At 47.1% G+C, this 57,671-nt stretch carries 51 protein-coding genes (1 of these 51 running past the window's edge); 16 read left to right on the plus strand and 35 right to left on the minus strand.

Features of this window, described 5'->3' with window-relative positions; genetic code table 11:
* A partial coding sequence (locus AC5JL3_RS11845; protein ID WP_496074680.1) for a two-partner secretion domain-containing protein occupies positions 1-3,425 on the plus strand: 3,425 nt, incomplete at its 5' end.
* A 277-nt stretch (positions 3,426-3,702) separates the two neighbouring features.
* On the opposite strand, the gene AC5JL3_RS11850 is transcribed toward AC5JL3_RS11845, so the two are convergent.
* The gene (locus AC5JL3_RS11850) at positions 3,703-4,317 is read right to left on the minus strand and encodes a tyrosine-type recombinase/integrase (RefSeq protein WP_496074681.1); all 615 of its coding nucleotides are present in this window, start codon (positions 4,315-4,317) and stop codon (positions 3,703-3,705) included.
* Positions 4,318-4,469: 152 nt separating this feature from the next.
* Between AC5JL3_RS11850 and AC5JL3_RS11855 the strand changes: the two genes are divergently transcribed.
* Both AC5JL3_RS11855 and AC5JL3_RS11860 read left to right on the plus strand, forming a co-directional pair.
* Positions 4,470-5,222 carry a ParA family protein gene (locus AC5JL3_RS11855; RefSeq protein WP_496074682.1) on the plus strand — a complete coding sequence of 251 codons (753 nt, stop codon included), beginning with the start codon at positions 4,470-4,472 and terminating at the stop codon, positions 5,220-5,222.
* A complete protein-coding gene (locus AC5JL3_RS11860; protein ID WP_496074683.1) occupies positions 5,215-5,988 on the plus strand; it encodes a hypothetical protein in 774 nt (257 codons plus the stop codon). Before AC5JL3_RS11855 ends, AC5JL3_RS11860 begins: the two co-directional genes overlap by 8 nt.
* A 153-nt stretch (positions 5,989-6,141) precedes the next feature.
* Here the strand turns inward: AC5JL3_RS11860 and AC5JL3_RS11865 are convergent, their stop codons facing one another.
* The 5 genes from AC5JL3_RS11865 to AC5JL3_RS11885 are packed head-to-tail and all read right to left on the minus strand — an operon-like array spanning position 6,142 to position 11,274.
* Entirely contained in the window at positions 6,142-6,999 is an 858-nt protein-coding gene (locus AC5JL3_RS11865) for a DUF928 domain-containing protein (RefSeq protein WP_496074684.1), read from the minus strand.
* Positions 6,992-9,385 carry a CHASE2 domain-containing protein gene (locus tag AC5JL3_RS11870; protein WP_496074685.1) on the minus strand — a complete coding sequence of 798 codons (2,394 nt, stop codon included), beginning with the start codon at positions 9,383-9,385 and terminating at the stop codon, positions 6,992-6,994. The genes AC5JL3_RS11865 and AC5JL3_RS11870 overlap by 8 nt, the downstream gene beginning before the upstream one ends.
* A 20-nt stretch (positions 9,386-9,405) precedes the next feature.
* Positions 9,406-10,347, minus strand: a complete 942-nt coding sequence (locus AC5JL3_RS11875; RefSeq protein ID WP_496074686.1) for a DUF1822 family protein — start codon at positions 10,345-10,347, stop codon at positions 9,406-9,408.
* 24 nt (positions 10,348-10,371) lie between these two features.
* Positions 10,372-11,016, minus strand: a complete 645-nt coding sequence (locus AC5JL3_RS11880) for a sigma-70 RNA polymerase sigma factor region 4 domain-containing protein (RefSeq protein WP_496074687.1) — start codon at positions 11,014-11,016, stop codon at positions 10,372-10,374.
* A 15-nt stretch (positions 11,017-11,031) separates the two neighbouring features.
* Entirely contained in the window at positions 11,032-11,274 is a 243-nt protein-coding gene (locus tag AC5JL3_RS11885) for a hypothetical protein (protein WP_496074688.1), read from the minus strand.
* A 204-nt stretch (positions 11,275-11,478) separates the two neighbouring features.
* On the opposite strand from AC5JL3_RS11885, the gene AC5JL3_RS11890 reads away from it, so the two are divergent.
* Entirely contained in the window at positions 11,479-14,202 is a 2,724-nt protein-coding gene (locus AC5JL3_RS11890) for a right-handed parallel beta-helix repeat-containing protein (RefSeq protein ID WP_496074689.1), read from the plus strand.
* Here AC5JL3_RS11890 and AC5JL3_RS11895 read toward each other — a convergent pair.
* A complete protein-coding gene (locus tag AC5JL3_RS11895; protein WP_496074690.1) occupies positions 14,199-14,354 on the minus strand; it encodes a hypothetical protein in 156 nt (51 codons plus the stop codon). The two genes, AC5JL3_RS11890 and AC5JL3_RS11895, sit on opposite strands and share 4 nt — an antisense overlap.
* Positions 14,355-14,446: 92 nt before the next feature.
* On the opposite strand from AC5JL3_RS11895, the gene AC5JL3_RS11900 reads away from it, so the two are divergent.
* From AC5JL3_RS11900 to AC5JL3_RS11920, 5 genes are all read left to right on the plus strand, one after another.
* A complete protein-coding gene (locus AC5JL3_RS11900) occupies positions 14,447-16,897 on the plus strand; it encodes a two-partner secretion domain-containing protein (protein ID WP_496074691.1) in 2,451 nt (816 codons plus the stop codon).
* Between the two features lie 92 nt (positions 16,898-16,989).
* Complete coding sequence (locus AC5JL3_RS11905) at positions 16,990-19,635, plus strand: CHAT domain-containing protein (RefSeq protein ID WP_496074692.1); 2,646 nt, start codon at positions 16,990-16,992, stop codon at positions 19,633-19,635.
* Between the two features lie 335 nt (positions 19,636-19,970).
* Positions 19,971-20,711: an MT-A70 family methyltransferase gene (locus AC5JL3_RS11910; RefSeq protein WP_496074693.1), complete on the plus strand. Its 741-nt coding sequence runs from the start codon at positions 19,971-19,973 to the stop codon at positions 20,709-20,711.
* 95 nt (positions 20,712-20,806) lie between these two features.
* Entirely contained in the window at positions 20,807-21,625 is an 819-nt protein-coding gene (locus AC5JL3_RS11915; protein ID WP_496074694.1) for a hypothetical protein, read from the plus strand.
* Between the two features lie 330 nt (positions 21,626-21,955).
* The gene (locus AC5JL3_RS11920) at positions 21,956-24,286 is read left to right on the plus strand and encodes a P-loop ATPase, Sll1717 family (RefSeq protein ID WP_496074695.1); all 2,331 of its coding nucleotides are present in this window, start codon (positions 21,956-21,958) and stop codon (positions 24,284-24,286) included.
* A gap of 23 nt (positions 24,287-24,309) precedes the next feature.
* Here the strand turns inward: AC5JL3_RS11920 and AC5JL3_RS11925 are convergent, their stop codons facing one another.
* Together AC5JL3_RS11925 and AC5JL3_RS11930 are read right to left on the minus strand one after the other, a co-directional pair.
* Entirely contained in the window at positions 24,310-26,598 is a 2,289-nt protein-coding gene (locus tag AC5JL3_RS11925; protein WP_496074696.1) for an SUMF1/EgtB/PvdO family nonheme iron enzyme, read from the minus strand.
* Between the two features lie 19 nt (positions 26,599-26,617).
* Positions 26,618-27,037 carry a trypco2 family protein gene (locus tag AC5JL3_RS11930; RefSeq protein WP_496074697.1) on the minus strand — a complete coding sequence of 140 codons (420 nt, stop codon included), beginning with the start codon at positions 27,035-27,037 and terminating at the stop codon, positions 26,618-26,620.
* Positions 27,038-27,874: 837 nt separating this feature from the next.
* Here AC5JL3_RS11930 and AC5JL3_RS11935 point away from each other — a divergent pair.
* Positions 27,875-28,906 (plus strand): NADP-dependent oxidoreductase, encoded by a 1,032-nt coding sequence (locus AC5JL3_RS11935; protein WP_496074698.1) that lies wholly within the window; start codon positions 27,875-27,877, stop codon positions 28,904-28,906.
* Between the two features lie 174 nt (positions 28,907-29,080).
* On the opposite strand, the gene AC5JL3_RS11940 is transcribed toward AC5JL3_RS11935, so the two are convergent.
* The 13 genes from AC5JL3_RS11940 to AC5JL3_RS12000 form a co-directional block, all read right to left on the minus strand.
* Complete coding sequence (locus AC5JL3_RS11940; RefSeq protein ID WP_496074699.1) at positions 29,081-29,866, minus strand: hypothetical protein; 786 nt, start codon at positions 29,864-29,866, stop codon at positions 29,081-29,083.
* Complete coding sequence (locus tag AC5JL3_RS11945) at positions 29,856-30,002, minus strand: type I restriction-modification enzyme R subunit C-terminal domain-containing protein (protein WP_192216685.1); 147 nt, start codon at positions 30,000-30,002, stop codon at positions 29,856-29,858. The genes AC5JL3_RS11940 and AC5JL3_RS11945 overlap by 11 nt, the downstream gene beginning before the upstream one ends.
* Before the next feature lie 337 nt (positions 30,003-30,339).
* Positions 30,340-32,214 carry a hypothetical protein gene (locus AC5JL3_RS11950; protein ID WP_496074700.1) on the minus strand — a complete coding sequence of 625 codons (1,875 nt, stop codon included), beginning with the start codon at positions 32,212-32,214 and terminating at the stop codon, positions 30,340-30,342.
* A 74-nt stretch (positions 32,215-32,288) separates the two neighbouring features.
* The gene (locus AC5JL3_RS11955) at positions 32,289-33,029 is read right to left on the minus strand and encodes a hypothetical protein (protein WP_496074701.1); all 741 of its coding nucleotides are present in this window, start codon (positions 33,027-33,029) and stop codon (positions 32,289-32,291) included.
* The gene (locus AC5JL3_RS11960; protein WP_496074702.1) at positions 33,022-33,414 is read right to left on the minus strand and encodes a hypothetical protein; all 393 of its coding nucleotides are present in this window, start codon (positions 33,412-33,414) and stop codon (positions 33,022-33,024) included. Before AC5JL3_RS11960 ends, AC5JL3_RS11955 begins: the two co-directional genes overlap by 8 nt.
* Positions 33,414-33,767: a hypothetical protein gene (locus AC5JL3_RS11965; RefSeq protein ID WP_496074703.1), complete on the minus strand. Its 354-nt coding sequence runs from the start codon at positions 33,765-33,767 to the stop codon at positions 33,414-33,416. The genes AC5JL3_RS11960 and AC5JL3_RS11965 overlap by 1 nt, the downstream gene beginning before the upstream one ends.
* A 162-nt stretch (positions 33,768-33,929) precedes the next feature.
* The gene (locus AC5JL3_RS11970) at positions 33,930-34,121 is read right to left on the minus strand and encodes a hypothetical protein (RefSeq protein WP_496074704.1); all 192 of its coding nucleotides are present in this window, start codon (positions 34,119-34,121) and stop codon (positions 33,930-33,932) included.
* 1 nt (position 34,122) lies between these two features.
* Positions 34,123-34,422, minus strand: a complete 300-nt coding sequence (locus AC5JL3_RS11975) for a hypothetical protein (protein ID WP_496074705.1) — start codon at positions 34,420-34,422, stop codon at positions 34,123-34,125.
* 6 nt (positions 34,423-34,428) lie between these two features.
* A complete protein-coding gene (locus AC5JL3_RS11980; RefSeq protein WP_496074706.1) occupies positions 34,429-34,722 on the minus strand; it encodes a hypothetical protein in 294 nt (97 codons plus the stop codon).
* Positions 34,709-34,933, minus strand: a complete 225-nt coding sequence (locus AC5JL3_RS11985) for a hypothetical protein (protein ID WP_496074707.1) — start codon at positions 34,931-34,933, stop codon at positions 34,709-34,711. The genes AC5JL3_RS11980 and AC5JL3_RS11985 overlap by 14 nt, the downstream gene beginning before the upstream one ends.
* Positions 34,934-34,958: 25 nt before the next feature.
* Positions 34,959-35,153, minus strand: a complete 195-nt coding sequence (locus AC5JL3_RS11990) for a hypothetical protein (protein WP_496074708.1) — start codon at positions 35,151-35,153, stop codon at positions 34,959-34,961.
* Positions 35,154-35,155: 2 nt separating this feature from the next.
* The gene (locus tag AC5JL3_RS11995; protein WP_496074709.1) at positions 35,156-35,506 is read right to left on the minus strand and encodes a hypothetical protein; all 351 of its coding nucleotides are present in this window, start codon (positions 35,504-35,506) and stop codon (positions 35,156-35,158) included.
* A gap of 2 nt (positions 35,507-35,508) precedes the next feature.
* Positions 35,509-36,573 (minus strand): ParM/StbA family protein, encoded by a 1,065-nt coding sequence (locus AC5JL3_RS12000; RefSeq protein WP_496074710.1) that lies wholly within the window; start codon positions 36,571-36,573, stop codon positions 35,509-35,511.
* Between the two features lie 249 nt (positions 36,574-36,822).
* On the opposite strand from AC5JL3_RS12000, the gene AC5JL3_RS12005 reads away from it, so the two are divergent.
* The 3 genes from AC5JL3_RS12005 to AC5JL3_RS12015 all read left to right on the plus strand — a co-directional run bounded on the left by AC5JL3_RS12005 (position 36,823) and on the right by AC5JL3_RS12015 (position 41,413).
* Positions 36,823-37,050, plus strand: coding sequence for a ribbon-helix-helix domain-containing protein (locus AC5JL3_RS12005; RefSeq protein WP_192216698.1), 228 nt, complete (start codon positions 36,823-36,825; stop codon positions 37,048-37,050).
* A 621-nt stretch (positions 37,051-37,671) separates the two neighbouring features.
* Complete coding sequence (locus AC5JL3_RS12010; protein WP_192216699.1) at positions 37,672-37,839, plus strand: hypothetical protein; 168 nt, start codon at positions 37,672-37,674, stop codon at positions 37,837-37,839.
* A 187-nt stretch (positions 37,840-38,026) separates the two neighbouring features.
* A complete protein-coding gene (locus AC5JL3_RS12015) occupies positions 38,027-41,413 on the plus strand; it encodes a DUF5906 domain-containing protein (RefSeq protein ID WP_496074711.1) in 3,387 nt (1,128 codons plus the stop codon).
* A 226-nt stretch (positions 41,414-41,639) separates the two neighbouring features.
* Here AC5JL3_RS12015 and AC5JL3_RS12020 read toward each other — a convergent pair whose 3' ends face one another.
* The 4 genes from AC5JL3_RS12020 to psb34 all read right to left on the minus strand — a co-directional run bounded on the left by AC5JL3_RS12020 (position 41,640) and on the right by psb34 (position 45,522).
* Entirely contained in the window at positions 41,640-42,008 is a 369-nt protein-coding gene (locus AC5JL3_RS12020) for a transposase (protein WP_496074712.1), read from the minus strand.
* A 17-nt stretch (positions 42,009-42,025) separates the two neighbouring features.
* The gene (gene xisF, locus AC5JL3_RS12025; protein ID WP_496074713.1) at positions 42,026-43,618 is read right to left on the minus strand and encodes a fdxN element excision recombinase XisF; all 1,593 of its coding nucleotides are present in this window, start codon (positions 43,616-43,618) and stop codon (positions 42,026-42,028) included.
* A 323-nt stretch (positions 43,619-43,941) separates the two neighbouring features.
* Positions 43,942-45,027 (minus strand): hypothetical protein, encoded by a 1,086-nt coding sequence (locus AC5JL3_RS12030; protein WP_496074714.1) that lies wholly within the window; start codon positions 45,025-45,027, stop codon positions 43,942-43,944.
* Between the two features lie 315 nt (positions 45,028-45,342).
* Positions 45,343-45,522 carry a photosystem II assembly protein Psb34 gene (gene psb34 / locus AC5JL3_RS12035; RefSeq protein ID WP_496074715.1) on the minus strand — a complete coding sequence of 60 codons (180 nt, stop codon included), beginning with the start codon at positions 45,520-45,522 and terminating at the stop codon, positions 45,343-45,345.
* 532 nt (positions 45,523-46,054) lie between these two features.
* Here psb34 and AC5JL3_RS12040 point away from each other — a divergent pair.
* Positions 46,055-47,290, plus strand: coding sequence for a hypothetical protein (locus AC5JL3_RS12040; RefSeq protein WP_496074716.1), 1,236 nt, complete (start codon positions 46,055-46,057; stop codon positions 47,288-47,290).
* Positions 47,291-47,412: 122 nt separating this feature from the next.
* Here AC5JL3_RS12040 and AC5JL3_RS12045 read toward each other — a convergent pair whose 3' ends face one another.
* The 6 genes from AC5JL3_RS12045 to AC5JL3_RS12070 all read right to left on the minus strand — a co-directional run bounded on the left by AC5JL3_RS12045 (position 47,413) and on the right by AC5JL3_RS12070 (position 53,543).
* The gene (locus tag AC5JL3_RS12045; protein ID WP_496074717.1) at positions 47,413-48,249 is read right to left on the minus strand and encodes a hypothetical protein; all 837 of its coding nucleotides are present in this window, start codon (positions 48,247-48,249) and stop codon (positions 47,413-47,415) included.
* Complete coding sequence (locus AC5JL3_RS12050) at positions 48,224-49,324, minus strand: DUF3419 family protein (protein WP_496074718.1); 1,101 nt, start codon at positions 49,322-49,324, stop codon at positions 48,224-48,226. The genes AC5JL3_RS12045 and AC5JL3_RS12050 overlap by 26 nt, the downstream gene beginning before the upstream one ends.
* Positions 49,314-50,048, minus strand: coding sequence for an iron-containing redox enzyme family protein (locus AC5JL3_RS12055; RefSeq protein ID WP_496074719.1), 735 nt, complete (start codon positions 50,046-50,048; stop codon positions 49,314-49,316). The genes AC5JL3_RS12050 and AC5JL3_RS12055 overlap by 11 nt, the downstream gene beginning before the upstream one ends.
* 201 nt (positions 50,049-50,249) lie before the next feature.
* Complete coding sequence (locus tag AC5JL3_RS12060) at positions 50,250-51,260, minus strand: fatty acid desaturase family protein (protein WP_496074720.1); 1,011 nt, start codon at positions 51,258-51,260, stop codon at positions 50,250-50,252.
* 716 nt (positions 51,261-51,976) lie between these two features.
* Positions 51,977-53,122, minus strand: coding sequence for a hypothetical protein (locus AC5JL3_RS12065; protein WP_496074721.1), 1,146 nt, complete (start codon positions 53,120-53,122; stop codon positions 51,977-51,979).
* Positions 53,123-53,417: 295 nt separating this feature from the next.
* Positions 53,418-53,543: a hypothetical protein gene (locus tag AC5JL3_RS12070; RefSeq protein ID WP_496074722.1), complete on the minus strand. Its 126-nt coding sequence runs from the start codon at positions 53,541-53,543 to the stop codon at positions 53,418-53,420.
* A gap of 305 nt (positions 53,544-53,848) precedes the next feature.
* Here AC5JL3_RS12070 and AC5JL3_RS12075 point away from each other — a divergent pair, with 305 nt between their 5' ends.
* Entirely contained in the window at positions 53,849-54,772 is a 924-nt protein-coding gene (locus AC5JL3_RS12075; RefSeq protein ID WP_496074723.1) for a macrolide 2'-phosphotransferase, read from the plus strand.
* An 89-nt stretch (positions 54,773-54,861) separates the two neighbouring features.
* Here the strand turns inward: AC5JL3_RS12075 and AC5JL3_RS12080 are convergent, their stop codons facing one another.
* From AC5JL3_RS12080 to AC5JL3_RS12090, 3 genes are all read right to left on the minus strand, one after another.
* Positions 54,862-55,260: a cupin domain-containing protein gene (locus tag AC5JL3_RS12080; RefSeq protein WP_496074724.1), complete on the minus strand. Its 399-nt coding sequence runs from the start codon at positions 55,258-55,260 to the stop codon at positions 54,862-54,864.
* 208 nt (positions 55,261-55,468) lie between these two features.
* A complete protein-coding gene (locus tag AC5JL3_RS12085) occupies positions 55,469-55,951 on the minus strand; it encodes a DUF1579 domain-containing protein (RefSeq protein WP_496074725.1) in 483 nt (160 codons plus the stop codon).
* A 390-nt stretch (positions 55,952-56,341) separates the two neighbouring features.
* Positions 56,342-56,590, minus strand: coding sequence for a PEP-utilizing enzyme (locus AC5JL3_RS12090; protein WP_496074726.1), 249 nt, complete (start codon positions 56,588-56,590; stop codon positions 56,342-56,344).
* A gap of 455 nt (positions 56,591-57,045) precedes the next feature.
* Between AC5JL3_RS12090 and AC5JL3_RS12095 the strand changes: the two genes are divergently transcribed.
* Positions 57,046-57,671 carry the 5' portion of a DUF6597 domain-containing transcriptional factor gene (locus tag AC5JL3_RS12095; RefSeq protein WP_496074727.1) on the plus strand. It continues 214 nt past the right edge of the window, so only the first 626 of its 840 coding nucleotides appear in the window; its start codon is at positions 57,046-57,048; its stop codon lies beyond the right edge, outside the window.

Raw genomic sequence — 57,671 nt, forward strand, 5'->3', positions numbered from 1 at the left:
AAGTAGTTGGAGATACAACACTCCCTACGGCAGAGAGATCGCTCGTTACAGGCAACCCCAACTTTCAGATTGATGGCGGAGCAAAGCGGGGTGGCAATCTGTTCCACAGCTTCCAGCAATTCTCCATCCCTACAGGGGGTTCAGCCTATTTCAACAATGCCGCTGATGTGCAAAACATTTTCAGCCGCATTACAGGTGGGTCGATTTCTAATATTGATGGATTAATTCGAGCCAATGGCACGGCTAATCTGTTTTTGCTCAATCCGAATGGGATTCTGTTTGGTCCGAATGCCTCCCTCAACATTGGCGGCTCCTTTGTGGCAACGACGGCGGATGCTCTCGGCTTTCCTACAGGTGAGGTGTTCAGCAGCGATGCCACACAACCCTTGCCGAGTCAGTTGCTCACCGTCAATCCCAATGCGTTTTTCTTTAACCAACTGATGCCCCAACCCATCACGGTGCAAGCTCGTTTTGACGACAGGGTTTTCACTGGTGATACCACTTATGTTACTTTTGATACCAGTATTAATGGCACCGGGTTGCACGTTCCTCCTGGACAAAACCTCATGCTGGTGGGTGGAGCGATTCAATTCAATAATGGAGAACCCTTCATTCCCCCAGATGATTCGAGTTATTACGATGGGGGCTGGTTGATTAGTCCGGGCAGCAATGCGGAGCTAGGAGCGGTCGGTGGGGTAGGAAGCGTTGGGTTATCGACAACTGGCTCAGATTGGCAATTGACGATACCGCCGCAAGTACCAAGAGCCGATGTGTCCTTGAGCAATGACAGTGGCATTTTTACGGTGGGAGTCGGTGGCAGTATTCGAGTGCTCGCCCGCGACATTGATATCCTCGACAGAAGTAACCTTGAGATGGGAATTCCCGGCGATTCGACGTTACCCGATGCCCAAACTGGAGAGATAGAGCTGAACGCAACGAACTCTATCACAATTAGCGATAGCGACGTGAAGAACAAATTGCATGGATATGGACAGGGAAATCTCGGCAGCATCAATCTGACGGCGGGCGATCACATTTTGATAGATCGCACTAAGCTAATGACTCAAGTGGATGGGTATGCTGTTGGCAATGCTGGCGATATTAACATCACCACGGGTTCGCTTTCGGTCACGGGTTTGGTCACAGAGTCGGTCGTGGATACGAGTGCGCTATCTACCGTCGCGTATGGACGGGGAAATTCAGGCAACATAAACATTAATGCCCGCGATACCATTTCTTTGGGTCAGGTTGACCCAATCTCAGGCTTTTTCCCGCAGGTATGGATACAGAGCCATATAGGAGGTATAGGTAACGCTGGCGATATTAACATCACCACGGGTTCTCTTTCGCTTACAGCCACTCGAGTGTTATCCTACAACTCTTTTGGAGATGGAGAAGGCAATGCAGGCAATATCACTATCAATGCCCGCGATACCGTTTCTCTCAGAGACTTCTCTCACCTGTTGTCTTGGGCAACGTATGGACAGGGAAATGCAGGCAGGGTAACCATTCATGCTGGCGATAGCGTCTCTCTTGATAGCGGTTCTAGTATCAATGCCTCGGTCTCAAACCAATACCTCCCAGGATCTGTTGTTCCTCGAGCAGACACTGTTGTCGGTGATGGTGGCGATATTGAGATCACGACAGGGTCGCTATTTCTCACCAATGGTGGTAACATCACTTCCCTCACAGGAGCACAGGGAAATGCAGGCAGTGTAACTATCAATGCTCGCGATCGGGTCTCTATTGAGGGTGATTTCTTTCTAGAGCCTCCCCCTGGGGTATGGGGTCCTAGAGCATATTACACCAGCGGTATCTTCACACAAGTGCTTTCAGACGATCTGTGGGGTCAACTCGAAGGTGGACGTGAGAGGACGGTATGGGGTCGAGGAGTGGGTGAAGGAGGAGATGTAAATATCACCACAGGCTCACTCTCTCTGACCAATGGGGGTGCCATTAATACCTCCACGCGGTGGCAGGGAAATGCGGGTCGCGTCACCATCAATGCTCGTGACTCAGTACACATTAGTGGCACAGCTCCAATTCGTCCCGACCTCGCCAGTGGGATAACAACCTCAGCCGAGTCACAAGCGATGGGAAGCGCAGGAGATGTCAGCCTCACCACAGGCTCACTCACCGTTGCTGACCAAGGCTCCATCACCACGGCGACACGGGGGCAAGGTGATGCTGGCAGTATCACAGTGAGTGCCGACACAGTTGGTTTGAGCCGTGGCGGGCGATTGGTCTCGACAACATCGAGTAACAGCCGGGCGGGTGACATCACACTGAACACACCTGACCTGCAACTTGCGGGTGCAACCAGTGGTTTGTTTACCGAAACCACCAGTGCTGGAGAGGCAGGGGACTTAACCATTCAACCCGGGAGCAACGAGCAAACCCTGCGGGTGAACTTGCAACAGGGGGCACAAATCTCGGCTTCAACGCGCGGCAGTGGGGATGGAGGAGACCTGACAATTACCGCTCCCGAGTCGATCGCGCTGACCGGAGATGGTTCTATCATCGCGGCTGAAACGGGCGGCGGTGGCACGGGTGGTAACTTAACGCTGCGAACGGGCAACCTCAGCATTCAAAATGGCGCACAAGTCAGCGTTAGTAGTTCCAGCACGGGTAGTGCAGGTTCTTTATTTGCCGATGCCGAGCGCATCTTTCTCAACAATGGGGGCAGAATTCGAGCCGACACGTCTGGGGGTGGGGGCAATATTAATTTGCGCTCGTCCTTGATTCTCTTACGCAACGGCAGCAACATCTCAACCAATGCAACTGGAGACAACATCCCTGGTGGGAATATTGCCATTGATACCCAGTTTCTGATTGCTGTGCCTAAGGAAGATAGCAATATTAGCGCCAATTCTCGGAATTTTCGGGGCGGGAATGTTAGCCTCAATGCCTATTCTATTTTTGGCATTCAACCGCGCCTGATACCCACCCCCCTAAGCGACATCACCGCGACCGGAGCGACTTCTGCCTTAGCTGGCACGCTCGATGTCACAACCGCAGCAATTGACCCAACGGCTGGGTTAGTGGCATTACCCACTGACTTTGTGAACGCATCAGGGTTAATTGCCCAAGGCTGTCCTGCCGATAAGGGTAACTTCTTCACGATCACAGGTCGAGGCGGATTGCCCCCCACACCGGAACAACAGCTAGACGATGATGCCCCATGGCTTGACCGCCGCCGACTAACAGTGCCTCAACAGACAACGACTCGACAAGATGAGAGCAATCAGCACTCACATGGCAGCAGTCACACGTTAGAGGGAAGAACAATCACCCGCGCCCCAATCGTAGAAGCAACCGGATGGCAAATTAGCCGCACTGGGCAAGTCATACTGGTTGCCAACCCATCTAGCCCAATGGTGCAAAATTCGTTAAGTCAGGCGCTCGCCTGTAACGGTAGGAGGTAAGCACTTAAGGGTTAACCAAAAACTGCACACTGCTACTGGCTCCGTGTACATAGCAAGAGCAGGGGGAGAGAAGATCTATCTTTGAACGCAACTTACAATAGGAAGCGAGCGCGGCTTTTATCCCTGATCTCCAGCTTCTTGAGTAACCACCTCAGGCTGTGCGGGTTCCTTGGATTGGCTGAAACCGGGATATCCACTTTTCCCGGTTCCCAATGTTTTGATTAACCTTCATCAACACAAGTGCAACGCTTCTCGCTGTGCCATCTGATTGGGTGAATCAAGGCTTTTTCGATTCAGTTGCCGATTGTTTGACCGATTGAGATGGGTTGTCGTCTAAGATGACTTTCCCGACATCTCCGATTACTGGCGACAGCATCGATAAACTTGCCGCCGCTCCCAACACCTGCTCGTCCTTCACCTCCAGGTACGCATTCAATTGTGCTAAGTCCCGATGTCCGGAGTAGGTGGCAATCACCTTTAACGGGATGCCCGCATTACTCATTTGAGTCAGGGCTGTGCGTCTAAATGAATGGGTACTCACGCCCTCAATTCCCACTATTGCACATGCCTTCCGCAAGACCCTGGCAGCGGAGTCGGGGTTGATGTGGGAGTGCTTGTCGTAGCGACCGGGGAATAAGTAGGGGTCAGAAGCTTCCGGGTAGTAGGTGACTAAGAAGGCTCTCAAGTCGGGAATGATGGGAATGGTTCGGGTTCCTAGTTGCCCCTTGGTTTGGCTTTTTCTAATCGTTAAGTGTGAGCGCACTCTGCCACTCTTGTCAAAAACGTCTTCTGTAAGAAGCGTGCAAACTTCATTAATTCTTGCTGCACTAAACAGTGCTGTGGCAAACAGACAGCGGTAAAAGGGATCTGGGAGACCCTCGTTAAATAACAACTGGATCTCTGTTTGAGTGAGTATTTTTCCCCTTCCATGCCTGTTTCGCTTCAACTACACGCACCTCACGCTTGGCACAGACATACCGCAGTGAGGGGTCGCGTGTCTAGGGGATGGGTTGAAAGCTACTATGAACGTGATACGATTCGCCCATGAACGAGCGATGCTTTGTAGCCGTAGCAGCGAGAAAGGGCGGTGTCGGGAAGACGGTAGTCGCCTGTGGATTAGCGTCGGCACTAGCTCATCAGGGGCGGCGAGTCTTGGTTATTGACCTCGATCCGCAGTCCAATGCGGCTTATGTTTTGGGAGTCGATCCGATCGCGCCTGGGACTGCCGAACTTTTGACTGGGGGTGCGGTGTCACCCTTAGAAGCAACTCAAGAGCTTCATGTACTTCCTGGGGGACCGGAATTGGGGAGTCAAAGGATTCAATCGCTTCATCCCGAAGAATTGGCAGAGGCGGTGATTAGCTTAAACTATGATGTTATCGTCTTCGATTGTCCTCCTGGCAATGAGTATCTGGAGCGGTTAGGTGTAGTTGCGGCTGATGTAGCGTTGGTTGTGACGAATGCTCATCCCCTTGCCGTCATCGGAGCCGAACGAGTCCTGGAAATTTTGGAGAGCTATCAGTTGAAGGGCAGGCGGGGTCCAGGGCGATGGGCGCTCGTCTTATCGCAAATCGATGCCCGACGCTCGTTGGACAAGCAAATTGCGCCTCAATTAGCTTTGAGATATCCGCAGATTCCACGGTTTGTGATTCCCCAAGACACTACACTCTCCCTGGCAGCGGCAGAACAGGTGCCGCTGATGGATTATGATGCCAATTGTCGTGGAGCCACTGAACTGGTAGCCCTCGCTCAATGGGTTCTAGACCCCGACTCATTCAAGGGAGCTAATAATGCCTAGACGACGCTCACGGACTGAAGTATGGGATGCCGCACACCAGACGGCAGAGCGACTGCATGACCAGGACGAAAAGGCAGCGGCGGTGGCCCAACGGGAGCGGACACAAGGTACGACGCTGCCCTTGGAGCAAATTTTGGACAGGGAAACAGATACCCGACCCTTGAAAGGTCAGCATGTTACTCAATTGGCGGAATCGATCGCGGTGTTGGGACTAATAGAGCCGTTGGTTGTCGATAATCGAGGACGCTTGTTGGCTGGGGGACATCGGAAAGCGGCGATCGCTTCTATCAGGGAAAATAATCCGGAAGCGTATGCTCAGCACTTTCCAGATGACTTGGTTCCCGTCAGAATGATGCCTTTCAATGCGGATGAAGACCCAGAGCAAGCACTACAAGTTGAAATTAGTGAAAACGAAAAACGACGGGACTATACCCCTAATGAAGTTCGCGCTTTAGCCGAACGATTACGATCTGCTGGGTATGTGGATACCCCCGGTCGTCCATCTAAAGAGGAGAAACGACTCCGACCCGCATTGGAAGTGATTGTGGGCAAGAGTTTGAGGAGTGTAAGGCGATATCTTACTGAAGGAAAACCTGTCCAAGTTGGACAGGTTTCTAAAAAAACAGCTCTGCGACAGGCTTTAAAGGCGCTGGAACAATGGATAAGCCTTCCCGACTCCGAAAAAAACACTCCGGCTGAAAAACAACTCACCAAGAAGCTGCCACAGCTATTAGAGCTGATTGAGAAAGCGCTCGCCTTAAAATAGAAGTCTTGACTACCGCGATCGCCTCTTCCTCTGAAGCTTGGGCAACAACCCAAAGGGTTCAACTGAAAGAGGTCTGTAGTGCTAAACGCTTCGGAGACCAGCATTCAGCTTTCTGAAGAAAATCGCGCCTCCCTTCCCAAAAATAGGTGATCGCTACTGCTGAGGAGAACAGCAAGGAACAAAGGACTCTGGGGCTAGCCTTTCCAAGCCAACAGACTGCAACAAACCTGCCCAGTTACTACGAAGTTGGTCATCCTGTGGAGCGGCACGGTGGAGTTCAGCAAGACCCGTTACAGCCTCATACCAAATCCCCTCAGTGGCATACAATGTAATGCGCTCCAGTGGGTTTGCTGACTCTAACTGCCGCTTCAGTTCAGGGCGTTCAACTCGTCGAACCGAACCATTTACAAAAACAAACTTATCTTTGTTTTGTGAATCACAATAAACGACAAAGTGCCAATCATAATTCTTGTCAGCGTCTAGAGAGGTTGTGGACGGAAGGTGAAAACTGACAATACCTGGTGATGTTCCCCTTCCCGGAATCTTGGTTTCGTAGATATAAGTTTCCCCCTCCTTCAGCACAAACTCTACAGAGTGTTCGGGCGTGAGTGTATAAGGCACGTAAAACAAAAAAGTGGGAGACTCGCTTACTGTTAACCCCACGCCAGTGTCGGGTACTAAGGCAGTCAGAGGGGGCTTATTCTCAACCAAACATTCGCCACGGCTTCCCCCACCTTCTCGCTTCCGAGGTCTGCCGTCCTCGTCAAAGCCAGGTACCGCTTCATTTGACACGGGTGGCGGGATGAAGCGTACTCCCCCTCCTTTTCGATTCAGAGGTATGCCATCCCCTGCAAAATTGTTTAACTGTTCTTGTCCGCGACTAGGAGCGTTATTGACAGGTCTAGGAGATTGTGCGCTCACTTGTAAGGGGTAAGCTATGGAACTGGCGAAGGTCAATGCGAATAGGCAACCCAGCGTAATGGGCTGAAAATGCAATCTTTTGTTAGTCATGATCGAAAATCAGATGTCTACTGCTGTTGTTGGTTCTGAAATGAAATACCCTGTAAGCCACAACGCTCCCCCCTGTAGCGGCTAAGACCAAAGCTGATGGAACGAGTGGCACCCATGCCCCTTGTAGCAAGAGGACAAAGCAGAGTCCATACAAGGTACTCAGTGCAACGCTACCAGCCAATCCCAAACTGAGTGGCGACTGGAATTGCCAAGCCAAAACTCCTCCCACGACTGCCCAACCCCAAATCCAGAGCATTTCGCCCCAAGCAGGCAACCACCACAGCAGTGGTCGTTCATCCAGAACAGCGCTAAGAATCTGACTGACCATGTGCGCTTGAATAATCACTCCTGGTGATTCTTGAGGCCACTGACCCGCACTGTAGGGTGTAGGAAAATAATCTTTAAAACTTTTGGCTGTCGTGCCAATCAGGACGATGCGATCGCTCACTAGATTGGGTAGTTCTGAGTCAAGCGAATTGCTCAAGAACTCGGTAAGAGTAACTTGCTGTGCAACTGAATTGCCACGGTAATTGAGTAGCACTTGGTAACCCAGTGAATCTAGATTCTGATAGCCACTCGTCTGAGGTTCGAGTTTCTTAAAAACGACAGAACCAATCTTCAAGTCCCCTTCCGAGGTTCTGTCAGATTGGATACCCTTTGCCGCAAGATAAGTCTGTGCGACTCGGAAACTGAAGGAGGTGTCTGTGACACAAAACGAGTCGGGGTCTGAAGCCATACCCAATAGCTGGCGACGGATGACTTTGTCGGGGTCAACCGGAACGTCACTAAAGCTGATGCGGGATTCGGGAACTCCCGCAGGGGGTCTAGTACCGGGGTGTTCGTCCGTGCCACCCACTTCACATACACCAATAAAGCGATCGTTCTTTTGTAGCTGGGTGTTTAAGTCTGGATAATTTGGGTCTACGGGAAAATCATGATAGATATCCAAGCCGATAACTTGCGGTTGATGCGGCTTTAATTTCTCCAACACTCTTGCAAGAGATCGATCTGATAGTGATGCCCCCCGCCTCTCCTTCGGGTTTTGGTTCTGAACATCTTTTTCAGTAACAGTAATTACCAAAAGACGTGGGTCTGGTTTTTCATCAGGTCGAAGTTGCACGAGTTGGTCGAATGCCTGTAATTCCCAGTTTTGGAGCTTCCCCAGTTTCCGGACTTCCATCACCAAGGTAGTGACTACCACACTCGCTAGAAGTACGCTGAGAAAGCCGCTCTTTCTTTTGGAAAAAATTAAGCGATTTTGTTGCTCAACTTTACTTCTTTTTGAATTGTGCTGATTGCCACTACAGCACTCTTGCCAGGTTGTTGGTTCAGCAGCAGGATTCTGACAGATGACGGGTAACCAAGTAGCGCAGGGATAGTCGTCTTCTAGTTTTTCCAGTCTTTCTCGTGCTTCTCGTACCGAAGCATAAAGAGACTGTCCATGCGAAAAGGCAAACAGAAAATGCCTCAAAAATTCTTGAGCGATCGCATCCGGTATCGGCTCTCGCATGACAATAACTTGTGGAATATGCAAATCAGCAAGCTCTTGCGCCAAACCCAAACCATCACAGGAGTTGAAAATTGCCAGCTTCAACCCTCGACTAATCGCTTTTTTGAGAGCATTCCTTAATTGCTCAAGCGTAATCGTATCTCTTTGATTGAGCTGAATTAGCCCTTTTTCCTTACTGGAACTATGACCTGCAAAGAACAGAATATCCCAGTCTTGCCAAAGCTGGTCATGTAACTCGTTTGGTGTTGGCTCTACTAAAAATTGAGTTTCTGCCTGCTCCGACAACTGCTCTAAAGAAGCCCGATCTTTCTCAATATCAATTCCTTTACTATTACCAAGAATCGCTAAAATTCTCGCTTTATTCCCTTTTTTTCGAGTCGGTAATGGGCTTAATCGTTGATACTCTGTATTACTCAGAGCAACTTCCGCTAAGGGATAATGCTCAAAGAAGTTCCACAAGTGCCAGGGCAGCCGCCGTAGGAGATTATCATTCGTTTCAATAATGACGCGAATTTCATCTAATGGGGCTAATTGGGTTCGTAATTGCTGGTCTATTTGGCGAAACGGTTCAGAGTTGAGCCATTCGTTAATTCTATTTTGTAACTGCTGGCATAAATCAGTGAAATCAATCTCGGAAACATTTGTTACATCTCCGGAGTCGATTTCAATTCGAGAATGCCATCCTAGACGACGGTAGAGAGCTTGATAAAGCAATTGCCAATATCTGTAGAGTTCAGAAATCTCTGGCGCTGCTGGTAAACGACCTGTAAACCGCATTGGGTTAGGGTTGTCCTGTTCCCAAAGTTGTGCTGTAACATCGGGAAAGCCGTTTGCTAAATTACCGTTTCCTAGGCTCAAGATAACTAACTTATTCATCTGCGTCTGAAGGTCAGTAGTCAGATGATAAAAGTTTCCTGCATACTGACAGTACCAAAAGCCACTTTAATTTTAAAACTTTCTCCAGGTTCACCTCGAAATCGCCTGAGTTGAATATAGTTATCTTGGCGTCTTGAGGACACTTCCTGGAGATTTTCTTCTGATTGGGAGAGCAAAGTTAACCTTAGGTTAGATGGCAAATGTGTTTCACCGTCTGCTGGATGAACTTGCACAACGATACCTACTTTTTGGTCAGCCTCCGGAGCAATTGCCACTAGCAGGACTACAGATTGGCTTCCTAGTTGCACTCCCAAGTCAATTAGTTTAGCTCGTTGAACACCAGCTTCACTTATATTAGTTCTAAAACTGAAGGTTAAGTTCTCTTGGTTTTTGCCTAAAAGTGCTTCGAGGGATTGCCAGCTTGCTTCAAAGATATTCTCGAACCATTGGCTAAGGTGTACGCCCAACTTTACAGGTTCAGATTGCTGGATGTGACGGAGGTGTTCTAGCAAATCTTCGAGCGATCTCAACTGGCTAATGAGTAACTCACCACTGCCTGCTGTTTCGCTAAATCCCAGTAACATTGCTTCTCGTAGTGATTCGTTAAGCTGTACAGCAACATAGCCAATGCGGTCTAACCATGCTTCCGGCGGAATGTGAATCACCTGAGTTTTTGGTAAGACTGGAATACACTCTAACTTACCTAATTTTTTGACCTCTAAATCCGCAACATCCATTAGGGAGTACATCACCGAGTTAAAACTATGACTCGTCTCCCAATCTGCCTCAATGCCCATGCAACGCAAGTAGAAATTCACGGCAGACACTGCCAATGTATTGAGATAAACCTGTTTAGCTTTTTGATGATCGCGTTGCTGTCTACAAAACTGCTCAGCTTTAGCGTGAACTGACAAGCTAAGGGGTACAGTAAAAGTTAAAGATTCTGATAGATTTTTCATCATTAATTACAATGATTTTCTCCTGTTCTAGGTGACATTATCAATACAATATTGCTTTAACTTTGAAGAAAATTTGTTTAAACATCGAGAATAAAAGCTACTAACTGTAGAAACTTTAATCTCTAAGTCTGCTGAAATCTCTTTCCATGATTGCCCTGAAATTCTACGCTTCACTAAGGCTTGAAAGTTAGCGGAGGGATAATTTTCTATGTGTTCTTTTTGAAAAATGTTTTCGGGGTCTGATTCTATACATTGTTGAAAGATTTCTGTAAGGCTTTCAGTCTCTTCCGGTGCGGCAAGATTATCCAATTCACTAAGGGTCATTACTCTAAAGTTCCGCTGGCTTAGGAGTTTTGGAATAGCTTCTCTAAAAAATCGCCGTGCTAGCAGAGTATTCACCCATGCCATCACACTTCCACGTTCTGGGTCATACTTGTCAATATTTTGGCAAACAAAAAGCAAGAGTTCCTGGAGTGCCTCATCATAAATATCTTGATAAACACCTGAAAATTGACCCTGTTGAGGACGGCAAAGTCTGCCAGATTGCAGAATTCCATTAACCAACTGCCTCAAAGCTAGCTGTCGCCCGTGAGTTAGTGGTGGGTGTTGCTGAGCAACAAGCGCTAGCTGTTTTAGCACCTCGTCTATTTCATCTTGCTCCGTCTTATGCATGTGAAATCTAAACGTTCATCGAGAACAGCTTGGAAGTTCTATCTCTTTCTCAGCCTCTATTCGTGAATTTTCTGCCAAATGTTGGCTTCCGTTACAAAACTTTTCAGAAAAGCGGAATTCCAACATTCTGAACTCCTTCAAGTCAAGGCAAAACCAGCTTTGTATAAACTTTTGTAAAAAAAGACAGCCTTTTGCAGCAAATTCGCGACCTGAACCTGACACAAAAGTAGAGCGATACATCAGTTGGTCTATATCCATCTCCTGCAAGCTACTACAAGTCCTTAAGCAAAGCTCATAGCTTTTGGTTGCTATGTCAGATATTACTGTCCTAATTGATGAAGGGTTGCAGAAGTTGCAGAACTCACTTAAAACGCATCTACTGACTTGTCAGGCTCAAACACCAAAGTTTTTCATAGTCTCGTTGCTAAGTTGAACTTCTTCAATAGATAATTCCTGAGATATATGAAAAAAGCAACAAGAATTGGGTTCATCAGTTTAGTACTAGCGACCACTATTAGTACCCCAGTTGCGGCGCAGTTAGAGGAGCAACAAACGCCACCATCCACATCAACAGAAACTGCCGCTGATTTAAGAATTACTCCTCGCCTTGGAATCGGACACACTACCTCTGGCGGTGGATTTGATGGCTTTACTCGCTTCGAGGGCTTTGTCCCGCTCCTCCAGAAACCGGGCAATAATCTTACCTTCATCGAAGGACGATTGCTGCTCGATAACGATGCGAACTTAGGTGGAAATATCCTGCTTGGATACCGCACTTATAACTCAAATTCCCGCAGGATTTGGGGCGGTTACATTGGTTACGACAATCGCCATACTGGCAACAATACCTTTAACCAAATTGGGTTGGGCGCAGAGAGTTTAGGAGAAATTTGGGACTTTCACGTCAATGCCTATCTGCCAATTGGAGACAATCGACAGGGAGTAGGCGATGTTTTGCTCCGAGAAAGCTTCTTTCGCGAAAACTTTTTAATTTTAGATCAACAGCGCAACCGAGAAGCCGCAATGGGCGGTTTTGATGTGGAAGCTGGGGCAAGAATTGCTCAACTCGGTAAAGAGGGTGATTTACGCGGTTATGGAGGGCTGTATTACTATAATGCCGAAGGCTCTCCGGAGACTTTAGGTTGGCGACTGAGATTACAAGCGCGTCCCACAGATTATCTAAATCTGGGCGTATCTTTGCAAAATGATGACCTGTTTGGTACAAATATTGTTTTCACTGTTGGCGCGACTTTTCCTGGAACCCGTCCCCAAGGTTCTATCAGTGAAGAAGAAAGTGTTGTGGCACGATTGGGAGAATCGGTGCAGCGCAACAACGCGATTGTCATCGACCATCAAGAGGAAGCAAATGAGGTAGCTGCCACTAATCCGGAGACGGATGAGCCTTACGTGTTCCAGCACGTCAACTTAGGGATAGCTGGGGGAGATGGCACGTTTGAGAATCCGGTTGGGACTGTCCAGGAGGGACTGGATCGAACTCTATCTGACGGTAACAATATCGTCTACGTGCAGTCTGGAACAAACTCTGGTATTCCCCCCTTCACAATTCCCGACCAAGTGCAGGTGCTATCCACGGGTCCGGTGCAGCGATTAGAGACAGTAGAATCAGATGTTGTCCAGTTACCACTATCAGGTGCTAGGGTGCTGCCTATCATCACTCCTAGTGCGGAAGCTTCGGTAACGATGGGCAACGAAACAACGCTTTCTGGGTTTGATATCCCCAATGCTGGTACTAGTGCTATTGAGGGGAGGAACATCAGTACTGTAAGCATTCGAGACAATGCGATCGCCAATTCCACTCAACGGGGTATCTTGCTCACTAACGTTACCGGGGAAGTCATGATTACCGATAACAGCATCGATACAACTGGCGGCATTGGTAATAGCGGATTCGTCCTCGAAAATACGACGGAGTCAGTTGATCTGACGATTGCCAGGAACCGGATTGCTAATACCACGAATAATGCTATTGGCATTGGTCTAACTAATACAGCCGAGGGAACAGCGAATATCTCCGACAACACGCTTTCTGGGAATCAGCTCAACGGCATTAGTGTCGGATTTGCTGATAGTGCCCAAGGGAGGTTCACCATCAACAACAACACAATTTCTAGCAGTGGCAATGTCGGTATCGCTGCCCAGACATTAGGTAATTCAATTTCGACGTTGACTATTAACAACAATACAGCTTCTGGCAATGGTGCTGAAGGCATCGGTGCTGGGATATCCGGTAATTCGACTTCGACGTTAACGATTAACAACAATACAGTTTCTGGCAATGGTGAAGAAGGCATCGTTGCGGAAATGTTAGGTAATTCAACTTCAACCCTGACGATTGACAACAACACAGTTTCTGGCAATAGCAATGTCGGCATCGGCATTAAGCCCCAGGAATTTACCACTTCGACAGCAACCATAGCCAACAACGCAGTTTCCAGCAATGGTACTGCTGGCATTGCTGCCGAAATGTTAGGTAATTCGACTTCGACGTTAACGATTGACAACAACACAGTTTCTGACAATGGAACTCTCGGTATCAGCATTAACCCCAATGAGTTTGCCACTTCGACAGCGACAATCACCAACAACACGGTTTCTGGCAATGGCATTAACGGTATCGATTCCCAGATGTTAGGTAATTCGACTTCAACACTGACGATTGACAACAACACAGTTTCTGACAATGGAACTCTCGGTATCGTTATTAATCCTAAGGAGTTTGCCACTTCGACAGCGACAATCACCAACAACACGCTTTCTGGCAATGGCTCTGACGGCATCACCACTGTCACAGAAGGCGACTCTTCCCTCCAGCTTTTGCTCGAAGGGAATTCTGCCACTGATAATGCTCGTTTTGGGCTTTCAATATTCGCCACCGAAAATTCTCAAATCTTCGCAAGTGTCCGGTTCAACACCATGACAGGTAATCCTGGCGAGAGCGACCCCCCGTTCCCTAACGGTTTCCTAGCGGAAACGGGGTCAGCAATTAATCTCTCTCCTACCTCTACTATTTGTTTAAACTTAAGCAATAACACGAGTGACAATGGCTTTGCGCTGAATCGCCTCGGTTCTCAAAGTACATTTCAAGCTGATACAACAGCAAATACTGGTGCGATCGCTGTATCAGTACGCCCCGTTGAGCCGCTTGGCGACTGTCCAGTTCCTTAAAATACTGTTAAGTAGGCAGGCTTGGGGTATATGCCTTCAAGGTTGAGAGATAACTTACCTTCATCAGGAATGAAAGCAACACATCTGCAAATCAGCATTATTAAAGCTACATAGAGAGCGATCGCCTTCTCCGCAATAATTTGTAACCGCATTCAGCGACTCTAAGCTTGAGTTGCCATCTAGCATTATGGGCATTGGCGGAAGTTGACTCAACTACTGCCTCTTTCTGTAGGAGGTGTCTAAGATGATTCCAAGCCATCGGAGGCGGTGCTGGCAGTTAGGGATAGCGGGTTGCTTAGCCATTGGTAGTGCGATCGCTTTTTCTGGAACTGGCACTTTTGCCCAGATCACTCCCGACTCTTCCTTAGGAACTGTAGTCACTCCTAACGGCACAACCTTTGACATTACAGAGGGGACACCTGTTGATAATACCAATCTGTTCCATAGTTTCAGTAGTTTTAGCATTCCCAACGGCGGCATTGCTGATTTCCTCAGCGATCCTGCGATCGCCAACATTCTAGCCAGAGTTACGGGTGGCTCTCCTTCTGATATTCAAGGGCTGATTCGAGCTGGAGGCAATGCCAATCTCTTCCTCATCAATCCCAATGGCATTATATTTGGGCAGAATGCTCAGCTAGATATTGGCGGTTCATTTGTCGCGACAACCGCTAATGCGATCGCATTTCCCGGTGGTGGTGAGTTTTCCTTAACTTCAGCGGTTTCCCCCAATAATTCCTTACTAACTGTCAATCCTTCGGCATTGCTGTTCAATTCAATTGCCGCCCAGCCGACTAATTCAATTGAAATCAGAGGAACTCTATCGGTTAATGAAAATCAAAGCTTGCTACTAGTTGGGGGTAATGTGTCTCCAACTGCCACTTCAACTGGGAAAATCTCGATTCAGGGAGGTACGTTGAACGCTCCAGGAGGTCGAGTGGAACTGGGAGGATTATTAGGAGTAGGAACCGTTGGGCTAAATGTTGATGGCAATGACCTGCGTTTAAGTTTTCCCGATGGCATCACGCGAACCGATGTATCTCTTACCGATGGTGCAAACGTGAATGTACGTGCTGGTGGTGGCGGGAGTATTGTCGTCAACGCCCAGAATTTGAATATGACAGGAGGAAGCCAACTTCAGGCGGGAATAAATTCACCGTTAGGGTTGCTTGAGAGCAAAGCGGGAGATATTGAAATTATTGCCTCAGATACCATCTCCTTGGATGGGGTCGGGAGCCATGGATCATCAAGTGGTGTATTCAGCACTGTGGAGCGTGAAGCTGTAGGCAATGGGGGGGACATCAACATCACAACAGAATCTCTTTTGCTGACAAATGGTGCTGTCGTGTCTGCTGAGACTTTTGCACAGGGGGATGGGGGTAGTATCAGGATTACTGCCTCGGATACCCTCTCCTTTGATGGGTTGGGGAGCAATGGATTATCGAGTGGGTTGTTGAGTGGCACCAGGACACCAGCCACGGGTGAGGGCGGTGATATCACAGTTACTACTAATGTCCTGCGCCTAGCGAATGGAGCCGTTTTAAGTGCGCGAACTTGGAACCCCTCTAGTGGCGGTAACATTACGGTTGATACCAACAACCTTGAGCTTAGTGGCGGCGGACAACTACTCACAACCGCCTACAGCAGTGGAGCCGCAGGTAACATCACTGTCAATGCAACTGACGGCATTACGATTTCTGGCTCTGACCCTACCTTCAATGAGCGACTTGCCCAACAGATTGATCCGTTAAGGCTCGATTTGCTCGATCAGGCTGACGCGGCTAGTGGGGTATTTGCTGATACAATTCAAATTCCTAATCTTGACCCCACAGGTGAGGGGGGAAACTTAAGGATTACGACTGAAGAGTTGATTGTCCGCGAGGGAGGTAAAGTCGCTGTGAGTACTGAAGGGTCAGGGGATGCAGGCGACCTTTGGATACAAGCTGATTCTATCCGTCTAGATACTGATGCACGCCTTGAGGCTGAAACCAGAAGCCAAAAGCCTGACAGCCCAGAGGGGCAGGGGAATATCACACTGCTCTCTCAGGAATTGGTGTTGCGTGGTGGCAGCAATATCACCACCAACGCCACTGGCACAGCTACTGGCGGCAATATTAGCATTGATACTGGTGTCATAGCCGCTTTAGAAGATAGCAACATCAGTGCCAATGCCGAAGATGCCTTCGGGGGTCGGGTCATTATCACCGCTCAAGGCATTTGGGGTACAGAATTCCGGGAAGAACCGACTCCCGAAAGTGACATCACAGCCACGTCTGAACTTGGATCTGAGTTCAGAGGGATTGTGGAAATCAATACACCTGATGTTGACCCTAGCCGTGGATTGGTGAACTTGCCAACTGCGCCAATTGAGACTGAGGTGGTACAGGCTTGTCAACCGAGTGAAGAAAATCAAGCTCAGAGCGAATTTGTGATCACGGGTCGTGGTGGCTTGCCGCCGAGTCCGAGTGAAGCGCTGAGTAGTGATGCCGTTGAGGTCGATTTGGTGACACTCAATCCTTCAGGCGAGAACCGCTCTAGTTCACCGGTTTCCACGAATCCGACTCGCTCCATACCAGCTCCGCTTGTAGAAGCTCAAGGGTGGGTGATCAATGGGAAAGGCGAGGTGGTTCTCGCTGCCGAAGTACCCAAGGGAATGCCCTACTCTCCTTGGAAAACATCAATTGCCTGCCCTTCGTGAACGTCCGAGAACATTTCGGTGTTGGCAACAAAGGGCATAGGTGACATCGTGCTAACTCAATATGAAGGTTTGCTCTTAGAGTCTTTTTCTTCATGGCAAGAAAACAACCTGTATTTTTTTCTCGTGTCAATCTCCTAAACCTCGCTCAGGCAGTAGCGAGTTTAACGTTTTTGGCTGGATTGGGCGTAGGGATAACACCCGCTTGGGCGCAGGTTCCGACAACTCCACCCCTCGTTCAAACTCTCCCTGATGCGCTGGAGTTGGATAAGCAGGGCAGAGACTTTTACGATACCGGGCAGTTCAACCAAGCAGTTAAAGTCTGGCAACAGGCAGCCACCACCTTTGAAGCACAAGGAGATAAACTCAGGCAAGCGATGACCTTGAGTAATCTCTCCTTGGCTTATCAGCAAATGGGAGAGTGGTCACTGGCAACTAAAATTGTTGAAGATAGCCTCAACCTTTTGCAGGTAGGGCAAAATCCAGCCAATTCAAAAGACCAATTGAAAGTTCTTGCCCAAGCCTTGGAGGTTCAAGGTCGTCTGCAATTGGCAAGAGGACAAGCCCAAGCGGCACAGAGTACTTGGCAAAAGGCAACTGACACTTATGCTCAAGTAGGCGATGATGTCGGTGTCATTCGTAGCCGCATCAACCAAACCCAAGCACTGCGTTCTTTGGGACTTTATCGTCGAGCCTTGAGTACCTTAACCGAGGTGGAGCAAACCCTTCAAAAGCAACCAGATTCCCCGCTCAAAGCGTCTGGATTGCGGAATCTTGGTAATGTTTTCCGGGTGGTCGGCAACTTAAAGAATTCTCAAGAGTTTTTGCAGCAAAGTCGGGAATTAGCAGAGAGATTGCGATCACCTCAAGACCTGAGTATGGCACTCTTTAGTATGGGCAATACGGCACGCGCTTCATATAGTCAATTCATCGCCATAGACAACCAAAAACAAGCCGAACTCAAAGCTCAAGAAGCTCTGGCGTTTTACCAACAAGCAATAACCACGGCTACCTCACCAACCACAAAACTACAAGCTCAACTGAATCAACTGAGCTTACTGGTAGATACTGAGCAAGTCAGTGCTGCCCAAACGTTGTTGCCTCAAATCCAGTCTCAGCTTACTAACTCACCCCCTAGTAGAACAGTCGTCTATGGCTGGATTGACCTAGCTCAAAGCTTAATGAAACTATCAGCCCTCAGCCCTCAATCCTCAGTTCCTCCTACTGACATTGCTCAGATGCTAGTAACTAGCCGCCAACAGGCGAAAAGCTTAGGAGATCGACGAGTCGAATCCTATGCCTTGGGTCATCTAGGAGAGTTGTACGAGATGAACGGGCAGGAGTCTGAGGCCATTGACCTCACACAGCAAGCCCTCAATCTTGCCCAGATGATTAATGCCCCAGAAATTACTAACAAGTGGCAGTGGCAGTTGGGACGCCTCCTCAAAGCGCAAGGCGATCGCACCAGTGCGATCGCCGCTTATACCGAAGCAGTCAATACTCTCAAGTCTCTCCGCAGCGATTTAGTCGCCATCAATCCCGATATCCAGTTCTCTTTTCGGGAAAGTGTCGAACCCGTCTATCGACAGTTAGTTGGTTTGCTCTTAGAGTCAGAAGGAGGCTCCCAACCGAGTCAAGACAATCTTAAGCAAGCCCGTGAAGTCATTGAATCTCTCCAATTAGCTGAACTCGACAACTTCTTTCGGGAAAACTGTTTGGATGTCAAGCAGCAGGTTGATCAAATTGACGAGAAAGCAGCCGTTATCTACCCAATTCTTCTGGATGATCGATTAGAAGTCATCCTTTCGCTGCCTGGTCAAAACCTGCGCCACTATGCGACTCCTGTGCCACCGCAGCAAGTTGAAAGCCTTGTGGAGGAACTGCGGCAAAATTTGCTATTACCTTACACTTCAGAAGCAGAGATTCAGCCTCAGGCTCAAAAGATATACAACTGGTTAATTCAACCTGCCCAGACAGCTATTGCTCAAAGTGGAATCGAAACTTTAGTGTTTGTCCTAGATGGACCCTTGCGGAACCTGCCGATGGCGGTTCTCTACGATGGCAAACAGTATTTAGTAGAAAAGTATAGTATTGCCCTAACACCAGGTTTGCAGCTTGTTGACCCTAGACCTTTGCCTCAAAGACAACTCAAGGCGTTAACCGCTGGACTGTCCGAATCACGCCGCAATTTTGCGCCACTAGAGTTCGTTGAGAGTGAATTAGAACAAATTAAGTCAGAAATCCCTAGCGACGTGCTGCTCAATCAGCAGTTTACCAGCACAACTCTCGACAATAAGATTAACTCGTCTCCTGTCCCTGTGGTACACCTTGCTACTCACGGTCAATTTAGTTCTCAAGCCGAAGAGACTTTTATCCTCGCTTGGGACAAACCAATTAACGTCAATGAGTTAGATCAGTTACTCCGAACCATCGAGCAAAGCCAGTCAGGCACACTTGAATTATTGGTTCTAAGTGCTTGTGAGACAGCAGCAGGAGACAAACGTGCTGCTTTAGGGCTTGCTGGAGTAGCGGTACGGGCTGGCGCACGCAGTACACTGGCTTCCTTGTGGTTAGTGGACGACGAGTCTACTGCTTTGCTCATGAGTCATTTTTACCAAGAGCTAAAAACTGGGGTATCAAAGGCAGAAGCCCTACGTCGCGCCCAATTAGTTCTTTTGCAGGGGAAGTATCAACATCCCCGCCTCTGGGCAGCTTTCGTTTTACTGGGCAATTGGTTGTAGCAAACAGTTGTGTGACAAAAACTAGCATCAAATTTGAGAAAGCTCTGTAGCCCCTCACTGTTGTCATCAAAGCTTTTTAGCTGCTTTGCAGAATACCGTGAATGAATTACCTTTTTCCATAACCTATTGAACCAGACAACAGCCCTAGCTGGTCTAAAGCCAAGCGCTTTTTGCTTTGTGTCTATTTCAGGAAATAGATACATTACTCGCTGCGGCTCGCCAGTTGGGTCACCTTAGTTACTATTAGTCACCACAGCCCAGTTTATTAGTCACCACAAAAGTTGGGTCATCTGAGTTATCATTAGTCACCACAGACACGTTATTAGTCACCACAAATGAGCTTTATTCGCAGCAAGAAAGTTGGGGAACACATTTATTACCAGGAAGTTGAGAATTATCGGGATGAATCCGGCAAGCATAAGCAGCGAGTTCTTAAGCATTTTGGGACTCAAGACCCCCGTTCCCAGAAGTACAGCGCCAGCGATAAAAGAGGGCTTCTAAAGCAATCTCTCCCCACAACAAGCTTAAAACCGTTTCCGCGTGGACCCTACTCACTCATTGTGGCTGACCCACCTTGGCAGTACACCCAGAGAGAAAAAGACCCGACACATCGAAATCGAACCCCTTACCCCAACATGATGGACAAGGAGATTTTAAGGTTACAAGTTGGAGAGATTGCTCTTAAGGATTCGTATCTATTACTTTGGGTCACCAACAATCACTTACCGCTGGGGTTCCGGTGTTTGGAGACCTGGGGCTTTGAATATAAAAGCATTTTTACTTGGGTTAAAGTGTCCAAAGACGGCAGTAAACCTCGCATTGGTGTTGGACACTATGGTCGCAACTGTACGGAACATTTCCTCGTCGCGACAAAAGGAAAACCTGGCTCATTTACTAAATTGGGCTTGCGAGATATTCCGAATGTAATCTTTTCACCGAGAACTGAGCATAGCCGTAAGCCAGAAGAGTTTTTTACGATTGCTAACCGCTTAGGCGAAGCGCTGGGAGGACAAAGAGTCGAGTTATTTGCTAGAGCCGCACGGTACGGATGGGAGGTGTGGGGCAATGAAGTTTAGCCCAAAAACTTACCAACACCGTGAAAGCGGAAGTCGTAGACAGCTAGGGCGGTATGTAAGTAGCATATGCAAGTAAGTTCTCACGCATCCTTTTCATGCCGAGTAATGGGTCAGACTCTACACCGGACGATGGCATCACAGCACCTGATGCCCTAGCCGCTGCTATGGAGTCCATCAACACGCTTTCGGTTTGGTTGAAAGATGCGGGATTAGATGAAAGTGCGATCGCTCATTTTAAATACAACGCCCTGGCTAAGAAATTTCCCGGTCTAGCAGACATTATTGAAGATGCAAAGAAACTAATCGGTTCTAGTGCCACCGTTCCAGAAGTCGGCATGACCGTATCAGAAGTGGCCCAACGATTGACATCTGAATTGGGACGTTCAATCAAAGCCGCACAAGTGAACCAGGCGTTGGTTGAGTTGGGTTTGCAGGTTCGTCCAGACAACGGCAAAAGAATCTGGCAGTTGACCGAGCTGGGGAAGGAATATGGCTTTAGTCGGTTAGCCACATCAAAGACAAATGATTGGTCGGGTCCACAAGTGACCTGGACCGAGGCGGTTATCCCAGTTCTCACTGATTACTTTGAGAAAGCCGTATCACTTGATCTTGCGTTAGGTCAGTCTAATGAAGACATTCCCACTCCGGTATCGAAGCCAGAGCAGGGTACGGAGCCAGAGTCCAAAAGTTGGATGGTACAAGAGCGCATCAAAGCCAGTAAGAAGAAGGTGACAGCTTCGCAGCGATTGCATATTGATATGGAAGCGGCTGAGGCATATAAGGAACGGCACGGGAAACCCCCAACTAAGGAACAAGTCAAAGGTAAGTACTATGATGTCTACCCTGCCGCCGATTTGGATTTGCTGGATGAGGCGATTGAGCGCGTACTAAAACGGTACGCAAAAAGCGGTTAGTGTGATGCTGTAGATGTCGGTTAATAGCGGAATCACGACAAGCCTTAATCATGTTTAAATAGCAATACCAAGGTTGCCATAATGGGACTTAGACATTTTCTAGCCCCTAAAGGGGCTGAAAACGCCTCGCTGCAATGGAAAGTGGCACTATAAGCGAGGAATATATCTGTCCATCCGACCTGCCAACTAGAAACAATCGATGGGTGAGGAATGATCTACGCTGTGTCCTCTGGCTTAGCTGTGTCTAGGATAGGAATTATGTGTTTTATCATCAACTGTTTCACAGTTGAGCAGCACGTTTTCTGTCTTAATCATCAATAACAAAAGTGCATGAGTCTAGCAACATTACTTTTATACTCTGATGACCAGATTCCAGCACGTCAGACAATTAGTGATGCAATTGATCTACTTAGATCTCAATCTAACAGTTTGAATATAATTCGAGCGAGTCAACTTGACACACCTGGAGGTTTCTTAAGAAACGATACTATTAATCAGATTGATGGTGCAGATCCCATCATTCTTGATATAACACGCCTAAACTTCAATATTATTTTTGAATTTGGTTATGCTCTTAGTAAGGGTAAAAGAGTTTTACTTGTTCTAAATAGATCAGTACAAGGAGATATAAGAGAGATATCGGAAATTGGCTTGTTTGATTCAATGGGATATAAGGAATATGAAAACTCTAAAGAGCTTGCTTCTTTAGTTGAGGACACTGAGAACATAAAGCCCCTACGTCAACCGTCAAATAAAATTGACAAATCTGCACCGATTTATGTACTAGACACTTTTCATAAGACAGATGCCTCTATTAGAATCATATCAAGAATTAAGAAATCCAGAATTAGATTCAGAAGCTTTGATCCAAGTGAACAACCTAGATTGTCAGCTTACGAGGCAATTGATGAAATACAAAAATCGGTTGCGGTTGTTGTTAACCTTCTGTCTAAAAATTCAGCTGACCATATTAGAAACAACTTCCGAGGTGCATTTTTATCAGGTCTTGCATATGGTTTTGAAAAGATAAGTTTGCTTCTACAGGAGGGTGAAGAACCAATTCCTCCTGAATACAGAGATATAGTGAAAGTTTACAACCAGCCAAAAGATGTTGATAAGTATATTAACTCTCTTGCTCCTCAGGTTATGGACGCACTACAGAGTGCTGCTAGTGAGCTAATTCTCAAACGCCCACAACAGCTTATTGAAAGACTAGATCTTGGAGCACCGGCGGCAGAGAATGAGATGGACACGCTTTTTCAATATTATGTTGATACAGATGAATCTAATCAAACACTGTCTGGTAATGCACGACTTGTTGTCGGAAGAAAAGGCTCTGGAAAAACAGCTTTATTCCTTCGTATAAGAGAACAAACGAGAAAAATAAAAAAGAATATAGTTCTAGACCTTAAACCCGAAGGTCATCAACTTAAGCGATTGAAGCAACTTGTCCTTGATCTTCTACAAGAAGCAGTAAAAGAACACGTTTCAACTGCCTTCTGGGAATACCTTTTGCTTCTAGAAATATGCCATAAGTTACTTCAAAATGACCGAACTCTTCATACTCGCGATCAAAAGTTGTATAGTCTTTACGGTAACCTAGCTAAAATATATGGGGAAGATAATTTTGATGAAGATGTAGATTTTTCTGAAAGAATGTATCAGCTTGTCCAGAAAATCAGCAATGAATTTCAGACTAAGTACGGAGAAGAAAAAGTTCATTATTTAAGAACTAACGAAGTGACTCAGTTAATTTACAAGCATGATATACCAAAGCTCAGGTCTATTTTATCTGAATACCTCCAGCAAAAAAACCAAGTATGGATTCTTTTTGATAATATCGACAAAGGCTGGCCTACTAGAGGAGTTACAGTCACAGATACTACTATTCTAAAAGCTTTACTTGAAGCCACAAGAAAACTAGAAAGATATTTCACTAAAAAAGATTTTGAATTCAACACTGTTGTTTTCGTTAGGAATGATGTGTTTGAACTCCTTGTAGAGGAATCATCTGATCGAGGTAAAGAATCTAAAGTTTCTCTTGACTGGACAGACCGTGATTTATTGAAAGAATTTTTAAGAAGGAGGATAGTTAATAATGTATTTTCAGGCGACATGTCATTTGAGGATGCCTGGAATCAGATTTGCGTAACTCATATAAAAGGCGAGGCTACAGCAGAGCTTCTTATTGAAAGATCACTTATGAGACCACGTAACTTATTGACCATTGTCAATTATGCAAAGAGTTATGCTATAAACCTTAGAAGACAACGAATTAGTGAGGAAGATTTATTAAAAGCACTGGCTACATACTCTGCCGACATGGGCAATGAAATTGGACTCGAAGTACGAGATGTATTCCCGGATAATGAGGACATCCTGTATTATTTCATAGATGCTCCAAGATTATTTTCCTTAAGAGAATTGAAGGAATATATAAAACATTCAGGAATAAAAACAGAAGAACAACAAATTATTGAAATACTTCTCTGGTTTGGATTTCTCGGAGTAAGCAGAAAACAGGAATGTGAGAATAAAAGTATTTATATTTATGATGTTTTTTATGACATGAAAAAACTTAAGCAGCTAGCAAAAGGGTTGAGAGATGACTCAATCACTATGTGCATCAATCCAGCATTTTGGCCATTTTTAGAGATATAGATAACCTCTCAAGCCAATTGAAACTAGAGATCTCTGACTACTCGAAAACCAATTCCTTCTCCCTTTTGTTCTAACCTGCCTCTTGCACGAGACGCAGATCGGCAAAATTTAGGATGAGCGTTCCAAGAGCCTCCACGCATTACTCGGTAGTGTTGGTCACCATTTATAGACCATATACTTGCAGTAGACGAAGCATCTTTATAGTTGTTATGCCAAGGATCAGCACACCACTCCCACACATTTCCATGCATATCATACAAACCAAATAGATTAGCAGCATTAAAACTACCTACTGCTGTAGTCTGTTGCCGAAAGATTCCTTGACTTTCGTATGCATAACTAGTGCTACCGTCATAGTTTGCCAACCTAGAAGTAATCGTTTCTCCAAAATAAAATGGTGTTTCTGTTCCCGCTCGGCAAGCATATTCCCATTCTGCCTCATTAGGTAGTCGATATATATGCCCAGTCTTTGTTGACAATCGGGCGCAAAACTCTAACGCATCGTGCCAAGATACTCTCTCTACAGGATGATTGACTCCTCTAAAATCAGATGGATTTGGGTCAAGATCGCGCTGAATTTTATGTAAAAGGGAAACAGCTTGCCATTGAGATTGAGTAATTGGCTCTCTACTAAGTAAAAAAGAATTAACACTCACAGAATGCTGAGGAAGCTCATCATCAAATCTCCACTTTTCTTTATCTGGTGCTCCCATAAGAAATTCACCACTAGGAATTATTACCATTTTCAGGGCTATTTGATCGTCTAGTTGCTCAATGATGAATTGGGTCTGTTTGTGAATTTGGTCTGTTTGCTGTCCAACGGCATCGACATGAATTACATCAAAATGGAAAATAGAGATTCTGGATAAAGGTAGAGCTAATGAAGTTTGACTTACACGCTGTGTTGAATTTGAAACTGTAGAAAATAAACTTAGATTTGGGTTATTTTCAGGTTGGTTTGAAGAGTTCTCGTTTGTCCAAAGCTGTTCAAGCAAACTTTCCTTGGAAGCAACAATCGACGAGGTTGTAAATAGTTGACCACCCTCATTATCTTGCCATCGTAGATACAGTACGGGACGATACCATTGATTCCCTTCAATTCCAGTTGCACTCTGACCCTGGCGTAGAGCGATCGCTAATGACTCTTGCTGCCCAAGTGAGCGGTAAAAGTATTCTGCAAAAGCACTGGCAGCATCCACTCTGATGGAATACTGCATTGCCACCACAGCCGGAATACCTCTACCAATCAGGTTCTGAGCCACCCCGTTAAAGACAGATTCACTCAAGCGAGACATTCCAGTCCTGCAACCACTTAAAACAACCAATGCAATTCCTTGATCTGAGTTTGGCTGCTCTCGACGCTCCAAGTTCCCCAATAGTTCTCCCAGTTCTTGAGCGCTTACATAATCAGCCGTTCCATCCGATCGCTGAAACACCAGATAACCTTGGGGTTTTCCTAGCAGCGCACCGCATTCAGACTGAGTCGCACTCTGTTTATAGGCTCTCCTACATCCGGCTTCGTTACAACGCTTCCCGAAAAAGCCATGACCGTCAAAATGCAGAACGTGAGGAACTGCTAAAGTTCGGCGTTCTAGCAACCGTCTTCGCAGTGTGTTCAGTGTTGGAGGTTCTAGAATTTCGAGTTGGATTGCCCCTTGCTCCTGGGCTTGTTGCAATCCGAAAGTGATCGCGTCTCGCTCAAGAGAAGGCAATGATTTCAGCCCCATCCTGTTATCCCCAGCCCCGGAAGAAATCAACAAGACATTTAGGCGCTCAACTGAAGGTAAGCTGGGTCGAGGGCTAGGATAGCCAATATAACGCGAGAAGGTCACTCCTTGATGCGCCAGAAATCCGTACTCGTTATGGAGCAACTCCCAATGGTAATCCGTCAAACGGACATATTTGGGTTCGTCTTCTGGAAACCTCAGCCGAATATGCAACCAGGTGCGAGCGCGCTTAGCATCTGCTACCGCTGTCTCAATAAACTGCTGAATGGGCTGATCTAATACTTGATAAAGCTTACGCCCAATAGTAGCCAAGTATTGAGGCTGAAAAGCACTCCGATCCGGAAGCAGAAGTTGCTCACGCACCATCCAAGCTTGCTCATCTTTCTTAAAGTTCTTCTCATCGAACTTTGTTGACTCTAATACCCTGACTATCGTCAAACGCCTGTCCGGGTCATTAGGAGTCTCACTATCTAGAAAAGGTAGAACAGGTTCATGATGAACTTCCCCTAATAAACCCTCCACACTTACTTTGAAGCAATTTTGCTTCCCTTCAATTGGATAGAAGCGCAGCTCCAGTAAGTTCATTTACCTATTGCTCCCCGCATTAGCCCCCCAGATCGTCAATCAGGTTGCTCTCCTCATCACCTTTGAGGAGTCCCTCTAAACTGCTCTTCACCGTCGTTGGCACTTTATCCGAATGCAGCGTCTGGTAAAACTCCATCAGACGTTCCTTATCGAAGAGTGGAGACAGTTTCACTTTCACTTTATGAACATCATCTCGACCCAATTCGCCAGCCGCATCGACTCCTGCCTCTGCACCTGTTCCCAGTACATTAATTTTGATACCCCCCTTTGCCCCAGCCTTGCTAGTCCGCTTTACACTCACCTGTAGTTCCAGTTCTACAGACTCAACAAACAGGAAGGGAGCATCCTTATCCTTACTAGGTGCCACAGAGAGAAGGTCTTGTTTAACCTGTTGAATAAACTCAGCCAGCCCAATCGAGCTTTTATCATTATCAGACATTAGTTTCGTACAGTCATATCAGATAAAACTATGGCATTTCCTAAGACCATGTTGCAAAAAGAGGTTAAATAGCTGGTCAGGTGTAATCTAAAAAACAACCTTATCTGGCATCATCTTCCCAGTTGCTGGTTATCGGCGCATCCTAAAACGACCCTTTTTTGATACTGTCTCCACCTGGCTCTTGACTAGCCCTTTCCCGCTGAAAATCTGTACCAACAACTCGTCACTTTACCTATGTCACTAAAACCCTAGCTTTCTATCTTTTTGGGACATTGTAGGCATCAGACCCTTATCAAGAATATTTCTTAAGGGCTTAGTCTTAACAATGGAAAAATTTTGGTCGTTAGTGAGGAGTCAAAAGGAACTGTCCCATTTTTGATGTCTGACCGCTCACTGCCTGGAGGTCTGTAATGGCGAAAAATTGTTGTTTGGGATGGCAACTGTCCCATTAATGGCTCAAATTGGGACAGTTGAACACGTACTAGCGAACGTAGAATTGGGAATCAGGACACCCAAACAAGCCTTAATTTGTAGACTTTTCAGCCTTAACGACCAAAATTTTTCCGTTGCTAAAACTAAGCCTTAAGACTCCGCTTAAAGGGCATTAGCGTAGTAACAATTTTGTTACTACACTTGAGCAACTGATAACGACTTTTATCGTTATCACAGGAAGTAGTCCTTACCGTACATTTTTGTTCGACTGCTACTCACACCCCAAAACCAAACAATGTTCAAGCGCCGATACCAGCTTAAACAACTAAAGCTATTGAAAGGGAATTGGGTCTCACCTTTTAAAGCCAAGCCGCTAACATTTATAGAACTACCAAGGATAAAGCGATGAAAACAGGGATAAATCGGCAGTTTCGCTTGGCATCTCGTCCTGTTGGTGACATCAAGGAAAGCGATTTTGAGTATCGGGAAGAACCAATCCCCAGCCCTAAAGAGGGTGAGGTTCTGGTACGGACTATCTATCTTTCGCTAGACCCGACCAATCGCATTTGGATGAGCGACCAGGAGCAGTATATGCCTCCCGTTGAAATGGGAGAAGTCATGCGCGGTATTATTCTCGGTGTGGTTGAAGAGTCTAAGAATCCCTATTTTAAACAGGGAGATCTGGTTTCGGGTCTGCTGGGTTGGCAAGATTATGCACTTGCTGAAGGGAACAGTGGCTTTTCTGTCACGCGACTACCTGACCCTTTGCCCTCTCCGCTTACGGCATTTATGGGACCGCTGGGAGCTACGGGGTGCACGGCTTATTTTGGGCTTTTGGATATTGGACAGCCAAAAGTTGGAGAGACTGTGGTCGTGTCAGCGGCAGCCGGAGCAGTTGGTTCCATTGTTGGACAAATTGCCAAGATTAAGGGCTGTCGTGTGGTGGGTATAACTGGCTCTGATGAGAAATGCCGCTGGCTTGTTGAAGAACTTGGGTTTGATGCAGCGATTAACTATAAAATCGTTGACTTAGAAAACGCGATCGCTCAAGCCTGTCCCAATGGAATTGATGTTTATTTCGATAATGTTGGTGGTTCTATTCTTGATGCCGTGCTGACCAAGATTAATCTACATGTACGCATTCCTCTATGCGGTTTAATCTCAACTTATAATGCAACAGAGCCTGTTCCCGGCCCTTATAATTACAGCCAGATTCTGATGAAGCGTGCTCGCGTGCAGGGGTTTATTATCCTCGATTATTTTCCCCGATGGTCTGAAGCGATAAGCGACCTTGGACAGTGGCTCAATCAGGGAAAAATTAAATATGCTCTGGAGGTGATCGAGGGCTTGGAAAATGCACCGAAAGCAATCCTAAAACTTTTCGACGGCAACAAGAAGGGAAAACTGGTCGTTAAAGTCTCAGAGGAACCTAGCTAGTTACGTCAGCCGGGCCGTCCTAAAGATGCAATAGTTGATTCCGGAGTGACACCTAAAGGCAAACTTAAAGCGGGCTTGGTGTTTAGTGTAGTTCTTTTACTACTTGGAATTTATATTGGCGTATAGAACCTAGAGATTGCAGTTCCATTGAAACGCGCTTGGTAAAAGTATCTTTTAATTCGGGGCGGTAGCTGTACTTGTACTTTTAGAGTTATCTCCCCCTAAACTTTTTCTTAATTCAATATAATCTCTCCCCCTTTGTGTTGTTTTTATATAATCTCTTAAATCTACTGTTTCTGGCATTTTTGCAAGGCTCTTTCCCGGTTGATTTTCAATCAATCCTAAAGTGCGTAGACGCCTCAACTCCACTTCAAATTCGTACTTTTTACGGAAAGAACACTCTTTGTCGTCTTTTTCAGCTTCATACAATCGAGTTAAGTGCCTTAGTTCATCTTCGCTAACTATGTTTTCAACAAATTTGCGATTGGTATAATCCGAAGCCTTTGCTAGATGCTGAATTGCTCCTCCTTGAGCTTCAATATTAGCTTTCTGGGTATCCACACGCTCTTTTACAGCTTCAACCTCTTCCTGAAGCACCTTGACTGATATCCCGTCTTTCCCAATTTCTAATTCTTGGAGTTTCTCAAAAATACTGGAGTTGAACAATAAGATAATTGCAAATAAGATAATATCTCCTTGCTCAACACCTCGGTCTATCATGTGAAAGGTGATTGCCCCCAGATAAAGCAGTCCAAGCAGACTGGTAAGCTTCAAGATTACCCAGTTAAACCAATTCTGGGAATTGCCATGAGTTTTTTTGAGTATCTCCAGTAACTCTTTAGCTTTTTCGTCTTGCTCGGCACGCTCTTGCAGATATATTTGCAATTGCTTTTTTAAAGATTTGCTAATCTTCATATGACTGCATAGATGATCAAAAATCACAAAACCTTCAGCCAGCACTTGACCAAAGGCTATTGTTAATTTCTACAAGAATTTCTTCAAGCTTTCCATCGAACGCTTTGTTAATTCGGGTAAACTCCCCTTGCGCCTTAAACGCTCCCCGGTCAAACGCCTCCCGGTCTACAATAACCACCATTAAAGCAAACCTCCAAAACCAATAGCAATCAACTTTCGTTTCGATGCTCGGGCGATGCCCTGAAAAAAACAATGCCTCGATGTCTAATGGGTAGATATTGAGGCATTGTTTTTGCTAGGTGCTATCCATAACACCAGCCAGATTATGCAAGTTCTGAAAGTAGCAAATCCAGTTTTTTCTCCTAATAATCGTCTCTATATTTGCGCTCAGAATTTTGTGAGGTGAGCTGTGGGGCAAACCCGTGGGGCTGTGGGTTAAATCTGTGTATGTGGGTCGTGGGGTAGGTTGTGGGGTCGTGGGATGCCTGATTTTCCGTCACCCCACAACTCTCCACAGTTTAATACGCTCGGAACCCCACAGACGAGTGAGACTTACCCTCCTCATCAATTTCACCCAATCCAGTATCAGCAAGTAGTCCTAAGTACTGGTGAATTTGTTCTACTTTTTTGCCTTCCAAAACCTTGAACTTTTGGTCATACACGTTGCGAACAGTAATCCAGTCATTTTTCTTTTTTGCAAATAACCAAATAGTCTTTAAGGGTTCTGCCAAACTGTCAGATACTTTTAATTCATTGATTGGTTCAGTTGGTGCGTCAAGCGAAACTGTCTCATCGGGAATCGCTTCCGATTGTGTTTCGACGGCTGGCTCACTCACGGTCAAAGGCTTTTTTGCAGCAGCAATACTACTCGCCTTGTACTTCCTCAAGTCAGGCAGCAGTGCCAACTGTGCAGAGGCTAGACTACTGAAGATTAGAGGACGGCAGTTTTTCTTACTGATGGGTTGGAGTTGTTTGAAAGTGGCACTGAGGGCAATGCGGTCTGATTCGTCAGCCACAATGTAGCGATCGCTTATCAGGTTGGTTAAAACACCGTAACTCTCATTGACCATCCCCAGCTCGTCAATGGAGTAGTTCCCTAGCCCGATCAGGTTAAAGTTCTTCCGACTATTCCGGTCGGCTTTCAGCCCCACAGCGGCTAGGTTGTAACTCTGTAGGTCAACCAGCAGACAAACATTTAGCTCTCTGCCGTTGTAGATGATGTCTGCGAGCTTTGAGAGGTACTTGGAACTCTTGACCCACTCATCTGACTTCAACTCTTCAAGTGCCTGATTGATACTGAGCCAATCAGCAAGAATCAACCGTACCGGGGACAATGCCGGACGCTCTGACTCTGGGAGCCTACGCCGTGTGTCATAAACACTCCAGATGTTGTTGATCAGGATGAGCGCGTGTCCGGGTTCGGTAGGGTCAAAGAGAATTACCCGTCCTTTTTCAGCTAGACCGCAGAAAGAATCTGCTTTCTGAGATAGAACAAACACTTCTGCGTCAGGGTGAAGCTCGAACAGCTGGCTCAAGATATAAGCTTGAGTGACTGACTTACCCGATCCGGTATCACCAATCAGGAGAGTTGAGCGTCGGGAAACAGCAAGAGATTGCAACATTTCAAGCCCTGCCTGACCTGATGTTAAGCTGACGTGCGGTGGATTGACGGGACTAGCCAGCGGGTTGAGTGGTATCTGATCAGTAGGTTGAGGCGCGTTAAGCGAAGCTGTCCCAGAGGGAATCGCTTTTGGCTCTCTCTGCTCAATTACTGGGTGTGACTGCTCCGGCATTGCTGTTCGACGTTCTGGAGACACCGCTGCCGTGATGTAATGCTTCACTTCATCACCAGAGAGTAAGTCTCTCCGAGCATGGAACTGGTCACACAGATGACGGTACAGATCAAACCGCACTTTGGGAGGTGCTGAACCTAAGATACTGACTACTTCACCAAAGCGGTAGTTAAGCAGTAGCACCTCATCCTTCTCAGCCTCACTCAAGTACTCCATCTGGTCTTCCAAAGGATGACGCTCAGCCGCAATACCTCCTTCCATCACTTTGAGAATGTCACCCAACTTCCCTCGGTACATTGGGATTAGGCGAACTGAGCCAGTGTCCTGGAATTCCTGGAAGACCGTGTAAATATAGCCGACCGCTCCAATGGTAAGGGGCAACCAGGCTAAGGGATTGGCACTCATTACGACTGAAGCTCCCACTGTGATGGCGCAGGCGAGCTTTCCTGCCTCACATTCCTTGGCTGTTTCCTTACTCTTATCCAGCAGAAATACTCCACGCCTTCTCACCCAGATATCCACGTCACCTTGCTCTAATAGGTGCAATGGGGCAAATTCTGTTGGATCGTAATCAGGTGCTAGGGCTAAATTGCTATTCATGTGTCTTGCATCTCCTTGAAAAAATGCCCTGCCCTAATTGCTAGGACAGGGCACTGATTTACTACTCTTGGGGGCTATTTGCGGTCAGCCTCACACCAGAGGACATAACCCGCTTCACCTGCAACCAGTGAAACAAAGTTGTAGAGAAACATTCCAATGAAAGTCAGTACTGGCTGTCCCCACGGATTGCGGCTCATTACAAAAGTGGCAAGGATATCTGCAACGACTACGACTAAGATGAACAACCCCAGGATTGAACGCTCACCCATACCAGCTCTCTTGTAATCCAATCGTCGGGCTTCTACTAGGTCGATGGCACCCTTGTTTTTCTCTGGCACAGTATGGTGCTTTATTTCTTCATAAGCCGACTTCGCTTGCTCTGGCTTTTTGCCACGAATCGCCTTCGACTCAATCCACATCACGGCTAAAGCGACAACAACAGCCGCCCAGAAATTGATTTTTGTCCAAATCCAGAGCCAGCCAATACCAATCCAGCTATCCTCCCAGAATGGGAACAATGGCTGACCTCCAAAAGCTTGGAAGAAACTGTCTGAGGACATGGCTATACCAACCATGAAAATAGCGGCGGCTAACACTTTAACGCCAGCTTTATTGTGATCGACAAAATTATCGAGGATTCGAGCTGGAATGTAGATGATGACTCCGACAATCTTCACGCCAAAGTCAATGATTTTGCCAAGGATGTCGTAGAAGTCGTTACTCGGTTTTGGTTTGGCGTTACTAGCATAACCATCGTATGTTCCGGTATCACCGGGACTATCGACTGTTTTGGGAGAACTGGAAAATCTAGCCATTGCAAACTCCTTGATAGTATTTGGTGAAGTAAAAGCGTCCTTGTTGGGCATATCCAATGCACAGTCGGTTCTTGTCGAAAATCAACGTCTTTTTTGTTGGGTCTACTGTGTGATTCCAGTCAATTTGTGGTGGCTGGTTACTGAGGGTGTAGTTGCTGATGATTAATTGCTCAAAGTTGGCAATGCCGTTTTTGGAATAAGCATCAGCCGCTTTTTTGGCAGATTCGGCTTTAGCTTTTTCAAGTTCGGCTTGGGTACGGTAAAGGTCTTTGTCGGAGGCTTGTTTCAAGGAATCAGGAATCGTGAAGGCGTTGATTAGTATCAACAACAGGAACCCCGACACACCAGCACCTAAGCCAAATGAGTAACGTCCTGACAACTTCATCAGAGGTACTGCCCGATTGCGTCGTTCATTGCTTTGAGGAAAGCCTCGAAGTTGTCGGTGCGCTCACCCTGTTCCTCATCGATGACAAACTTGATAAGCCAGTCAACCGTTGCAGGGATGAGGTTCCAACTATCGGGTTCAATTGCCTCAATCGCTTCATCAAGAGTGCGTTTGGGAGGGAAAATGCTTTCCTGCTCGTTTTCCTCAACCCGGAAGCGCTGGTATTGATAAAGGCTTAATGACGCTCGCAGAAAGAGTTTGTCTTGTAGCGGCATAGTCTCTAAAAATGTGCCGTATCTTGCGACCAAACCGTGGACAGCTTCGGCATTGCAATACTGGGTTGGGCTATACATGAGTTGCTCCTCGCATTAACTACTTGACGTGGAATCTGATGCAACCTAACTCAACAAAAGCCTTTTGTGCTGCTGCTTTGAGTAGGTTCGGTGCTTTGGGATTTCGGGCCAGATGAGCCAGCGGGTTTTGAGCTGTGAGAATGCATTCGTGAATGAGGTCTTTCATTGCTGCTTTGCCTTGAACCACTCGTAGGCACTCGATACAATGCGCTGTTGTTCTGGAGGCAAAGGGAAAGGAAGTTCTCCAACGTTTTGACGGGCTAGTACATCGGCAGCATCACGGGCTTGATTAGTTGGCACTCCAGCCGCTTCAAGCTGTTGTTGCATCGAGGCTTGGATTTCATCTGCGTTCATGTCAACCCCCCAAAACTATCTGATTGATTAGGGCAACGCAGAGATTGAGCTTGGAGCTAGGGGTTAAGTTTTGCGTTAAGCACCACAGTCCCCAGCCGTTTCCGTCTTCATCAAAACTGTCCTGCACGATGGCTTGAGGAGTATCAGTCGCAGACTCCATGAGCATGATGATGCAAGCGGCTCGGTCGTCATTGGTCAGGGCTTGTAGTTGGGCACCGTATCGTGACTCAATTTCCGCCAGAATGTACTCATCTTGTGTGCCGGGGAGTCCCCCGACATAGTAGCCAAGTGGTTTTACCATTAGTGATTAGTCCTTACGTTCGTTTACTTCGGTCGTTTGGGATGAGTCAGCACCGGAGCCGGACAAACTTTTGGTGCTGACTTCCAATTGAGGTGCATTGAAATTAATGTGGTCGTAAACGTCACTCCAGTCGTTAGTTGCGATTGCTTCCACAGCTAATCCTTCCAATTCCGAGAGAAATCCTTCATGTTCCTGCCGGATATCTTCCAGGGGGTCAGATGGATTTTCTTTCAGTCGTTGAGTCCAGTCATCCTGGTAAATGTCGTTTTCTGGTGCAATCATCTGTTCAAGCGATTCCATTGATTCTGTGGGTATTAGCAATCCACTGTTCTGCCGTCCAGCCGGATTCATAGGCAGTTTTCAGACCTCCCATCGCTATACCGAGAAATCGAGGGTAAAACTCACCTTCCATCTGGGGGTAAGCTCTTTTGACAATCAAAAACCACTCTTGAATTGCGGTTTCATCAATGCCCAGCAGGATTTGCAAGGTTAATGATGTTTCTGGAGTCACTTGTGCTTCCTTTGATTTGAACGACTTAAAGTATTTGTCTGAGCGATTTAACCACTGCCTCTGCCTGGGCCATGTCATTCTTTTGTCTGCCGACTTCCCAGAGTAAATCCTCGATTTGTTGACGTTCTTCGGCAGTCCCGGTTTTATAAATCTCAATCGTTTTTCGGGTAGCCTGTTCGATTTCCCATCGTTCCTTGAGTTTTTGGAAGAATTTAAGCATTGTTAGGCTGCATCTTCCATATCAAGTTCAAATTGGCTGGCAAAGTCTGCCTCAAAGTCCAAGGTTTCAGCCCTGGATGGTTGCAAGGCGGGTGCATCATTCGATGTTTGTAATGCCACTACCTTGCTGCCACTACCAGGAACTAATCCCATGAGCCAGTTAAAGAGTTTTGCCAAAGGCACCTGACGTGCCATCGACTGAGCCATCTTGTGTTCGTAAAGCACTCGATTGGTCAAGGTGGTTAGCTCAGCCCCTGTTAGTTTCTCTCCTGACTTACCCAAGACCCGCTCAGCTTGGGTCTTGAGGTAACTTTCAAGGTCCGGCTCTAATCGAACTCGTGTATTCTCTGCCATGATTATTTACTCCTCTCTAAACGGCTTTGTGCAAGGCGTTGAAGCCCTAAAGCATTTGCCCAGCTCCCATCGGCTACGGCAGTAAAACCGTACTTCTCAACAGCAGCAGCAACGCCTGGGAGTTGTGCCCCTCCACCCCAGACAACGAAACTGCCTGCTAACTTCCGCCAAGGCGACACCGCCTTAAGCGCCAAACTGAAACGGTCTTTGAGCCAGGGCATTAACTCGTGCTGGTATGTCTCCCGAAAGCTAATGCCGCTATTCCCATAAAGGAAGCTTCTGTTCTCAATGCCTTGGCGAATCAGTTCAATGTCCCCCAGCTTGCCGCCTTCATAAATCTGGAGTTCCCGCACGCGGGCGATTGCATCCAACAGGTCAACACAACCACCCACGCTTAAAACTTCCCGATACTCAATCGAGCCACCTGGAGCAAACACGGTAGGAATAATCGTGCCAGTTCCAAAGTCAAGAGCGATCGCGATTTTTGTCGGGTCGATTAAATTCTGGTGGCGACAGTAAACGTAACTGCCAGCCCCTTCTGGAGGAACCAGCCCCACATGAAGCTTGATGATTGATTGGGGGGAACCTTTGCCGTTGAAGTTGACAACGTGAGTACCTTCTAGTACTTCGGTGAGCCGCTTTCCAAAAAGCTTTGAATTGTGGATGCTGGCGACTAGATACAGGTTCCACACCTGGCGGTAAGGTAGAGTACCCAATGCTCCTAAAATGCTGTGCAATGCATACTCAATCTTGTACTCTGCCTTATCACTGAGCTTGGTGTGTCCATAAGGGTCAGTGGTGTATGCCACCTCTCCCGTCTTGAACTCGCGACCCATCAATTCCTTAGCATCCCCATCTCGGTAGTAGAACGTACTACCGTACTTTGACGTGGGATAGTCCAGTAAATCTTCTCGGAGTTCCTTGAACTTGGAAGGGCAGCGCACTTTCACTTGCCTGGAATCGGCATCTAGAGCCACTTTGAGAAGTCCGTGCCCGTTATCGACTCCTACAGCCAGAATTGGTGTTCTTTGGTCAAATTCAGCCTGTTTCGGCTGGGCTGCAATCATATTGAATTTACCTCAGTTTTGTTTCAAGTGCCCTAAGACCTTTGTTGCGATTGCGTTTAAGGGCGTTTTTAGCGGTCAGAAGCCTTTCGTTTCAAGTAACCTGACTCAACCTATCTATCCTCTGGTTGGTAGTTACTGGGTGTTTCTGGGCTATGTCTGTTAACATAACACAAGTCTCACATAATGACACAGATTTCACATTGTGTGTCAAGCAGCATTGAAAGCACACGGCGTATCATGAGGTAATTAATGAACACAGACGAAAGCATGAGCGGACGGGTGAATGTCGTTCTATCAGATGACCTATATGAGCTTGTTAAAGACCTTGCCGAGGCAGAGCAACGCTCTCAAAGCCAGATGACAGCAATATTGGTTAAGGAAGCGTTGACGGCGAGAGGAATGATTCCCCAAAACAAACCTCCCACCGCTGGCACCAGCAGCAGCAAAGGCAGGGGGAAGAAAGGAGGTGACGAGTGACAGAGAAACCAGGCGTATGCCACCGTGAGGTTGGTACCCCTTCAACAATCTCAAGTCTCCTGCTCAAACAAGCGCTGAAACCTCTGTAGAAGAAATCCTTGGATTTCACTGGAAGTGAAATTAAGACTGATTTTGCCTAAACTCCATCGTTAACAACAATGGGTAATTACTTCAATCTAAAACTAATCCTCCAAAAGCCTTTCTATTGAACGTTTTAAGCAGTGTATATACTTGAAAATACTTCAGTGATGGCGAGATTGAAAGTATTTCCGTTACGCTTCCAGCAAAGGTTTCTTCAATACCTTCCAATAATTAACTTAAAATTTATTGAAAAACTTTTTATTGATGCTTTAAGTAGAAAGCTTCAAGAGATTCCTATGAATTTTAGTAAATCTGATAAGCAATGAAATTAAGGAAATAAAGTTCTGCACATACGTGAATCTTCCCTATCTATCAGCAAAAAAACGCTGATAACGATTCATCTATACCCTCTAATGGTTATGGGTGAGTGGTCAACAATAAAACCGCCTGAAATCTGATAGATTTCAGGCGGTTTTATTGTAGAATTCCAGTAGCTATTTAATCTAGGGGGTCTTGATACAACCAAATAGGAAGTAACAAGTGAATAAAAAACTGTACGTGAGTTTCCCTTCAGAATGGTGTCCGGCAAGCGACCAACTTGAAACACCAACCTGCTGCTCACAACCCATTGTGTTGCCAATAAAAATATTAGCACGAATGGGATGGGACTTCTATGCCAAATTTCAAGAAAATGGCACCCAAGCGTGAAATCTCTAACCCATGTACCTAGCTAGCCAGAGTTCCCCCAGGCAGAAAGAACAAGAAAGAAATTGTTCGCTTGGGAAACCACATACATTTGCAGATCAAGGCTAGCTAATTTTTTTACCAAATCGGTAAAAAGTTTGAGGAATTTTTCATGACTTGAGTGCCTTACACCACATAAAGGGCATCAATCATGGTAACTACACCAATTAAACAGAACTACTCCAGCTCAGACGAGGCTTCTCTTTGCACAGAAGAAGACAAAGAGAGTGTGCAGACAGTTAAGGACTTGCAAGAAGTCCTTAACTGGCTAAAGACAAACAATTTTCCGGTTCTACCAGTAGCACCGGCACAACCCGCTGATCAGTACCCAGCACGCGACAAAGACGGCAATATCAAACAGGACAAGCAAAATAATCCTATCCCGGCTTTCACTGGGAAAAATCCCAGTTATTTAGACAGCAGTGGTAGACCTCACCTGGTGAACCATCGACCGTATCAGAAGCGTTTGCCTACACCACAGGAAATAGAAACGTGGTTCGCCAATCCCCTCAATGGCATCGGAACATTAGGCGGCTGGAACGATACTATCTGGCTCGACTTTGATGTTAAGAAGTTCCCCAGTGAGGACGACTGCACTCAGGCTGTGACTGAGGTATTGCAGAATCCAACTCTTGCCAACACTTTCTTGGAGCGCTCACACTCAGGCGGCTGGCGGGTTGGTGTTCGGGTTAAGGAAAAGCCAAGCTTTACCAACTTTGCCTTACAACCCGGTGGCAAGCATATCGGTGAGGCATTAGGAGAAGGACGCTTTACCGTACTAGCACCAACAGTTGGACCATCTGGGAATCCGTATCAATCAATCAATCGTGTGCTACCAGCGGAAGTGGAAAGCTTGGAATCTATCGGTATTTACAGCACTTCGACCAAACGCCAGCACCAGGGCGTTACTCCACAGCCTCTACTTTCCTACGTTCCTGGCAACATTCCCCTTGAGGAATTGGGTAACACCACCAGCCGCGAGATTTTAAAAGGGAGCTGTCCAACAGGCGATCGCTCCGAGGCATTAGCAACAGCCTTAAATGAGTGGTACGGCTGGCAGAACTGGGGAAAAGACAACGACATCCCGATTACTGGTACACCGGAAGATTTAGCACATTATGCAGGCGGGCAGCTAGGGATTGATAGTGAGCGGGTTGAGCGTATTCTCAAAACCATTGACATTGTTAGCTGCAATCCCGCTGCTTTACACCGAGGCGGTGAAGAGAGCTGCTGGAAGAAGATTCGTCGGCTATCTTTAGCGACATTTAAAGCCAAGTGTCCGGCGCACATCCAAAGTTCCTTTGAATCGAGACGGGATGAGGACAGCAAAAAACGAAAAACTGAGTGGGGTGTAGAAAGCAAAAATGTCACAACACCAGATAGCTTCGACCCAGTTGAAGAATTTACCCAGCGAACTCTCTTCTCTCTCTATGGAGACAAGCCCTGGATCTGTGTGGACAACCGGTTGTATGCCTGGACAGGCACTTACTACAAGCTCAGTAAAGATGCTGTAGAAATTAAACGGCTGGCTGACTTTTGCAATACTTACCCAGTCATCGACAAACAAGGAGAACTCAAGTTTCCCTACGCTAAACCTTCTAAGGTAAAAGAAGCACTAGAGTGGGTCAAGATGCGGCTGTCTGTTGACCCAGACCTCGTAAATCCTCCCGGCATCAACTGTACCAATGGAGTTTTGCACATCCACTGGAATCGCTCAACTCCTAGCTGGGAACTCGTCGAACACGACCCAGATTTTTATTACATTTATAAGCCCCTCGTCACCTACAATCCTAAAGCTGATTCCAAAGCAAGCGATCGCCTTTTAGAAGTCTTAGACGCACCTCAAAGAGATATCTTCCTCAAGACAATTGCTGCATCTCTCGACTTAGAGACGGTGAGAAAGTACAAAGGGCGTTTGGTACGAGCCTTGCTTTTCCGGGGTCACGGCTCCAACGGTAAGGATACCCTGAGAGAGGCGGTCTCAGCCATGTACGGACACCAGGGGATGACCGGCTGCACCCTGTCAGACTTTGCCGCTTACGATGAAGGTCGCAAGTTTCCACTGGCGCGACTGCGGCACTCGCGGGTGAACTGGGCAAGCGAAAATGCCAGTACAGCACGGCTTGACAAGATTCAAAGTCTTAAGGCTTTCATCACCGGAGACACGCTTGATAGTGAGCGCAAAGGTAAAGATGCAGAACCTTTCAAACCCAACGCTATAGGCTGTTACAACATCAATGATACGCCCAATCTACAGGGCACCTTAGAGGCGATTTCCGGTCGCTATGCTGTTATCTACGCCAACAAGACTTTTAAGATTGGGGCTGACCCCACCAAGGGCGAGATTGAGGCTGACCCTCGCTTCAAGGATGACCCAGAGTTCCTTTGTTCGGAAGTTCTACCCGCGTTCTTGAATCGCGTCTTGGAAGCACTGCAACGACTGATGGCCGAAGGTATCGACTACAGTTGCACCGAGAAAGCTTTAGAAGATATTCAGGTGGAAAACTCCCACCTCTTCCAGTTCTGCAAGGACACTGGCTTGAACTATGACCCAGTCAGCGTGCTAACGGCTAGTGACATCTGGACACGCTTAGAGCAATGGTATCTGGAAAACGGCACTCTCACCTATGAGTCAGGCAGCAACGGCAAAGAGAGGGCGATTTGGGCAGAGCAGAGCAAGCATTGCGATCGCAATGTTAAGGCAGTGAATCAGGTGATTGCTCGCTTCCGGGCTATCTTCCCGAAAACTAAGTTAGTAACTGTACCGCATGAGAGCGGCAAGAAAACACTTCAGGCTCTCCAAGGTCTCAGTTTTGGCGGTAACGGTGGCGATGATGGCGGGGATAGTGTCCCGGAATCTCCCACCCCAATTTCACCCCACCCCACCCCAATTCCACCCCAATCGCCACCCCAACAAACAACGGAAAATCAAGACTTCCACCCCACCCACCCCAATTTATTACATGGGTTTGAAAAATTGGAAAATTCCACACCCGACCCTGGCGATGTGGAGCAAAAACTTCTTGAAAATATTCTTGAAAAGAGTATGACCCCGCAAAACCTGGGGTGGGTGGGGTGCGATGCCCAAGAATCAAGCTTTTTTGGGGTGGAGAACTGCGGTGGAACTGGGGTGGAAATCGCAAAAACTGGGGTGGAGATACCTCAAGAAGTGGTTCCCGACACTCAAGCTTCCCTAAGTGCCCCCTCAACTGAACGGTCAGCGGTTCCTAACATAGCCACCGCAGCGGCTACTGATGAGTTGGAGAGCTGGTTAGAGTATCACCAAGTGAAGAAGCCTTACCCAAATCCCAAGTCTGATAATCTTCGCTCCAGCCAAAAGCGAGCTTTTGCCATCCGTGAAGCGTACCGAGCCGGCAAAACTAAAGAGGACTTATCGGCGCTTCCGCGTGAGAATGGGGGGAAGTTTTCCAAGGAAGAGTTAGTTTGGGTTAGCAACTGGCTTTATCACTTCTTTCCCAGTGAGTATCACCATGTGCAAGCGACCAGCAAGATTAGCCAACAACGGTTGCTGGAGTGAGGCGGGTCAGCTATGTGACTTCTAGCTTAAGTTGCCTAATCACTTTCATCTCGTCCTGCCTCATCACAAGGCGCTAGCGTTACACACTCCCTTAAAACCAAAACCCCCAGCCAAGGGTTTTGACCGGGTGTCGGGTATCGCTGGTGGGGCATGGGTGTCGCTGGCGAGCAAGCTTCCTATGCCGTGGTAGTAGCAACTTGGTATAACTTGCTCCCCTTGAAATTGGTCATTTCGGTTGAGGCGGTTGTTGCAATACAACTTGCAGTTCTTCAAGGGTGCAATCAGCTAATTCCTTAACCCGTTGCTTAGCCGCTTCCATAATAGACAGAAACTGCGGACAATCCTGACACTTGAGAGCTTGCCCGACCACCGAACAATCACACTCAAACACAGGACGTTCATTGAATCGACGCTTGCAGGAACGACAACGATAGCGCTGTTTGCCTTTTTCCAAAGAGTGCTTAACGAAATCAGTAGAATGACAAAAAGGGCATTCCCGTCCGTAAACCCTTGGTTGATGTCCCTGTTCAACCAGCACTTGCTGAAGAGCCACTTCCGCCCGCAGCTTAAATAGATCGAAAGTCGATTTAATCATTGGATGCTCCTCCAGACCTAAGCTTTTAACTCAATGGATTTGACAAGTCCGTTAGCCACCGTAATGCGCCCGACCAACCGGGGGATCACCGCCATCCTTTCATCAGCACCAAGCAGATTCCAAATCGCTAAATTATTTCCGGCTTGGATAATTTCTTGAGCGGTCTTACGCTCCAAAGAACGCTGGGAAAAGGGATTTAGCTCGTCCTGAATTTGTTGGCGGAGATTTTCCTTGAGACGCTCTAAATCGGGAGAATGCATCTGCATTTTTTCCAAGTTGGCTAAATCTGCCTCCAGTTGCTTGAGTTTCTCTGTAGGTTTAGGAACGACTTGGGACGTGTCATTTGGTTCAACAATAATTACCTGAGACTGCCGCAAAAAGTATTTGCTCAGTTCCTCCTCAATCAGGTGTTTACGAGTACCCTTCAAGTTGTTACATCCTTTCCGCGCGTGGCGGCAGGCGTAGTAGTGGTAGGTTTTCTGTCCATCCTTGGAGTACTTGGTTTTGGTAATCGCTTTGGCTCCACATTCAGCACAAAAAACTAAACCCCGGAGGTAGGAAAACTCTCGGAAGTTATCTTCGCTCTCTAAATCCGCCGTGAAGAAAGCTGCACCAACATGATGGGCATTGTATTCAAGGATTTGATGAATCTGCGCCGCCTGTTCCGGCGTAACTAAGCGGTCTAGGGGATGCGTATCCCGCACAATCTGCCACTGCTCCGGTGGCAAGGTTTGCCGTCTCCCATCAGGTAACGTCCGTCGCTTTTTGTAAGCCGTATGTCCCGAAAGAACAGGATTAGTTAACCAACGTTGTAGACCACGCGGAGTCCAGTGGAAGATTTTGTCATTACCGTTCTTCTTACTTCTAGAGCGTTGGATACCATATTTGTTAGTAATGCCGCGAACGGCTTTACTAACGCTTTGAGTTTCCAAAAAAATGCGTATACAGTCTTCTCCAAGTTGTGCGGGAGACAGTCCTGGTAACTGTTCCATCTCTAATTGATAAAGGTCTTGATAGTTAGCCGGACGCTCCTCTAACAGACAAAGAAACGGACTACGATCAAGAGCATAGCGCTCGTCAACCGTGGTAAAGGCAAAAGGCCGACAAGAACAAGCGAGCTGTTTATTGCGTCGGTGCTGATTGCCGTGGTGTACCCGCTCAGATAGTTGAGCCACCTCCATCTCAGCCAAACTCGCCAGGAGATTTAGCATGAGCTGTCCACCGGGATTACCTAAAGCGATGTCTTGATCTAACACCCGCAGATTGACCTCGTAATTTTGGAAGACATCCACGCATTTTCGGATGATTAGGATACGTCTGCCTAAACGGTCGATGCGAGTGATTATCACCTCAAAAATCTCACCGTTTTCAATCATCGCTAATATTCTGTTTAGCCCAGAACGATCATCTTTTTTTCCACTTTGAACATCATAAATAACCAAATCAGCACCCGCATTTTCCAGCCGTGCGATTTGCTGTTCAAGGGCATGAGAATTAAGCGCTTGTTCCCGAGAAGAAACCCGTGCGTAGGCAACAGATATTTTCGGGTTAGGACTTGATAGAGGGTCTTGGGTCATTGGTTTTAAGCCGGGTTTGGTTAGTTGTCTCATGATTTCAACCTCAAGTATTGGGTATTTGTTGACATAAGTTTAGCTCTTTTTGTGCATCACCTTTCCCGCGTGGAGATGCACAAATACCCAGCAAAAACTCTTGAACAAGACACAACAAATCTCTCTTTTGTTAGGTGATTGTTCTTAACTTTTTGGAGATTCTGTTTAAGAACTAGCGTCTTAAAAATCCTCAAGTTAATTGTGTTTTTTGGAGGAGCAAACGGGTCAAAAGCAACAGCTATCTATCAACATTTGCCTGTTGCTCTAAACACTACCAACCCGAACAGTTGGTCAAGCGGTTTTTTTGAATACGTTAAGAAATATTAAGCCCAGGCCCAGTGAATATAGCCGAGTGGGTCTATGACTCCTTCAACTCGTTGCACCTTGTTAGTTGCCCTTGTTTTATAAGGTTGTCCCCCACGCCACTCGAACTGCGAGACATATAATTCTTTGGCAGCTTTCAAAGCCTTGATGTAATCAAAGAACAGAGGGCTGATAAGCGTTTCCTCAAATTGCTCTTCGTCAAAGCACTCTCGCAAGTCCAACAGCCAGTAACCGTACCAGCCGGCATTCTTCAAAAAGTCAAGATAGTCTTGTTCCATCTGTCGGTAAGGCGGTCTCAGGCGAGTGCCTGAGAGCCAAGGGTTCTTTTGCAGAAGCCGTATCCGGGCAGAGATGTTGTCTCTTTGTTGTGCATTAGAGGGCCAATTGAGTTCTGAGTTCATTGGACCGCTTCGCCAAAGCAGTAGAAAACTCTGCTTTTGGGTTTCCTGGAAGAGTGCCATCGGGTTATTGAAGCGGTAGGGAATCCCTTGTGCGGCTGCCCAGTTTCTGATGTCTGGCTCTCCCGTAACTAGCAATTTGAAGTGAGAATAGTCTATGTTTGTGTCTAAGTCCAGGTCGAGGAGGAGCGTTTCTGGTAAGTAACGCCAGAGAACTCCTTGTTCTTCGATTGGGTTGGCAATCACTCCCAAAAGCTTATAAGCAAAAAGTACTCCCTTTGCCTGCCAGTAGTAATGCAGGGTCTTGAGCCAGTAAGCCTGATTCGGGTTTGTGGGGATGATTTCAAGAGAAGGAATTTCTCCGATGGCTTTGGCAATGTTGAAAAATCTTCTTCCAATCGGAGTGTTAGGGATGTATATCTCGGATGTGGGAATCAATGGTCGCTCAATTGAAAGTCGCAAGTCTTCTTCTTTGGCTTTTGCCATCCATTCGTTTAATGCCGCTCCTACAACTGGCGAGTGTCTTATAAATTCTTCAGGTTCCCCAAAAAGAGGCTCTGGGACGAGAATCAGAGGTAATTCCAGCAGAGCGGGTTGCCGCTGAAACATCTGGGAAGCCCAAGCTCTTTTATCTTCTTGTGTAGTTGGAACTACTCGGTTAGCCGAGACTCTGTAGGAGCGCACCACGGGTTTTAAGTGAAGCGAATGATACAGAGTCAGTTTACTGCGTTTAGGGAAAATAGTACAAGTGTTCGCTAGCCCGGACTGTCTTGGATTCTTGAAAGGCGGGGTTGTCGCTCATTTCACTGACCAAGCCGCGAGGAAGAAGTGCAGTGAACGGCTGTTGTTGAATGAAGGGTATTGGAAACTCCTTGAAGTACTCCTTAGAAACGCTTTTTGGAATTGACTTCAAAAACAAACCCCAGTAACTATCTGGGGTAGGAGGGAGATTGAAAATAATTCATTGAACAATGCTGTCAAGGCGGTTTCCCTCTGGAGGAACTAGCCTAAAGAGCTAACGGAAAACGCAATCACAATCATTAAGCCAACGAACACAGTAGCGAACGCACCTTGTAGAGCGTAGCGGCGCTGCTCCCATACGGCTGGGTACTCGGCTGTGTAAACAGCGACTTTCGGAGCGTAGTTGTTGAGGATACCGTCTTCGTTAACTGTGGTGAACATGTCGTTTTCCTCGTTGCCCTGGTGTGTTAGGGGTTTATGTAAATAAATGTAACTGACTATTTACAAAAAAGCAAGGGGTGAGCTAATGGATTGGGTTCTCTCTCCAATATGAAATCTCTCACTGACGGGGTAAACCTTCACGACAAATGTAGTGAATGTACTCGGCAATTCAAGGAATACTCATCTCCCTTGGGGTATGCCGCTGAAATGAAACAGCCAACTGATTCATCCAGTCCAATTTGTGGATTGTCCACTCCTGACTGACTCAGCACACCGACCTCTACTCAGACTCCTAAAAATCGCTCAAATCTTTTCCACTATGCATTCAAGAGTTGCCGACACTCCCGTCAACGAACTAAGGCGATTAGCCGTTAAACAACCATAAAGGTTTGCCTGCACAAGCCAAGCTCTCGGACGCTCACTTGCGCTTTACAGTCGAATTGTTGACGACTCTGGAAGGAGGTGAACCCAACACCAAACTTCTATAAGAGTCATCACCGCCGTCATTCGAGCCAGGAGCCGAGCTTTTACCGTGAACGCCACCACCACCAACTCCCTACATCAAACTTCTTTCTCAACCGACAACGCTCCGGAAAATTCTACTGTTACTGACACAATGGCGTTGAGTGAGCTATTAAAAGAAGAACTGATACTTCAGCTTGGTTCCCTACCCAGCAACGCTCTTCTCGTAATCAACCGCATCGTGGTAGAAGTCGAACGGATTTGTACCAAGAGTGAGCGCATCCAAAACGGCGGTGACGTTCGTTCGTGGGAGTTAACCTTGGCACGTCATCGTCTCTCTAAGTGTATTGAGTACTATAAGTTGGGTTCAAAGCAAGGTCGTGTGGAACTGCACAGCCACCTCAGCGTGATGATATATCGTCAGGTGGCACCTGAAAGAGCGCAGTTAAGCTTCGCCGCTCGACACCTGTTAATTGAAGACTTCTTGCAAGACTTTTACGCCGATTCCCTCAAAGCCTTTAGGCGGGAAAATGACTTAGCTGACAACTACACCCCGCGTACAAGAATCGAACTCGCTGAATACATGGGGTTCACTCTTGCATACGCCAAACGACGAGTGATGACCCGTTATGGTGCTGTGCAATTACTGGTACTCAGAGCCAAAAGCTTTGCCAAACGCCAACCTAGCGATACAGTCATGGACATTGAACAGGTAACTGAGTTTGCCAAAGGTGAAGAAGCCCAGATGCAAAACCGCTCACCTGTGATGCAGCAGGTACGAGAGCGTCTGGTTGCTGATACTATTGACCCTCATGATGCGGTTGTGCGAGAGCGCGTGATTGGTGAGCTGGTACAATACCTAGAGTCTCAGGGTCATAATGATTGTGCGGATTACTTAATTTTAAAGCTGCAAGACTTGAGTGCACCAGAAATCGACGACATCTTGGGTTTAACACCACGTTCGCGGGATTATCTGCAACAGCGTTTTAAATACCATGTGGAAAAGTTCGCTCATTCGTCTCACTGGCAACTGGTACACCAATGGCTAGGTGCAGACCTTGACCAAAAGTTGGGACTTTCCGAGCTGCAGTGGGAGGCATTTGTCGCTCAACTTGACTCCCTTCAACAGCAGTTGTTATCACTCAAACGGGCGAGCAAGAGCGATTTTGAGATTGCTAAAGCACTGAAAATTACACCGAAACAAGTGCAAAAGCGCTGGAGTGAGCTGTTAGAGATGGCAAGTCTTGTCCGCAACAAGGTACAAGAGAGTTCCAATAAAGGCATTAACCACTCAATCGCTGCTTAATTCCCCGATTTATAAAGTAATAGAGGTTAGTTGCGGGGCGAACGGCGACATTAATGTCGCTTCTGCTCGGATGCGATCGCTTTTTCGGTTCAGCGATAGGGAGGGTACGCTCTGCCGGTAGTTTATATATCACTGGTTAGGATAAAGCGCCAATCGCTCTCATCCATGCCGTGACTAACTACGCTGGCGCTTGCCGTCGGATAGATACTTCGAGAGCCAAGTGCCAATGCCAAATCGTCGTTCTCTGGCACACAAAACATATGCACATATCCTGATAACGGCTCTGAAATGCCCTTGTCCGCCGTAGCTCCCCACTGGACATGCAGCAGTGGCAAGATTTGCTTAGTACTCTGAAGTCTCAAATCTTTCACTCCCTGAAGTGACAGATAAGAAATTGTGCCTCGATGTTCAACGAGCAGAGGTGTCAGAACGTGCATATCTTCTGCATTTAGGCTATATATTCCTAACGTGGTTGTGCAACGAAACTTTATTGGAGCGAACCGTTCTAAAATGCGGACTAGGCGGTTGGGGCTGCGATTCTCCTGCAAGGAGGCTTTGCTAACGCCTGGATTCATGGAGATGGTGTAGCTTCGAGCGCAACGGAGCATGTCCGAATTGAGGGCATAGCGCAAGAGTCGCAGGGATAGATATTGGTGCTGGTAATCGGGATGAACTTTCAAATCGCACAGATACCAAGCCGGACGAACGACCTCACCCTGATAGTAAGGAATCTGGCGCAGCACACCGGCTCCGACTGCTGCAACGCGATCGGCGCTATCGCCATCTAGAACCACGTAGTAGTTCACTTCACCGAGGCGATCAAAAAAAGCAAAGTAATCGCTCCCATGATCCAACTGGAAAAAATCATTACCGAGGGGATAAGTAGCGGTTTGCTCGATCGCTACAATTCCAGGCTGAAAATGCAGGCGTTCTTCAGGCGAGAGCCGATGAAATTTCATGGCGAAACCCAACTACAACTTCCCGGTAGAAAAAGGAGCGATCAGATGCCAGCAATTGGGTACTGAGTGAGTCATCGACCAGAAGATGGTCAGCCATGACCGACGCCAGATGATGATCGCCATTAAGTCGTCGTCCAATCAAGGCACCACCCGGCTTCAAGCTGTGTACTGCACTCGTTAGCATGGTATGCAGAGCAGACAAGGGCATCCAGTCGGAGATATTAGAAAACTGGATCAGGTCAAACTTACTAAACTCGGCTAATTGCTGCATTTTCTCGGCAAAGGCACCGTGGTGTAGCCTCAGTCGGTCAGTGCCCAAGGCGTGAATGGACGTTTGGGCAGGTTGTTGCAGATAGATAGGAACGCCATCCATTCCACTGGTATAGCAATCGCCCCATACCTGAGTGACAAAGTAATTTTCAGTAGGAACAAATTGTTGTAAGGCGATCGCAAATACATCGGCGAAATGCTCCCCAAAACTACGATCCATCGAATAGTTCACGGCGGCTTCCCCAAATGTTCCTGCCAGTTTGCTGCGCTCGAATACCGTCTCAAAACTATCTCGCCATCGAGGAGGCTGAAGGGCAGTTGTAGGAGAGCGAAGTGGGTCTAACCCAATAGTGGCAAAATGGCTGGAGAGTTCCCGAAACAGCTGCTCGAAGCGACCCACGCGATTCACACCAAAAGCGATTTGGTCTTGCCGTGCGTCCCAAAATGCCTGTGTTGTGTCTGGAAGTTGCAGGCGCACTCGTTCGTAGAGCCTTAGTCGCTCCGTCTCACTCGCCTTCAGCTCTGCTCCTATAAGTCGTAGTTGTTCATCTAGGGACAAGTGCAACAAGGCTTGTCGTCGCAACTCAACTAAATGAAGTTGGGCGAGGTTCAGGTCAACCGCTTCAATCTGCGCCACGGCTGGACTAGCGAGCAAACTCAGAGCCGTACAACCCCCAGAGGCAACCAGCAAGACTCGCAACGGATGTCCCTGTCGCTCCTTTAACTGCTCGATGACCCGTAACTCAATCCTGGGGTCTTCCCGTGCCTGGGAAAAGGCAATCTCAGACAAAGGGCTACAAATCACGGTACAGGCTCCAAAAATAGTGTGCGCCGAGAACGAGTCCTTGCACAACCTGGGTACGGGAACGCGGCTCATTCCAGGTAGGTGCTGCTAGCATCAGCAAATCTCTAGCGTGTTCGGTATCGAGTTTTTCATGCACGGCGTAGTGAGATTGGCTACCGGGAGCCACCCAGCCCCGATGATTTACGGTACGAGCGATCGCCGCACTGATGTCCACATAAAGATACTCAATGATACCTAACAAGGCGGCTCCGGCTTCTCCAGGTTGGGATAGACAGTAGGTCAGAATCGATTGGTTGAAGGCTAGAACTGGGGTGATACAGGGCGTTTCCAGTTCTGCGGCGGTTGCACCCAACGATTGCAGATATTGACCAAACGTATACTTATGGGAACGCAGGCGATCGCCATGTCCATGTTCCTCTGCTACGTTTTCTGCCAACGGTAGCCGTGCCTCCATCAGTGGTATCCGCGCCAGCACTGCCGCAAGTGCCTGCGAAAACGACTCCACCGCAAATCGAAATGGCAGTTGGCTCTGACAAAAGGCTTCGCGGGATGTGGAATCAGTTTGCATCCAAATCAGGTAAGGATGGTGATGGAAATCGTAAACTTCTGCTACCCGCAACACGGCGGCTTCCAATGTTGGCATTGTAGCCAATTCTTCCCAAGTCAGTTCAGGAGTGGTTGAAATTTTTGTCGTTATAACGGATTTCTCTTCTAGTGCTTGCATAGGTGGTCTATTCTCAACGGGTACCGGTGGTGACCAAAAAGTATGAAGGATGTTAGCGATAGCGATAGCAGACGCTCCCTACGTTGCTACCGCGATAGCGGTAGCGTGCGCTAGCCGCGTAGCGAGTAAGGATGAAAGTACTTTAAGTAATTGTCGAGAAGCCCCTAAATTTATTTAGACGAAAGACAAATAAACATCCAATTACACTTCAGCCTTCAGCTTGACGCTACCGACTGTAGTCCGACGAAAACTGGCGATGACAAAATCATGCACGAAGGCGAAGTAGGACGGAATGTAGGGTGCGCCCTGCAACACCAGCTCTTCCTTGAGTTCCTGATGCAAACGCGGGAGGTTATACCAAGGCACTGCTGGATACAAGTGGTGTTCCAGGTGATAGTTCTCGTTACACATGAAGAATCGAGTGACGGGATTTGTCACGATGGTGCGCGTACCCCGAATCAAATCCGATTCGCGCTCAAGCAGAGTATGTTGACTCATGCCGCGAATGTTGACCATCGTGTTGATCAACAGCATCGGGAGCAGCCAGCCATGAATCAGGAAGGCTGTGGGAACAGGCGATAGTAGCACTGTGATTACCATAAGTCCAAGAAGGACAACCTCGATCGCAATCCCAAGTCGCTCCACTACATTTCCCTGTCGAAATCCCAGAATCGGAATGGCAATGATATACACCGGATAGCCAATCAGTAACCGTCCCCAGTGCATGGCAAAAACCAACCCATTCCATTGGGTATAGTTCTTGTAGTGATCTGGGTCGCCTTCTATACCAAGATGCTTATGATGCTTCAGGTGCAGGACTTTGTAGGCTGAGAAGTTTTGCAGCACTGGCAACGCACACAGGATGCTCAAGATCCGGTTCCACTGTAGGTGATTCGAGAGTACGCCATGTACCCCTTCATGAGTAAATAGACTAATTCCATGTAGGGAAGCCGCCGCTAGCAGATACAGTGGTAGACACGCGACATAACACCAGGGGGTTGCGATTGCCTTAGCAAGCAAGAAGGCGGTACTAGCTGCAACTGCATAGAACATGACGAACGTCAGCAAGCGATAGTGGTGGCGAGCAATGCAATGCAACTCTGTGAGGAGTTCGGCACTGACTTTAGGTTTTTCCAAAGTGTCAATGGAAGACGCTTTGGGTACAACCTGCAAATTTCCTGACAAAGCAGCAGCGAGCTGGTTGTTCTGCATAGGAGAAACGACAAGATAGGGAGCTACAGTGCAAGTCCGCTGTAGTTTCTTTATAAGTGGTGAAATGGCACTAAGTTAAGACGACAAATCCGTGGTTCATTGTTTATAGTCTATGCGCTCCTCCAATGAGCGATCAACAATGAACAGCGATCCTACTCGCGGTGTGCGAACGTCCTTATCCTAGTGCCATTCTTATAGATCTAAACAAAAGCGATGTGCAGCTTTCCTGATTGGCAGCTTTTCTGAACGGATGCGATGATTGGGGTCAGCTACATAACAACTCTGTTCACGGGGTACACCTCATCTTGTCTTAGATGAGGGTACCTTACTGTACCTATGAATCGGTGATAAGTCAGCTACGCACTTATCAATGAGTTGCAAGAATCGGGGGGTTATTCTCAATAAAAGCCGATTTTTGGCTTTCTCTATCTCATGAATTTTCGGAATTAGTCAGATTAACGGTATATCGTCATCACAGCCATTTCTCTAATACCGTGAGTGAGGCTTATCGGTATTTGACATCCTGAATGGATGTGCGATTGATAAGCTTGACTGAACTGTGACAGTATTTGGCGATCACCACGAAACTGTCACACCCAATTAAGTTCAGGCTTGGATGGAATCTTGAAGGAGAAGGTCGCTGAAGTCTTACCCTGTTAAATCAGTTACTTGAATCACGTCGGGTTGGACAGTACAAACAGGACAGTCCTAAGGTTTTAAGGAATCAGTTCGGTGTATTTGATCGGGAGAGTCGTAAACTGCCCCTGAGTCACTGTAATTGACTGGAGTTCATCGCGACGATGACTCAAGACAAAGTAATTGTTTGGTTGGATTTGAGGAACAAGTGTATAGCTTCCTGGCGGGAGACCAATACGGAAGTAGCCTTCCTCATCTGGTTCAAGGCGAGTGATGTTGCGTCCGGCTTGATCTAGAACATTGATAGGGATGCGAACCGGAGAAATCGTCGGTTCAACTCGTTGTTCAGTTCCATCGGGGTTACGCCGTATAATTCCAGGGAATCGACTCGACGTTGAGCGTCCCTGAATTCCACTCGGTAATTCACGGGGCGAGGGGAGCCGACTGCCTGATTGACCTGCAAACTGTACGCCGCCATCTGGATAGACGTTAAATGTCCAGGTCGTGCGATCGCTACAGCCTGCCATACAATCCCCAAAGCCAATACTATATTTGAGTTGCCAATAGTTGCCCTTAAACTCGGCTTGAATGTCGCCACCATCGGTAAGTACGCCATTGACATTGGCATACCGGACTCCTTGAATACCGTTAAACAACCTTGCTACTGCTGGTGTGTTCAATCGTCTACCTGTTCGCAGCACGGCAAGATTCGACACGCTTAGGTACTGTTTCAGGTCGAGGTCAAATTGCTCGATCAAGGCATCAATCTCGGCATTGCCAGTGAGTCGCTTTCCATTGCGCCAAGCTTGAGTCCAGGCTTGGGTCGAGTCAACGCCAACAAGTAGCTCACGGGTATTGAGTCTTGGCACAGTATGGATATTGTAGGTGTCCACTACTGCATTACGGGCAGGCTCATTAGTGGCTTGATAAACCTGAATTAGGGCAGTATAGATTGTTTGGATTAAGTCAGCAGGTAATTCAACACTATCCTCAGAGGTTGCTCCTTCCTGAACTAGCAAGCGCAGTGCCAGTTCTGTTGCGTCTTCACGATATTGGTGTTTGACAAGATCGGGAATTTGAGAATCTTGTGCCTGTTGGTTCTGAGCAATCGGCTGGCTTGGTCGGGATTCAATTTGAGTCGGCGATAGGGCATTGCTTGAAGCTGCTGTTATCCCTACGGTAATTAGCAGGGCGGCGCTAGCTGACAGTTGGCGTACACTGAGCATGAGGTTACAGTTTTCGCTTGCAGGTAAACAATTCAAGGTCAACGGCAGAAAATATCGTTGACAACTGACGCTCTTGGCTATCAATTCTCTAGGTACACCCAAAACTTACATCACCACGTCAAAAGCTAGGTAATTCTAGAGAGCGGAAAATCTGCTGTTTTCTCTCCCAAGTTGGCATCGAAACTGTGGGATGTCAGTGTTGTTGCAAATTCGGTAACTGGTTGTAGCGGCAGAATAAGGATTTTTGTTGCCACACAGAAGAACAGCGTGGCACTCGTTGCGGCAGTGATAGACTTCAGGTGAAATCTCGTGGCAGGAATCGCTTGGGTTGCCCCCTTCCTCCGGTTCCTTCCCAAGTCCACGCCAGATTCTCCGGGTCTCGAACGCGACTCCACTCAGCTTCTCCCCCATCTGGTTCCATAATTAAAGTTATGGGACGGGACGGCACTTTGGGATATTGTGCGTCACTAGTACCGTACTAAGTACCTCATCCTCAGGTTAATCTGGCAAAAGGACGGCTAAACATTCCGTAATTAGAACGTTTTTCGGAAAGTTCAACAACCCAATGGATGGAGCAGTGCGCTCACCAATTCCGAAGCAAATGTATATGAATGGCGAACGCTCCAATCCCAGAAAGATCGCTAACTAGGAGTTCACAACATGCTGAACCATTTGAGGTGTTGTGCGGCAGCATCTAGCATTCTTGATGCATAGTGGTAAAAAGACATGATCAAAAAGACAAAATCAAAACAAGAAGTGCTTGAGCTAGCCCACAAGCATGATTTAACTATCCAAGAAGATTCACTGCAATTTAATGAATCGGGACTTGATTTTCAAGTTGTGTTAGCAACGGACAGTAATGGAGAACGCTGGATTTTGCGTCTTCCTCGGCGTCCGGATGTTCTAACGTCAGTGGATAAGGAAAAACGCACGCTGGAACTAATTGCCCCTCTTCTCAGTGTAGAAGTGCCACGATGGACTGTTTGCACAGATGAACTCATTGCTTACCGGGCATTAAACGGTGTGCCAGCAGGCACAATTGACTCACAAGCAAAAGCTTATGTGTGGGAAATTGATGCAGCGAATCCACCCAATCAGTTTCATCAGTCGCTGGCTAAGGGGATTGCCTCTCTCCATCAAGTCAGCATTGCAGCAGCACAAGCAATTGGTTTGCCGATTGAAACCGCTGAAGCAGCCCGTGTGGTGATGCAGCAGAGAATGGATGCGGTGAAGAATGAGTTTGGTGTTGGTGAGGAGTTGTGGAACCGTTGGCAATCCTGGCTCCAAAAGGATGAAGTTTGGCCGAAAGAAACAGTGTTAACTCACGGTGATTTACATGCTGGGCATATTTTGATTGATGCCCAAGCACAGGTTACTGGCTTCATTGACTGGACTGAAGCTGCTGTCGCTGACCCAGCCCGCGATTTTGTTGCCCATTATCACACTTTTGGTGAAGACGCTCTGAATAAGCTGATATCAGCATACGCCAAGGCGGGTGGACATGTTTGGACGAAGATAGCAGAACACGTCATTGAACTGACTGCTTCTTATCCTATCGCCATTGCAGAATTTGCACTGAAGTCAGGCTTGGATGAATATAAACAGATGGCTAGACAATCGCTTGGAGTGAGTGACAAAGGAGTGATTTGATTGACCGACAATCGCTCGAAATATCAAGCGAGGAGTCTCCATCAGCTACACAACAACCTTTGTGATGTTTGTTTTTGCATAACGACATATCAAATCGGTCGGTTTTGAGTTCCTTCACCGGGAGTAATAAACAACATTGAACTTGGTGTATGGACTTTGGCAGTATGCCATGTACCACGCGGCACCAGCACATACGACCCTGACGTACTCAGTTGCACCGTATGCTCAACTCCATCTTGCGCCAGAATCAAATCAACCTGACCTGAAAGCAGGCAGACCAACTCTTCTCCGGCTGGGTGCATTTCCCAGGTTTCCCAGTCTTTATCAAAGGTAAAGTGAGAAATGAGTCTCTTTCCCTTGAAGTCACCGAATTTGGATTCGAGATCTTCAAAAAAGCGATCGCTTACCGCAACGGGAATGGCATCGCCATTGTCTTCAAGCACAACATAGGTAGAACTGAGACTGAACCGATCAATTTCACCGCTCATGAGATTTACTTTGAATTACAGCATTCTTCCTGCCACCCAAACCGCTACGGCATGAGGTCTAGCGGTAGAAGGCTACCTCATCGTCCGTCGTGATGCTCAAGGAGCGAATCTCATCGCCAATCGAACCTTGAAAGGGAACCACTCCTCACAGTTTTTTCAATATGCATTGGTTTCCCTACATTCCACGCCATTCAGCTCTGGCATTAGGCTACTGCTTCCGGCGATAGTTTGCGGTCATGAACTTGTGCCACTGCCCGTCATCGCCCAACATATGCGAGGTCAGTACCCGATGATCGTCGCTCTTGAACTCGATCGCGTCCCTATACTTTGCCATCTTTCCTTCGCCAGTCATAGCGGGTCCTTCCGAATTAAGCGTCAACACCCTTTCGTCTGCATCCAGTTTGCCGTCATAGACCCACAGGTGGGTCATCATCGACCCGATCCATGTACCTACATACTGCTGCTTGTGTGGATCATAGCCGAGTGTCATTATCATGGTCGCGGCTCCGCACCCAGGCATCTCACCCTGTCCTTCGGCTAAAATCCAGAGTCCGCCAAGTGAGCGCACACTCTCGGTTCCCGTAGCCTTTTCAGGAGGCTGATCCGCTCCCATCGTCGCCTCAGTTTCGTATATCCACTCGCCAACGAGCTTCTGTAACCAATGGTGTTGGTTCTGCGGTTTAGCCTGCATGGTTGACTCCTGTTGTGTGTTGTTTGTCTCCATTACCTGTGACGTAGCGTCTAATTCATCAGGTAGCTTGCTCGCAGTTAATCATCCACGGTATGCCAAATTGTCCATTGAACATCAGGTAGGGGTTCAATTTCATGGTCTACTCCTTGAATCAATGATTTCGGAATGCGAGCGCGTGAAATAATTTAGCTGTTCGAGCTAATAGTAGTTCAAATGTACTATACTTTATCGGCTCTGTAGACTGGTGAAATTTATCTTCACAAAGATGCAAAACTGAGTTGTCTTCACTTCAAGGCTCCATGTCTTGAAGTCTCGGACAGGTAATCAGCGAGGCGATCAAGGCATTCAGACCAGCAAACCAGGTGGTAATCACGCGCCTCAATTACTCGGTTAGAGGATTTCTACATACCCTTCTGTTCCATGCACACGAATTCGTTGCCCATCTTTTATCAGTTTGGTAGCCTTATCCACTCCGACAACTGCTGGTAAGCCATATTCACGTGCGATAACTGCTCCATGGGTCATCAGTCCACCAACTTCAGTGACTAGGCTTTTTATGGATACAAACAATGGTGTCCAGCTAGGGTCAGTAAAGGAGGTGACTAATATATCTCCATCTTCGAGATCAGCATCTTCCATGTTTAAGATGACACGTGCCCGTCCCTCTATAACTCCGGAAGAAACGGGTAGACCTACAATAGCTTCGGCTGGGAGATTTTCCCGTTTGTACTCACCTGCAATGATTTCACCATCAGATGTGATAACACGTGGGGGAGTTAGTTTTTCATATAATTTGTGCTCGTCTTTTCGTTTGCCGATGAGCTGGTAATCCAGTTTATTGGTGCGAACGACTTCGCGAAGTTCTTCAAAAGTGAGATAGTATAGCGTTTCTCCGTCAAGTGAGGTACATTTTTAGAGCTGAAACTATTACTGGGCAAGGATTGGCAAATTCTTCTAGAGCGGCTTTCGTTGTGTGAAGCGCGAGGGTGCTTTATGCAGAAGAAATACATTGTCCGATTAAGCGAAGAAGAACGGTAGTTGCTAATAGGACATGAGTTTTCCCAAGCCGTAGAGACAACTCGCTGAAAACCTTTATGATTTACCAGACATACCAGCCGAGAGCGCCCCTCTCGCAGTTTGTAAAATTTCTCTGGATTCGCGAAGGTGATAACCTGCCAAAGACGCAATCACGTCTGTTGCCGAGCGGCTCAATGGAGTTGGTGATCAACCTGCATGAGGATCGAATTCCACTATTCGATCCGCACAGTCGGGTAGAGCGAGGCAGTACAAACGGAATGAGAATTTGTGGTGTCCATTCGGAAGGCTTTATTATCAACAACGAGCAAAAGGTTTCCTCTGTGGGAGCGCATTTCAAACCTGATGGTCAGGCTGCATTCTTGTCACTTCCTGCTGGAGAATTGCACAATCAGATTATTTCGCTGGATGAACTATGGAAGGGACATGCCGCAGAATTGCGCGATGACCTCATAGAGGCACCCACCGCAGAAAAACGCTTTCTGATATTAGAGCAATTTCTTTTGATGATGGTGCAACTGCCCAGTTGTAGAGCCTTTCCGAAAGAGAATCGTCATCCCGTGGTTGATTTCGCCTTACGAGAGTTTGGGCGCTCACCCATTCCTCTAGTCAAAACCGTAACCGATCAAATCGGGTTCAGCACCCGCCATTTCAATCAGCTATTCCGAGATCACGTGGGGCTGAC

The sequence above is a fragment of the Symplocastrum torsivum genome (assembly GCF_059505465.1).

Bases quoted from the DNA above. Each gene is read 5' to 3' on its own strand.
- AC5JL3_RS11855 (WP_496074682.1), top strand. From the start codon at position 4,470: ATGAACGAGCGATGCTTTGTAGCCGTAGCAGCGAGAAAGGGCGGTGTC.
- AC5JL3_RS11860 (WP_496074683.1), top strand. From the start codon at position 5,215: ATGCCTAGACGACGCTCACGGACTGAAGTATGGGATGCCGCACACCAG.
- AC5JL3_RS11865 (WP_496074684.1), bottom strand. From the start codon at position 6,999: ATGACTAACAAAAGATTGCATTTTCAGCCCATTACGCTGGGTTGCCTA.
- AC5JL3_RS11870 (WP_496074685.1), bottom strand. From the start codon at position 9,385: ATGAATAAGTTAGTTATCTTGAGCCTAGGAAACGGTAATTTAGCAAAC.
- AC5JL3_RS11875 (WP_496074686.1), bottom strand. From the start codon at position 10,347: ATGATGAAAAATCTATCAGAATCTTTAACTTTTACTGTACCCCTTAGC.
- AC5JL3_RS11880 (WP_496074687.1), bottom strand. From the start codon at position 11,016: ATGCATAAGACGGAGCAAGATGAAATAGACGAGGTGCTAAAACAGCTA.
- AC5JL3_RS11885 (WP_496074688.1), bottom strand. From the start codon at position 11,274: ATGGATATAGACCAACTGATGTATCGCTCTACTTTTGTGTCAGGTTCA.
- AC5JL3_RS11890 (WP_496074689.1), top strand. From the start codon at position 11,479: ATGAAAAAAGCAACAAGAATTGGGTTCATCAGTTTAGTACTAGCGACC.
- AC5JL3_RS11895 (WP_496074690.1), bottom strand. From the start codon at position 14,354: ATGCGGTTACAAATTATTGCGGAGAAGGCGATCGCTCTCTATGTAGCT.
- AC5JL3_RS11900 (WP_496074691.1), top strand. From the start codon at position 14,447: ATGATTCCAAGCCATCGGAGGCGGTGCTGGCAGTTAGGGATAGCGGGT.
- AC5JL3_RS11905 (WP_496074692.1), top strand. From the start codon at position 16,990: ATGGCAAGAAAACAACCTGTATTTTTTTCTCGTGTCAATCTCCTAAAC.
- AC5JL3_RS11910 (WP_496074693.1), top strand. From the start codon at position 19,971: ATGAGCTTTATTCGCAGCAAGAAAGTTGGGGAACACATTTATTACCAG.
- AC5JL3_RS11915 (WP_496074694.1), top strand. From the start codon at position 20,807: ATGCCGAGTAATGGGTCAGACTCTACACCGGACGATGGCATCACAGCA.
- AC5JL3_RS11920 (WP_496074695.1), top strand. From the start codon at position 21,956: ATGAGTCTAGCAACATTACTTTTATACTCTGATGACCAGATTCCAGCA.
- AC5JL3_RS11925 (WP_496074696.1), bottom strand. From the start codon at position 26,598: ATGAACTTACTGGAGCTGCGCTTCTATCCAATTGAAGGGAAGCAAAAT.
- AC5JL3_RS11930 (WP_496074697.1), bottom strand. From the start codon at position 27,037: ATGTCTGATAATGATAAAAGCTCGATTGGGCTGGCTGAGTTTATTCAA.
- AC5JL3_RS11935 (WP_496074698.1), top strand. From the start codon at position 27,875: ATGAAAACAGGGATAAATCGGCAGTTTCGCTTGGCATCTCGTCCTGTT.
- AC5JL3_RS11945 (WP_192216685.1), bottom strand. From the start codon at position 30,002: ATGGTGGTTATTGTAGACCGGGAGGCGTTTGACCGGGGAGCGTTTAAG.
- AC5JL3_RS11950 (WP_496074700.1), bottom strand. From the start codon at position 32,214: ATGAATAGCAATTTAGCCCTAGCACCTGATTACGATCCAACAGAATTT.
- AC5JL3_RS11955 (WP_496074701.1), bottom strand. From the start codon at position 33,029: ATGGCTAGATTTTCCAGTTCTCCCAAAACAGTCGATAGTCCCGGTGAT.
- AC5JL3_RS11960 (WP_496074702.1), bottom strand. From the start codon at position 33,414: ATGAAGTTGTCAGGACGTTACTCATTTGGCTTAGGTGCTGGTGTGTCG.
- AC5JL3_RS11965 (WP_496074703.1), bottom strand. From the start codon at position 33,767: ATGTATAGCCCAACCCAGTATTGCAATGCCGAAGCTGTCCACGGTTTG.
- AC5JL3_RS11970 (WP_496074704.1), bottom strand. From the start codon at position 34,121: ATGAACGCAGATGAAATCCAAGCCTCGATGCAACAACAGCTTGAAGCG.
- AC5JL3_RS11975 (WP_496074705.1), bottom strand. From the start codon at position 34,422: ATGGTAAAACCACTTGGCTACTATGTCGGGGGACTCCCCGGCACACAA.
- AC5JL3_RS11980 (WP_496074706.1), bottom strand. From the start codon at position 34,722: ATGGAATCGCTTGAACAGATGATTGCACCAGAAAACGACATTTACCAG.
- AC5JL3_RS11990 (WP_496074708.1), bottom strand. From the start codon at position 35,153: ATGCTTAAATTCTTCCAAAAACTCAAGGAACGATGGGAAATCGAACAG.
- AC5JL3_RS11995 (WP_496074709.1), bottom strand. From the start codon at position 35,506: ATGGCAGAGAATACACGAGTTCGATTAGAGCCGGACCTTGAAAGTTAC.
- AC5JL3_RS12000 (WP_496074710.1), bottom strand. From the start codon at position 36,573: ATGATTGCAGCCCAGCCGAAACAGGCTGAATTTGACCAAAGAACACCA.
- AC5JL3_RS12005 (WP_192216698.1), top strand. From the start codon at position 36,823: ATGAACACAGACGAAAGCATGAGCGGACGGGTGAATGTCGTTCTATCA.
- AC5JL3_RS12015 (WP_496074711.1), top strand. From the start codon at position 38,027: ATGGTAACTACACCAATTAAACAGAACTACTCCAGCTCAGACGAGGCT.
- AC5JL3_RS12020 (WP_496074712.1), bottom strand. From the start codon at position 42,008: ATGATTAAATCGACTTTCGATCTATTTAAGCTGCGGGCGGAAGTGGCT.
- xisF (WP_496074713.1), bottom strand. From the start codon at position 43,618: ATGAGACAACTAACCAAACCCGGCTTAAAACCAATGACCCAAGACCCT.
- psb34 (WP_496074715.1), bottom strand. From the start codon at position 45,522: ATGTTCACCACAGTTAACGAAGACGGTATCCTCAACAACTACGCTCCG.
- AC5JL3_RS12045 (WP_496074717.1), bottom strand. From the start codon at position 48,249: ATGAAATTTCATCGGCTCTCGCCTGAAGAACGCCTGCATTTTCAGCCT.
- AC5JL3_RS12055 (WP_496074719.1), bottom strand. From the start codon at position 50,048: ATGCAAGCACTAGAAGAGAAATCCGTTATAACGACAAAAATTTCAACC.
- AC5JL3_RS12060 (WP_496074720.1), bottom strand. From the start codon at position 51,260: ATGCAGAACAACCAGCTCGCTGCTGCTTTGTCAGGAAATTTGCAGGTT.
- AC5JL3_RS12065 (WP_496074721.1), bottom strand. From the start codon at position 53,122: ATGCTCAGTGTACGCCAACTGTCAGCTAGCGCCGCCCTGCTAATTACC.
- AC5JL3_RS12070 (WP_496074722.1), bottom strand. From the start codon at position 53,543: ATGGAACCAGATGGGGGAGAAGCTGAGTGGAGTCGCGTTCGAGACCCG.
- AC5JL3_RS12075 (WP_496074723.1), top strand. From the start codon at position 53,849: ATGATCAAAAAGACAAAATCAAAACAAGAAGTGCTTGAGCTAGCCCAC.
- AC5JL3_RS12080 (WP_496074724.1), bottom strand. From the start codon at position 55,260: ATGAGCGGTGAAATTGATCGGTTCAGTCTCAGTTCTACCTATGTTGTG.
- AC5JL3_RS12085 (WP_496074725.1), bottom strand. From the start codon at position 55,951: ATGCAGGCTAAACCGCAGAACCAACACCATTGGTTACAGAAGCTCGTT.
- AC5JL3_RS12090 (WP_496074726.1), bottom strand. From the start codon at position 56,590: ATGGAAGATGCTGATCTCGAAGATGGAGATATATTAGTCACCTCCTTT.